The following is a 57,671-nucleotide window of genomic DNA, read 5'->3' on the forward strand; positions in this document are numbered from 1 at the left end:
TCCTGTAGGCGCCGGCTCATGATGATCGGCGACGCGGCGCTTGCCGACGGAATCGGCCGGTACGCGACGCCATGCGCGCGCAAGCCCTCGACGCTCTCCGGCACGAGACACACGCCGACCTGCGCGGCGACCAGCCCTAGCGCGGTCTGCAACTCCCGCACTTCATGGATCGCTTTCGGCTCCAGCGCCTGATCGTGCATTGCCGAGATCTGCTGGTCAGCATAGCTCGGCCGCGGCGTGCTCGGATAGACGATCAGGGTTTCCTCGGCGAGCGCGGCAAGCGTCAGCGGCTTCTTTTGCCGCGCGAGTGGATGGTCCTGCGGCAACGCGGCGATCATCCGTTCCTCGACCAGCACTTCGCGCGCGAGTTGCGCATCGTCGAAGCGCAGCCGGCCGAAGCCGACGTCGATGCGGCCACCTTTGAGCGCGGCCAACTGCTCGATCGTGAACATCTCGATCAGCGACAGCTCGATGTGCGGCGCGGCCTCGCGAAACGAGCGGATCACCGCGGGCAGCGCGCCATACAGCGTCGACGGTACGAAACCGATCACGATGCGTTCCGCCAGTTGCGCGAGCCGGCGCGTGAGCGGCGCGAGCTCGTCGGCTTCATCGATCAGACGTTTCGCCTGCGTGTAGAAAATGCGGCCGGCTTCGGTGAGCCGCAACGGCCGCGAGCCGCGCTCGAACAGCGGCAGGCCGACACTTTCCTCGATCTGCTGGATCTGCCGCGACAGCGGCGGCTGTGTCATATGCAGACGATTGGCCGCCCGCGTGATGTTCATCTCCTCGGCGACCGCGATGAAGTAGCGAAGTTGGCGAAATTCCATGCATGCCTCTGAGATGTGATGCGTCGGCGATTGGTGTTGCGTTGGTCTGCTGCGCCTTGGGCGCTGCCGGTTGCGGTACGGTGCTGCCGCCGCGGCGCTGCGCGAGGGCAACGAATGATAGCAACAGCGCCGCTCAATACCGGCCAGATGACGCACGAGCGCGTTTTCCGCGCGCGGCAGCGCATTCAGCTCGCGCATGCTGTTGCCGTCGTTCGTCACCAACGGGTGGCAGCTGTTTGCGGGATCGGGCGTGCGCGCGTTCGTCGGACGCTTATGGCCGATGCTGGCGGGCATCGTACTCGGCACGCTGGTTGCGGTAGTTCGGTCAGCGCGTGCGCGGTTCTTTATCTGTCTGCTCGGCCCCGGCGTTCAATCGATGGCGCGCGCATCTGTTTAAAAGACGTTGGGAGCAGCGGATCGCGGAGGAGGGAGATCGTGTGGCAAATTATTCTCGATACGCTCGGCGCGCTCGCGGTGCTCGCGAGCGTGGCCGCGCACATCGCGCTGCTGCTCGGCAGCGAACAAAAGTGCGATGAATAAAAGCGCTTTGAGTGTGTAGCGCCTGATCGCGCCGCGGCGCAAGCCAAACAGCATCAATCGTCGTAAGCCACGCGTAAACGTGGCCATCGAGGTCTGATGCGAATCGATTGTTCGTCGGAAGCGGCGTATCAATTCGTCTCGAGCCGCTTTATCCGGCCTCGCGGCATGCCTAAATTAACGACCAGTGACAGCGCCACTGCATTTCCGGCTTTTATTGGCGTGGACCCCGCGGCTCCTCGCGAGGCATGCCGGCGCGAACCATTGAAAGGACACGATGATGAGCAAGCTCACTGGCAAGGTAGCGGTTGTAACGGGTGCATCGAAAGGCATCGGAGCGGCGATTGCGAAGGCATTGGCGGCGCAAGGCGCGTCGGTCGTGGTGAACTATGCGTCGAGCCGCGCGGGCGCCGACAAGGTGGTCGCCGATATCACGGCGGCGGGCGGCAAGGCGGTCGCGGTTGGCGGTGACGTGTCGAAGGCCGCGGACGCGAACGGCATTATCGATACGGCGATCGAAACGTACGGGCGGCTCGACGTTCTCGTCAACAACTCGGGTGTCTATGAATTCGCGGCGCTCGAAGAGATCACCGAAGCGCACTTCCATAAGCACTTCGATGTCAACGTGCTTGGGCTGCTGCTCGTGTCGCAGGCGGCGGCCAGGCATCTGGGCGAAGGCGGCAGCATCGTCAACGTGAGCTCGGTCGTGACCCGCATCACGCCGGCGACCACCGCGGTCTACACGGCGACCAAGGGCGCGGTCGATGCGATCACCGGCGTGCTCGCGAAGGAACTCGGACCGCGCAAGATCCGCGTGAATTCGGTGAATCCGGGCATGGTCGAGACCGAGGGCACCCACAGCGCCGGCGTGATCGGCTCGGACTTCGAAACGTGGGCGATCAGCACGACGCCGCTCGGCCGTATCGGCCAACCCGACGATATCGCGGATGTCGTCGCGTTCCTCGCGTCGGATGACGCGCGCTGGTTGACGGGCGAGAGCCTGATCGCGAGCGGCGGGTCGCGTTAAGTCTGAAGGGGTTGCCAACGCTGGTGGCAACCCGCGGAACGATTCGGGGGCGATCGCGGGCGGCGGGGCCGGCAGCATGAAGGCCACGCCGCTCCTTGCAGCGACGGCGCGCGAGCTACGCGCGTTGAACATCGCCCCCCAAGACCTCTGTTTCGGCTCCCGGCAACTCGACCGCAAAAAACGCGTCGAGCAGATTCGAACCCGGCCGCTCGGCGAGCCGCGTCAGCGATTCGATCATCTGCACGCGGCAATCGAGCAGCGGCACCATCCGGATCCGCCGCGACTCGTTGAACTCTGCGCGCGCAATGACGCCGACGCCAATTCCCTGCGCGACCGCTTCCTCCAGCGCCTCGCGGCCATCCACGTACATGACCGGCTCGACTTGCAACGACTCGCGCACGAGCTCGATTTCGAGCAGTTGTTGGGTGACCGATTGCGGCTCGCGGAAGATCATCGGCTGTTCGACGAGCTCCGCGTAACTCAGCCGACGCTTCTTCGCGGCCGGGTAGCTCGCCGGCACCATCGCGACCAACGGATCGCGCCGCAACACGCGCGACTGCAAGCGGCTATGCACCTGCGGCGCGGCCGTGATCGCCGCGTCGACCGCGCTCGACAGCACGCGCTGCATGCACTCTGCCGCATTGGCGATCGACAGCGTGACGACGATGCCCGGGTGCCGCTGGCGAAACGCGCCGATCAGCGCGACGGCGAGATCGGGCGCATCGGCCGCGAGCGATAGCGAACCCGACTCCAGCCCGCCCGCTGATTCGAGCAGTTGGCGCGCCTCCCGCTCGCAACTGAGCATGTGCCGCGTCACGCTGAACAGGCGCAGCCCGAGTTCGGTCGTCTCCACGCCGCGCGGCCCGCGCTCGAACAGCTTGACGCCGTAATCCTGTTCGAGCCGCCGCACGTGATCCGACACCGCCGGCTGCGTCAGCGACAACGCCTGCGCGGCTTTCGAAAAGCCGCCATGTTCCGCGACCGCATGGAACGCCCGCAATTGCGCGTATTGCACGTGTGCCTCGCCAGCAAATAAGTTTTTGCGATACCGTCATCGATTATATCGATTTTGCCGATGGACAACGCTTCTGTATCGTGCGAGCTATCGACATAGCGATATCGGAGTGGCGGACATGGAAAGCGCGATCGGCGGTTCGGCGGCGACATTGGCCGTGGCAGCCGCGGCAACATCGACCCGTTGCACCACACCCTGCGCCGCGCCGGCTGGCGGCGAGCCTTATCTGCTGACGCCGGGCCCGCTGACCACGGCACTATCGACGAAACAGGCGATGCTGCGCGACTGGGGCTCGTGGGACGGCGAGTTCCGCGCGATGACCGCCGAGTTGCGCGCGAGCCTGCTGGAGATCGCCGGCGACACCGCGGGCGACTACGACTGCGTGCCGCTGCAGGGCAGCGGCAGCTACTGCGTCGAAGCGATGCTCGGCAGCCTGATTCCGCGCGACGGCCACGCGCTCGTGCTCGCGAACGGCGCGTACGGCAAGCGCGCGGCGATCACGCTTGGCTATCTCGGCCGCGCCTGCACACTGCTCGACAAGGGCGACTACCTGCCGCCGCGCGGCCTCGAAGTCGAGCGCATGCTTGCCGCCGATCCATCGATCACGCACGTGGTCGCGATCCATTGCGAAACGAGCTCGGGCATCCTCAATCCGCTCGATGAGATTGCAGCTGCGGTCGCGAGGCACGGCCGCAAACTGCTGATCGATTCGATGAGCGCCTTCGGCGCGGTGCCGCTCGACGTGCGGCAGATCGCGTGCGAGGCGTTCGTGTCGTCGGCGAACAAGTGCATCGAGGGCGTGCCGGGTTTCGGCTTCGTGATCGCGCGCAAGATCGCCCTGCGCGAGGCGAAAGGCCGCAGCCATTCGCTCGCGCTCGATCTCTACGATCAATGGGAGGTGATGAATCGCACGGGCCAGTGGCGCTTCACGCCGCCCACGCATACGGTGGCCGCGTTCCTCGAGGCGCTGCGTCTCTACCAGCTCGAAGGCGGGCAGCCCGCGCGGCTCGCGCGCTACGCCAACAATCGCGACGTGCTGGTGGCCGGTATGCACGAGCTTGGCTTCGAGCCGCTGCTCAACGGGCGCTGGCGCTCGCCGATCATCGTGACGTTTTTTTCGCCGGCGCATCCGTCGTTCGAGTTCGTGCGCTTCTATGAACTGATGAAGGAGCAGGGCTTCATCATCTATCCGGGCAAGCTGACGGTGGTCGACAGTTTCCGCATCGGCTGCATCGGTCAGGTCGACGAGCAGGTGATGCGACGCGTGGTCGATGCCTGCGCGCAAGCGCTGCGCACGATGGGCGTCACGCACGCGGGGCCGCCGCCCGCCGCGCTCGACGAACGCAAGGCGCTCGCGCAGGCGGCCTGAGCCGCGACAGCAAACCCGCGACGGCAAACCCAATACATTCGGATTCCTGGGGATTCAAGCAGATGAAACACGTGAAGGCAGTGATTTTCGATTGGGCCGGCACGGTGGTCGACTACGGTTCACGCGCGCCGATGGGGGCCTTCGTCGAGACCTTCGAGCAGTTCGGCGTGCCGATCACGATCGACGAAGCGCGCGGCCCGATGGGCATGGCCAAGCGGCCGCATATCGCGGCGCTGATGGCGCTGCCGCGCGTGGCGCAGGCTTGGGCCGAGCGCCACGGCCATACGCCGACCGACGCCGATATCGACGCCGTGTACGAGGTGTTCGTGCCGAAGAACATCGCGGTCGCGGCGAGCTACAGCGCGGTGATCCCGGGCGTCGCCGAAGTCGCGAGCGCATTGCGTCAGAACGATATCCGCATCGGCACGACGACCGGCTATACCCGCGAGATCATCGACGAAATCGTACCGGGCGCGGCCGCGCAGGGCTTTGCGCCGGACAGCATCGTGTGCACCGGCGATACGCCGGAAGGGCGGCCGTCACCGTACATGATCTACCGGACGCTGCCGCTGCTCGGCGTGTGGCGCGCGAAAGAGGCGATCAAGGTCGACGACACCGAGGTCGGCATCGAGGAAGGCATCAACGCCGGCACGTGGGCGGTCGGTGTCGCGGTGAGCGGCAACGCGTTCGGCATGAGCGAGGCGGAGGTGAAGGCGTTGCCGGCCGACGAATTCGCCGCGCGCCGCAACGCCGCGATGGCCAGGCTGAAGGCGGCTGGCGCGCATTACGTGATCGATAGCGTCGCGGATCTGATGCCGGTCGTGTACGACATCGACGCACGGCTCGCGCGAGGCGAACGGCCTTGAAGCGTCACTTGAAGAAACCGACCGCGAGATCGATGAACTCGCGCACCTTGCGCGGCACGAACTCGCGGCTCGGATACACCAGCGACACGGCCACGTCGCCATTGAGCACCGCATAGCCGTCGAGCACGCGCACCAGCGTGCCGGCGCGCAACTCGTCCTCGACCATTTCGAGCGGCAGCAGCGCGATGCCCATCGCGCCCAGCGCGGCCTGCTTCTGCATGATCATGCTGTTGACCGTGAACGATGCATCGATGGCGATGCTCTCGCCGCTGTCGTCGCCGTCCTCGCTCGCGCTTTCGGCATCGCCGTCACCCTTGCGGAAGATCCACATCGGGCCGGTCGTGTCGAACGGCGCGGCAATCAGCCGATGCCCGTCCAGTTCGGCCGGCGTTTGCGGATGACCGGCCTGCGCGAGATACGCGCCCGCTGCCACCGGCACCGCGTGCGAGTTGATCAGACGCCGCGCCACCAGCGACTCCGAGCGGATCATATGCTCGGTCACGATGCCGACATCGAAGCCGCCTTCGAGCAGATCGACCCGTTTTTCCGTCAGCGTGACGCGCAGGTTGACTTGCGGAAAGCGCGCCTGATATTCGGCGAACAGCGGCGTTAGCCGAAACAGCGAAAAACTGCCGAGCGCGACGATGCGCAGGTCGCCCGCCACGTCGCGCGAGGCCGTGGTCGCGCGCGACTCCACTTCCTCCAGTTCGGCGAGCAGCACGCGGCAACCGTCCGCGTATTGCGCGCCGGCCTCGGTCAGCACGACCTTGCGCGTGGTGCGCTGAAACAGGCGAATGCCGAGATGCTGTTCGAGGCTCGACACATGACGCGTGACGACCGACGTCGACACGTTCAGTTGCCCGGCGGCCTGCGCGAAGCTGCCGACATCGGCCACCTTGACAAAGGCCTGCATGGCCTGAAAAAGATTGATCATTCGAGTCCAAAAAACGTCTTTGTTGTAGCGGACGGCGTGGCGCATGCGCGCGCGGCGGTGCCGCTGACGCAATCGAACGCGAGCGCGAGATCGTCGTCGCGGCGCAGGCCGTAGCGCATCGCGTTCGCGCTCGGGCAGCGCGCCGAGACAGAACGCGTGACTAACCACCACTTGTCCCTGCATGCCGTGCGCGGCAACGCGATCGAGCAGCCCCGATTGCGGAAACGCGACGGTCGACACCTCGGCGCGCTTGCCGTCGGCGAGCCGCACGTGGGTGACCAGCGAGGCGTTCGTCGTGGGGCGCGGGGCGGTCGTGGTCATGGGCGGCGGGCAAGGGGAATGAACGGGATGAAAGGGGTGAACGGCCGGTGCGTTGATGCAACCCGCGATGCTACGCTTAGACGATAATAAATCCGCCCCCGTTACGGCAAATACAGCGTGAATTAATCCGGAAATTCGGCGCGGCGAGATTGCGGCGCGAGGCCGCGCCGACCGGCAAAATCCAAGGCCGGACGGCGGTTCACGGTATACTCCCGCGTAACTTGCCTGATCGCCATGCTTGCCCGTTACTCAGCTGTTACCCCCAAAATCTCCCCGTACGTCGAGTTTAACGCTACTGCTTATGAGTACAATCCTTGAAAGTCTTCCGATCGGCCAGAAGGTCGGTATCGCGTTTTCCGGCGGCCTCGACACTAGCGCCGCGCTGCACTGGATGCGCAAGAAGGGCGCCGTGCCGTATGCCTACACGGCCAACCTCGGTCAGCCCGACGAAGACGATTACGATTCGATCCCGCGTCGCGCCACGCAATATGGCGCCGAAGGCGCGCGCCTGATCGACTGCCGCGCGCAGCTGGTCGCGGAAGGTATCGCGGCGCTGCAGTGCGGCGCGTTTCATATCTCGACGGCGGGCGTCACCTACTTCAACACGACGCCGATCGGCCGCGCCGTGACCGGCACGATGCTGGTCGCCGCGATGAAGGACGACGGCGTCAACATCTGGGGCGACGGCAGCACGTACAAGGGCAACGACATCGAGCGTTTCTACCGCTACGGTCTGCTCGTGAACCCGGACCTGAAGATCTACAAGCCGTGGCTCGACCAGCTGTTCATCGACGAACTGGGCGGTCGTTCTGAAATGTCGGAATTCATGCGCCAGTCGGGCTTCGACTACAAGATGTCGGCCGAAAAGGCGTATTCGACCGACTCGAACCTGCTCGGCGCGACGCACGAAGCGAAGGACCTCGAAAGCCTCGAGTCCGGCATCAAGATCGTGAACCCGATCATGGGCGTCGCGTTCTGGCGCGACGACGTGCAGATCGCGAAAGAAGAAGTGACGGTCCGCTTCGAGGAAGGCCAGCCGGTCGCGCTGAACGGCCAGACGTTCCCGAACGCGCTCGAGCTGCTGCTCGAAGCGAACCGGATCGGCGGCCGTCACGGTCTCGGCATGAGCGATCAGATCGAGAACCGCATCATCGAGGCGAAGAGCCGCGGCATCTATGAAGCCCCGGGCCTCGCGCTGCTCAACATCGCATACGAGCGTCTGGTCACCGGCATCCACAACGAAGACACGATCGAGCAGTTCCGCGAGAACGGCCGCCGCCTCGGCCGTCTGCTGTACCAGGGCCGCTGGTTCGATCCGCAGGCGATCATGCTGCGCGAAACCGCGCAGCGCTGGGTCGCGCGCGCGATCACCGGCGAAGTGAGCGTCGAGCTGCGCCGCGGCAACGACTACTCGATCCTCAGCACGAAGTCGCCGAACCTCACGTATCAGCCCGAGCGTCTGTCGATGGAAAAGGTCGCATCGACGTTCTCGCCGCGCGACCGCATCGGCCAGCTGACGATGCGCAACCTCGACATCACCGACACGCGCGACAAGCTGCGCATCTACTCGCAGGTGGGCCTGCTGTCGTCGAACGAGACGTCGGCGCTGCCGCAGGTGAAGGGCGACAAGGAGTAAAGCGGCGCGTCTGATTACCTGAACGTCGCATCGATCGATGGGCCGGCTCGCGAGAGCCGGCCCATTTTCTTTGGGGCTCCCGGATGCACTCCGGCGCCTGGGCGCGATCCCACATTCTGTGCTCAAGTTTCGCGTGCCTATGCCGTTGACATAAGCTAAGCCCATTCTGGAACCCTTCCGTGCAACTCGCTTACAGTAACGACCGCCTCGCCAGCCGGATGCCAGTCGACTCGACCGCCGCCGGCGAACCCGAGGTCGAGTCTTCGGTCATCGAGTGGCTGTTGCACGACGACCAGGTGATGCGCGAGTGCTTTACGCATGCGGCGGAGATTCTGAAGAGCGTGACCGGCGCGGCAATTACCGCGATCGTGCTGCTCGACGAGGAGCATCAGCACTATCGCGCCGAGGTCGGCATGGCGATGCCGCTCGTCACGCGTGCGCGCTCGCTCGCCGACTACGCGGTGCGCGATGCCGACCTGTTCGTGATCGATGATGCGCACAACGACAGCCGCTTCGGCGAATGCATGCTCGTCAAGCGTCATCCGTTCGTGCGCTTTTACGCGGCGATCGCATTGCGCGCGCCGAACGGCGAGATCGTCGGCGCGCTGTGCGCGATGGACCCGGCGCCGGGCCGGCTCGATGCGGGCCGGCGCGGCGTGTTTTACCACCTGCGCGCGATGATCGAAAACGATCTGAAGATGCGCACGGCCACCGCGATCGATCCGCTCACCCAGTTGTACAACCGGCGCTTCCTGCTCGAAACCATCGCGCGCCGCTGGAAGGAGGCGCGCGACGGCGACGTGATGGGCTCGGTGGTCGTCGACGTCGACTGGTTCAAGCAGTACAACGACACCTACGGTCATCAGGCCGGCGATCACTGTCTGAATCTGGTTGCCTCCGTGATGCAGGCCGCCGCCGACAGCGAGCGCATCGTGGTCGGGCGCATGGGCGGCGAGGAGTTCGGAATGCTGGTGCTCGAAGCGCAACCATCGATGCTCGAAGACACGCTCGAAACGCTGCGCCAGCGCGTGGCGGACCTCGCGATCGAGCATCGCGCGTCGCCGCTTGGGGTGGTGACGGTCAGCATTGGCGCGTCGCTCACGCGTATCAGCGACCTGTCGCGACCCGCGCATCGCGACGGTTTCGCGAGCGCTGACCGTGCGTTGTATCGCTCGAAGCATCACGGACGAAATCGCGTGACGATGGCGTAGCGGGCGTTGGCGATTGCGTCGGTACGGCTCTATCTTCAGTCATGGCGCATTGCTTATAGGACCTTCGTCCCATTTTCACCCGTTGCCAGCGTGGCAATATGGATGCGCGTAGTGAACGTCGACGCAGTCGCCGGGTGCGGCAGCAGGGTGTTTTACGATGCGCATCATTCAAACGTTGCTGTACATCGCGGCGTTCTGCTCAGGCATGATCGTCGGCCCCGCGGCGTGCGTCGCCGCCCAAAGTGTCGCCGCGCAGCCGGCCGCCTCGTCGGCCCTCCCGGCATCCCCAACCGCCGCGGCGTCGGCTCCCGCAGCGCGCCGTATCGATCTCGGCAATCAACCGTTCACGGGCGATTTCGACGCCATGCTCGACCGGCGTCTGATCCGCGTGCTGGTTCCCTACAGTCGAACGCTCTATCTGAATGAGCAAGGTCACGAACGTGGGCTGACCGCCGGTCTCATGCGGGACTTCGAGCGTTATGTGAACAAGAAGTACCGGGCGACGCTCGGCAATCGTCCGCTCACCCTGGTCATCATTCCGACGACTCGCGACCAGTTGCTCCCGGGGCTGATAGCGGGCCGGGGCGACATCGCCGCGGGCAATCTGACGGTCACGGAGGTCCGCCTGAAGCAGGTCGACTTCGTGGCGCCGCGTGACCGGACAGCAGTACGCGAAGTGGTCGTGACCGGGCCGAAGTCGCCGGCCCTCGCGAAGCTCGACGATCTCAGCGGCAAGACGGTCCATGTGCGGCCCAGCAGCAGCTATTACGAGAGCCTGAACGCGTTGAACGCGCGTTTTGGCAAGGAAGGCAAAGCTCCGGTGAAACTCGTGCCGCTGCCCGACGCGCTCGAGGACGAGGATGCAATGGAGATGCTCAATGTCGGGCTGCTCCAGATCCTCGTCGTGGACGACTGGAAGGCAAAGGTATGGGCGCCGGTACTGGCTGGAATCGTCGTGCATAACGACATTTCGGTGCGCGACGCAGGCTACATCGGCTGGGCGGTGCGCTTCAAGAGCCCCAAACTGCAGGACGCGATCAACGACTTCTACCTGAATTACGTGAAGAAGCAGAGTGTCGCGGAAGTCCGCCTGCAGCAGGAAATGAAGCGCATCAAGCAGATCTCCAACAATACGGAGTCAGCGGAGCTGAAGCGGTTCGGGCAGACGGTCGGTCTTTTCGAAAAATACGGTGCGCAGTACCGCTTCGATCCGCTTTTGCTGGCGGCTCAAGGCTATCAGGAATCCCAGCTGAACCAGAGCGCCCGCAGTCACGTTGGCGCAATCGGGATCATGCAGTTGATGCCAGCCACGGGGAAGGAACTTGCGGTTGGCGACATCAGGGTGGCGGAGTCCAACATACATGCGGGAGCGAAATATCTCGATGTGCTGATGGCCCGTTACTTTCCCGATGCTCACTTCTCGGAACGGGACCGCTCGCTGTTCGCATTCGCAAGCTACAACGCAGGACCCGCAAAGATCGCCAGAATGCGCAAGGAAGCGGCGGCGCGCGGTCTCGATCCTAACAAGTGGTTCAACAATGTCGAAATCGTAGTCGCCGAGAAAATCGGCATCGAACCAACGACGTACGTGCGCAATGTCTTTAAATATTACGTTGCGTACCGGCTCGTCCGGGAGGCCGAGGCTGCACGCGCTCGCGCTATCGGGCAGATGCGCAAGCAGGGCGGAGCGTGAGGGAAGCGGGCATCTGAAAGCGCTGTCGCAGCGCGGTGGGACTGGCCAAGCTTCCCTTCAACATTCCCGTGGAGATCGAGGCTCGCTCACGCCTCGCTCGATGCAAGCGCTCGAGCGTTCGCGACGGCCGGCGGCGCATACGTCGCCGAGAGCAGCTATTTCCAGGAGGACTGGCAAGCGGCGTATTGGGGGGCAACTCTGCACGTTTGCTGTCGATCAAGCAGCGTTACGACCCGCACGGAGTTTTCTTCGTTCGCCACGGTGTCGGCTCCGAAGACTGGAGCGACGACGGCTTCACCCGCATGGCCGATTCCGACTAGCCGGCCGGCTGTTTCGCCCGAATCCTGATGCTCGTTATGTAAGGGTATGACCGTGTATTGACTCCATAGAGAGGTCAATGCACGCTAGCGATGCATCGGTATCCGAAGCATCTCGTTCTGGCGAACCAGATGGAGCGGGGTCGGCAACAAGTTGGGTACCGCTGCCAATACAACGTCGTATAAATGACGGAGACAGAACAGATGACAACACCGAAAAAAATCCCGGCGGCCATGCGCAATCCATGGAGGCTCGGTACCGCGTTGACCGTGATGGCGTCCGCAATCGTGCTGGCGGGCTGTGGCAGCGGCAACGACGGGCTGCAACCGCCGCCGAGCAACGTGCTGCCTGGCTTCATCAAAAGCGCGGTGACGACGAAATCCTATGACGGCAACAGCGACGATCTGCTGACCGCGGGCCTCGGCAAGACCGGCCTCGCATCGGCGACGGCGCCGGCCATCGCGAATGCGGCGCAACCTACGGCCGCCGAATTGCGGCGTCTCGCGATCTGGTCGAACTATCGGGCGCTCGTCGACATGACGGCGAACGGCGGCTATGGACGCTTCTGGGGCCCCAACGTCGACCTGAACGGCAACGACACGCTCGGCGAAGGCAAGATCGCGGGCAAGGAATACCTCGCCTATGCCGATGACGGCAGCGGCGCGCAGAACGTTAGCCTGCTCGTGCAGATTCCCACGAGCTTCAATCCGGACCAACCGTGCATCGTCACCGCGACGTCGTCCGGTTCGCGCGGCGTGTACGGCGCGATTTCGGCGGCCGGCGAGTGGGGCCTGAAGCGCGGCTGCGCGGTGGCCTACACCGACAAGGGCGGCGGCAACGGCGCGCACGAGCTGTCGACGAATCGCGTGACGCTGATCGACGGCACGTTGCAGGATGCGACCGCCGCGGGCACGGCGAGCCTCTTCACCGCGAAGTAAAGCTCGGCAGCAGCACGCTGGCGGCGTTCAACGCGCAATTCCCGAACCGCTATGCGTTCAAGCATGCGCACTCGCAACAGAACCCCGAGCAGGACTGGGGCAAGAACACGTTGCAGGCGATCCAGTTTGCGTATTGGGCGCTCAACGATTCGTACGGCGCGTTGAATGGCTCGACGCGCACGGTGCGCTATGCGAGCGGCAGCATCACGACGATCGCCGCGTCGGTCAGCAACGGCGGCGGCGCGTCGCTCGCGGCGGCCGAGCAGGACACGTCGGGTCTCATCACGGCAGTGGTGGTCGGCGAGCCGCAGATCAATCTGCGGCTTGCGCCGCAGGTATCGGTCGCGCAGGGCGGCGTGCCGGTCGGCGCGTTCGGCAAACCGCTCGCCGATTACATGACGCTCGCGAACCTGCTGCAGCCGTGCGCCGCGCTCGCGCCCGCCGCGACCGGCGCGCCGTATCTGAGCGCGCTGCCGAGCGCGACCACCACCGCGCTGCGCACCGCGCGTTGCGCGTCGCTCGCGGCGGCCGGCGTGATCGCGGGAACGGATACGGTGACGCAGGCCAGCAACGCGCTCGCGCTGCTGCATCAGAACGGCTATCAGACCGACTCGGACCTGCTGCAAGCGCCGATGTGGGACTCGCAGGCGGTGCCGGCCGTCGCCGTGACCTATGCGAATGCGTATGCGCGCGCAAGTGTCGCCGACAACCTGTGCGACTTCAGCTTCGGCACCACCAGCGCGACTGGCGCAGCCGGCGTGACGCCGGCGGTGTCGCCGATGCTGACGGTGTTCGGCAACGGCAACGGCGTGCCGCCGACCAATGGCATCAACCTCGTCTACAACGCGGGCGCCTCCGGCGCGTTCGATCATCGGCTCGCGACCGCCGATGCGAGCTACGCGGGCGCCGCATGCCTGCGCGCGCGATGGACAAGCGGTTCGTTGAATGCCAGCGTCGATGCAATTCGCGTGAATGCGAATCTGCATGGCAAGCCGACCATCATCGTGCAAGGACGCGCGGATGCGCTGGTGCCGATCAATCACGCGTCGCGGCCGTATCTCGGATTGAACCAGGTGGTCGAGGGCAGCGCGAGCAAGCTGGCGCTGTACGAAGTCACGAACGGTCAGCACTTTGACGCGTTCCTCGGCGTCGCCGGTTTCGACACGCGTTTCGTGCCGTTGCATTACTACAATCTTCAGGCGCTCAACCTGATGTGGGCTCATCTGAAGAACGGCACGCCGTTGCCGCCGTCGCAGGTGATCCACACGATACCGCGCGGCGGCGTGCCCGGAGCCGCACCGGCGCTGACCACGGCCAACCTGCCGGCGATCGCGGCGAGCCCGGGTGTCAATGCGATTTCCGCAACGAATGGCGCCGTGAACGTGCCGAATTGAGCGGCGCGTGCTGAAGCAATGCGCGCACACAGGTATCCGCCTGGGTGCGCGTTGCTGTGCATCTGGACGCCGCACGAGCGGTGCCGAGCTTCGCGCCGCGCAACACGCTTTAGCCGCCGATCAGCTTCAACCCGACCGGCAGCGATTCGCCGAACACGCGACCTTCGTCGGCGTTATCGAGCGCGACGACTTCGCTGACCATCGTGACCCAGGCGCGCGGCGCGCTCGCCGCCTCGAGGCGTCGCACGACGCTCGCGCGCAGCGCGTCGGGCAGATCGCGCGAGCGGTCGCCGGTCTTGCGGGCGATCTGGACGGCCGCGAAGGCGGCGGGGTCGACCTTCTTCCAGTCGAGCGCGACGATCGCATCGAGCCATTGCGCGGCGACCTCGGGCGGCACGACGCTATGCGCGCTGCCGTAAAACGGCTGGCGTGCGCCGATCCGTCCCACCGCCCACCAGCTTTGATGGTTTTCCGCGGGCTTTTTCAGGCGCGCGAGCACCGCCTCGCCGAGTTCGATCTTGCGTTCGGCCGGAATCCGTTCGAGCGATGCGGACAGGCGCACCATATCGGCGAAGCCGGTCTTCGCGACATCGAACGGCAGCTTGTGACGCGATTGCGCGGCCTTCTGCAGATAGTCCATCGCGTCGAGCACGCGCAACTGAGCATCTTCGCCGAGGCCGCCGGCCGCGCGGCGCCACAGCGTCCACCATTCCGACCATACCTGGCTGTCGCTCACGTACTGGATGCCATCGTCGAACAGCGTCCACAGTTGCTCGACGCGCCATTCGTCGAGCGGATAACCGAAGCCGGGCCGCACGCAATAGCCGGCCAGATTCAGCCACAGCCTTTCGTGATCGGCCGAGCGGCGGCGGCGGCGCGTGCGCTCCCACAGCGCGCCGAACAGTTCGCGCAGCAACGCGCTGTTCCAGCTGTCGCGCGGGCCGAGCAGATGTTCGAGCTGCGCGCGCAGTCGTTTGATCTCCTTCGGGTCGACGTTTTGCGCGCGGGCGCCGAAGCAACGGTCGATCAGTTCGATCGCGCGATCGAGCGCCGGGTGGCGTTGCGGTGCGCCCTCGGCGGATAGCTCCACCTGCGCGTCGGCGTGGCGCAGCTGGAATTCGAGCAGCCAGCGTTGCGACGGCTCGTCGAGCTCGATGCAATGGACGTCGAGCGTTCCGACCTCGGTCAGCGACGTCGCGATGCGCACGGCGGTTTCGCGAGCGCGATGGCCGTCGCGTGGCTGGACGATCGTCGCGATCGGCGGCAGGCGCACGAAGTCGCCGCCCGCGAGGTCGACCAGTTCGCCGGGCTGATAGGCGGTGTCCGCGCTCGACGACACCAGGTGAAAGCGCACCGGATGCCCGAGCCGCAGCGCGAACGTGCGCTCCGCGATCAGAATCTCATGACCTTCCTCGGTGCCGCGCGGCAGCAGGCAGATGCCGCGTTGCGCCGGCGCCGCGTCCGGCTCGGCGTTGTCTTTGCCGGCCGGCGTTTCGTCGAGCACCAGAAAATAGCTGCGCGGCGAACCGCCGCCGATTTTCGGCGCGAAGCCCGCGCGCGCGAGCGTATAGGCGACCGCGCCGCGCGCGACCGCGACGTCGGGGTTGTCGTTGTGCAGCATGTTGAGCGGCGCGCCGCGCCACCCGCCGAGCGTGTCGGCCAGACGCCGCGACAGCGCGTCGGCGCGGAACACGCCGCCGTTGAGCAGCAGCGTGTCGGGAACGGGCAGGGCGGCTGTGCCGGATGCGTCCGGCGTGCTGGAATCCGCCCCCAGGGCCTTGCGCGACTGCGCGGCGAAACGTTCGAGAAATGCCGCGATATGCCGCGTGACCGCCGCATCGGTCGCGTACGGCAGGCCGAATTCGACGATCGCGCCGCGCGGCCGGCCCGGACGCTCATCGGCGGCCACCCGCGGCAAGAAACCATCGACGATGATCTTCTCGACCTCGTCGCGCGTGACCTGCGTCGTGCGCGCGCCGCCGATCAGCTTCGAGCCCGCGCCGAGCAAGGTGACCGGCGCCGACTCGGGCGCCTGCGCGCCGAGCAATTGCTCCTTCGCGACGCGGCATCGCTCGACCAGCTGCGACAGGCTCGCCGCCGATAGCCGTTGCGGCGCCTGCGCACCGCCGCCGGCATCACCCAACAGCCGCGCCTCGACCAGATGCGCGAGCGCGAGGTCCATGTTGTCGCCGCCGAGCATCAGATGATTGCCGACACCGACGCGCGTCAGGCGCGGCTCGCCGTCGTCGGACAGGCCGACTTCGATCAGCGTCAGATCGGTGGTGCCGCCGCCGATGTCGCAGATCAGCACGAGCCGGGTGTCCGCCAACTCGTCGGCAAGCGTGTCGCGATGCCGGAACAGCCAGTCGTAGAACGCGGCCTGCGGCTCTTCGAGCAGCCGCAGCGACGGCAGCCCCGCGAGCCGCGCCGCTTCGACGGTCAACGCGCGCGCGCCTTCGTCGAACGAAGCGGGCACCGTCAGCACGACGTCCTGCTGTTCGAGCGGCGCCTTCGGAAAGTGCTGGTTCCATGCGGCTCGCACGTGCGCGAGGTAGCTCGCGCTCGCCTCGAGCGGCGAAATCTTGCGGACGTCGTCGGGCGCGCCCCACGGCAGGATCGGCGCGACGCGATCGACCGACGCGTGCGACAGCCAGCTTTTCGCGCTGGCGACGAGCCGCCCCGGCACCTGCGCGCCGAGCAGCCGCGCGAGCCGGCCGACCACGACCGGCTGCGCGGCGTCCCCGCCTCGACTCGCCGCCGCGCTCGCGGCGGACCACGGCAACTGCAGATCGGCCGCGCTCAGTTCGCCATCGGCCGCCTGATAGCGCACCGACGGCAACAGCGGCCGAGCGGCGACTTCGCCGGGGCTCACGAGTTGCTCGATCTCGAACACACGAATCTGCTGCGATCCGGCTTGCGCGTACGCGAGCACCGTGTTGCTGGTGCCCAGATCGATGCCGACGCTGTACCGCTTCATGTCAATCACGCATTCGCGTTGCCGCGCACGTCGAATTCGACTTTCCAGCGCTCGTCGGAGCCGCGCGGGATCGCTTCGAGTTCGAGCGTGCCCGCTTCGGTCACACGCGCGTGCAGCTTCACCGGCACGACTTCGCCGGCGGTGCGGCCGGCCGCCGGCAGCGTCGCCTCGATTTCCTCGAGTTCCTGCAACTCCTCGGGGCCCCAGTAATCGAGCAGCGTGCCGACCTGATCCTGACGACGCACCGACGAGCCGAAGAAGCGGAAATGCACGGGCTCGCCGACGACCAGCCCGAACTCCTGCGCGGGCAGCTCGGCGTCGGTGCCTTCTTCCATGCCGAACGGCGCGACGCACAGCGCCTGCACCGGCGGCTCGAGCCCGGGCACGGCCGGCATCGCCGATTCGATCGCGATGTAGTACGCGCGCGCGGTGCCGCCGCGAATCCGCACGCCGCGGCCGCGCCGCACGTAGCCGTAGTAGGCCGCGCCGCGCGCGACCGCCAGATCGAGGTCCGCGCCTTCGAGCAGACGGGCCGGCGCCGCGCCTTCGGTCGCGAGCCAGCCGTTCAGCGTGCCCATGATCCGTTCGACCAGCAGCGTCGACTTGAACACGCCGCCGTTGAACAGCATCGCGGTCGGATGCAGGAAGCTCGCGTTGGGCGCGACATGTTCGCGCAGCCCTTCGAGTTCCGCCAGCGCGCCGACCTGACGCCCGAGGAACGCCGCCAGATGCCGCGTGATGCCCGCGTCCTGCGCATACGGCAGGCCGAGCTGCGTCAGACCGACCCGCGCGCGGCTCACCGGACGCGCGGCGCTGTCGACCTGCGGGAAGAAGCCGTCGAGGATCGTCTGTGTCAGTTCGGCGCGCGTCAGCTCGGTGCGGATCGAGCCGCCGATCAGCTTCGAGCCGCGGCTCGGCACGACGAGCGGCACGGTGTCGGTGGCGGGGTCGCTGAGCAGCGTTTCCTTCGCCGCGCGGCACGCGTAGGTGAGCGCGCGCAGTTGCCACGCGTCGGCTTGGGTACCCTGCGCGGCGAGCTTGCGCGCGACCACGTGCGCGAGCGCGAGGTCCATGTTGTCGCCGCCGAGCAGGATGTGATCGCCGACCGCGACGCGATGCAGTTCGAGATTGCCGTCGCGCTCGATCACCGCGATCAGCGACAGGTCGGTCGTGCCGCCGCCGACGTCGACGACGAGGATGATGTCGCCGATCTTGACCTGCTTGCGCCACTGCCCGCCGCTCTTCTGGATCCAGCTATAGAGCGCCGCCTGCGGCTCTTCGAGCAGCGTCATGCGCGTGAAGCCGGCGGCCTCGGCGGCCTCCGCCGTCAGCTCGCGCGCCGCGGGGTCGAACGACGCGGGGATCGTCACGGTGACGTCCTGCTCGCCGAACGGCGCGTCCGGATGCGCGTGGTCCCATGCTTCGCGCAGGTGCGTCAGGTAGCGCACCGAGCTTTCCAGCGGCGACACGCGCGCGACTTCGGGCGGCGCATCGTTCGGCAGAATGCCTGCGCGCCGGTCGACGCCCGGATGGCACAGCCAGCTTTTCGCGCTCGACACGAGCCGGATCGGGGTGCCGGCGCCGCGGCTGCGCGCGAATTCGCCGACCGCGAATTCGCGCTGGCCGGTCCACGGCAGGTAGAGGTCGCCGGAGGCCAGTTCGTCGGGATGCGGCAGGTATAGGAACGAGGGCAGCAGCGGCAGATTATCGATTGCGCCGGGGCCCGTGAGCTGGACGATCGACAGCACGTCCTGGGTGGTTTTCTCATCGTCGCTCGCGTGCGTGTCCACGTAGGACAACGCGCAGTGCGTGGTGCCGAGATCGATGCCGATCGAATAGCGTGCGTCGCTCATAGCTCCACCTCCGCCGGTGCGATGACTTTTGCGTTATGACCGTCCGCCAGCTTCGGCAGACGCACATCCTCGACGCGCCAGCCGCGATGGCTGATGCTGCCGTTGAACGGCGCACTGCCGACCACGTTGCCGGTCAACCGGACCGAGCTCGCGTCGAAGCCTGCGGGCAGCGTCACGCGGCTGCCTTCGGCTTCGTCGCGCACCGGGCGGATCGTGAAGTGCTCGCGCAGCGTCGCGCGGCAGCCTTCGTGCACGAGGCGCGCGGCCGCGCCGATGTCGGCGTCGCTATAGGCCTTGATGTCTTCCTCGACGAAATCGATGAAGCGCGCGTCGCGTTGCAGCAGGCCGAGCAGTTGCAGCGCGGCGTCGGGGGAGGCCTCCTTCAGCACCGGCGCGGGTTGCGGCTTCGGTTGCGGGGCGGCGGCGGGGGCTGGGGTTGGGGTTGGCGTGGCGGCGGGGGCGGCTGCCGGGGCCGCGCCGATCTTTTCGCCGTTGCGCAGGCGCAGGACGTCGGCGGCGAAGTCGCCATTGCCGAGAATGCTGAAAAACGTGCCGACGGCCAGCGAAATGCGGCCGAGGAAGGATGGATTCGAATCGCTCATAAAGGCTCCTGATCTGCTCTGTTGGGGACGAGCGGTCCTCGCCGCGCCGCGTGTGCCGGGCAGCGAAGCTGACGGGCCGGGCGGGGCTGTGATGTTGCGGGTCGGCGCGCCGCCCGGGGCGACGATGCAACCGCCGGGCCCGAAAACGGTTTGGGGACGCTTCGCGACCGGGTCGGCCGCGCGTGCGGCGCGCGCAAAACCCGTATTTTGCCTTGCGGCGCGCCCGACGCGGGCAAAGCCGGCAATTCTAGCGGGCAATGGGGTGGGATTGGCGGGGAGTTGGGGGAAGCGGGCGATGCAGGAAGGCGCTTTGGCAGCGCGCCTATCAGCGACGTTACGACTTCTTCGGATCCTTCGACACCCGCTTTGCCGATGGTGCGGGCGCGGGCCTGACCGGCCCGGCGACGTGCATGACGGCGCGGCGCGGTTGTCCGTGCGCGGCCGTCGCGGGCGCAGACCTGACCGGTCTGGCGGCGTGCCTGTCGGCTCGCGGCGGCTGTTCGTGCGCGGCCATCGCCGGCGCGGGGCCGCCCGGTTGCCCGAGCGGCGGATGCGCGCCGCCCGGATGCTCGCCGCCGCCGGGATGCTCCGGCAGATGACCGTCATGGCTCGCCATCACGCGATGCAGTTCCTCACGGCGATGGAAAACCTCGGCGCGATGATCGCCATGAGCATAGAACTGGCGATGCCGGACGCCGTCCCGGCCGACGACCCAGATATACGTATCGCCGCCGACGAGCACCACATCGCGATCGACCACATTGACGACGTACACATCGGTCGGCAACGGCTGATACGCGGTCACGCTCACTTCGTTGACCCGGTTCGGGGCGCTGACGAGCCGGCCTTGCCCACTGGTCACGCAGCCCGCGAGAAAGGTAGCGCACGCAGCCGACGCCAACAGCGCGTTGGTGATGGTTTTCAAGTTCATTCCCCGGTTTGTATTGGTTATTTGTCGAGCGACGCCCGTTTAACGGTCGGCGTTTTGCATTCTTGAGATATGAATCGACGACCAGGGAAACGAGCGGGTAAACGAGCGGGGAAACGCGCAGGCGCAAGCGCATGCCCGGCGCGCATCGCCTGATGAATTGATCCAACTGGGAAATGGAAAGACATAACGCAAAAATTCCGGCGGCGAGTTTCAGCCGCCCGATCCGCGCCTAATTGCCGCCCGCATTGCCGTCTTCAGACTTCGCGTCGTCCCAGTTCATCCGGTGTCGATTAACGGTCTCGGTATGCCGCGCGTCGTCCTCGGTGTGGAGGTAAAGACTGGTCGTGTTCAGCGAAACGTGGCCGAGGTTGTCGCGGATCGTGCGCAGATCGACGCCGCCGTCCGCCTGATGCGAACCGGCCGTATGCCGCAGCCAATGCGCCGACGCGCGCTCGAGCTCGTCGGCGCGATCGGCGAATTCGGGACCGCGCGCACGCAGCCACTTGGCCGCGCCCGCGAAGATGCGCTTGATCGCGTCGTGAATCGCCGAGCGCGACAGGCAGCGGTTGCGGCCCTTGAACGGCAGCACGAGCGGCGTTTCCTCGGCGCGGGTCGGCAGGGCGGCGAGGCCATTGAGCGTGCGGTAGCCGCGCAGCTCCTGAACCAGTTCGGCCGACACCGGCACGATGCGTTCCTTCTCGCCCTTGCCGAGCGTTTCGAGCCACCACTGGTCCTGACCATCGGCGCCGAGCCTTCTGAAGAACTGGCCCATCTGCCCGCCGGCCACCTCGGAAATGCGCATGCCCTGCAAATAGAACAGCGTGGTCAGCCAGCGGCAACGCGCGTAGTACGCGCGTTGCGCATCGGTATCTTGCGGCAGCTGCTCGACGAACAGCTTCACTTCGTCCCACAGCGAGGTCGACAGATAGCGGGTGACGCGTGGCGCCGAGCGCTTCGCGCGTTGTCGCAGGAGCGCCATCGGATTGCCGCGCAGATAGCCGGCGTTGACGAGCCACGTGAACATCGCGTTCAGGATGATCAGCGCCTGGCGCTGGCTGGCGGGCGACAGCGGCCCGTTGAACGGCCGCCAGCGTGCGTCGCCGCGCGCGTACTTGCCGCCGTTCGCCGACACCCAGCGCGCGGCCGGCTGCGGATCGGCGATGAACGCCTTGAACAGCAGCAGATCCTCGTGCGTCAGCGACGACAGCGGCTTGCCGAGCTGCACGACGGCCCACAGCAGCAGCCGCTCCGCTTCCTTGCGGTAGTTGTCGAAGGTGGTCTTGGTGTCCGCGTAATTGGACAGCCAGGCGCGCACGGCGTCGAGGTCGTTGCGCGCCGATAGCTGCGAGTTTTCCGCCGCGCCGCGATTGGTGCCGTCGCGGCCATCGAGCAGTTCCGGCACGACGAGCGATTCGACGGGCTGGACGGTGGCGAGCTCAGCGTTCGGGGCAGCTTTCGGCACGGCTTTGGACACGGTTCGGGACACTCCTCGGGCGCACGCCGGTTGGCGTCATTCTGCTCCGCTCAGGTGCTCTCAGAAGCGCTTGCCTGAAAAGAAAGCAGTGCCCACTCTGTTGCGGACGAAACGCGAAACCCTATCACACAGTCGGCTGCGCCTGGCGCAAAACAGCCGAGTGCGCTCAAGCTTCGACGCGGTGACGATCGATCGGCATATAGTGATGCAGGGTGGCGCTCTTTTTCCGCCCGCTATAGTCGCCGTCTATTAGTGGCATTGCCGTATTCGAATTCTATTGAACTTTGTCCTCGCCTATATTCGAATAGGAGTGGAGCGCCGACCGGAGTCAGCCGTTACGGACATCGGCTGCGTTGCCCTCGACCCTGGATTTCATGAGTGCACTGCCGAGCCATTCGGCTGACTGTCGGGTTTCGGGTCGTCAAATTGCCACGCAAGCCTGACACGATGACAAACGCATAACAAGTACCTTGCATGGGATTGGAGAAAGTACCCAGGCACCGACTCCGATCGACAACGGAGACATCCTCCAAAGGAGAGAACGCATGTCAAACGAAGCAAAGTGCCCGTTCATCCATACCGCCGGCGGCGGGACGACCAATCGGGACTGGTGGCCGAAGCAATTGCGCCTCGACCTGCTCAACCAGCATTCGAACCGCTCCAATCCGCTAGACAAAGACTTCAACTATGCCGAGGCATTCAAGAGCCTCGACTACGCCGCGGTCAAGAAAGACCTCGCCGAGCTGATGACCGATTCGCAGCCCTGGTGGCCCGCGGATTTCGGCCACTACGGCCCGCTGTTTATCCGTATGGCATGGCATGCCGCCGGCACGTACCGCATCGGCGACGGCCGCGGCGGCGCAGGGCGCGGCCAGCAGCGTTTCGCGCCGCTCAATAGCTGGCCGGACAACGTGAGCCTCGACAAGGCTCGCCGGCTGCTATGGCCGATCAAGCAGAAATACGGCCAGAAAATTTCGTGGGCCGACCTGCTGATCCTGACCGGCAACGTCGCGCTCGAAACGATGGGCTTCAATACTTTTGGTTTCGGCGGCGGCCGCGAGGACACGTGGGAGCCGGATCAGGACGTCTACTGGGGCAATGAAAAAACCTGGCTCGGCGGCGACGTGCGCTACGGCAAGGGAGCGGCCGGCAGGGAAGACGACGAAGGCGTGCTGGTCGCCGACGAGGAGCTGCACGGCACCGAAAAGAGCCGTACCGATCCGCCCGGCCGCAACCTCGAAAACCCGCTCGGCGCGGTGCAGATGGGCCTGATCTACGTGAATCCGGAAGGCCCGGACGGCAATCCCGATCCGCTCGCCGCGGCAGTCGACATCCGCGAAACGTTCGGCCGCATGGCGATGAACGACGAGGAAACGGTCGCGCTGATCGCCGGCGGCCACACGTTCGGCAAGACGCACGGCGCGGCGCCGGCCGATAACGTCGGTCCGGAACCGGAAAGTGCCGGTCTCGAGGCCCAGGGGCTCGGCTGGCGCAACAGCTTCGGCACCGGCAGGGGCGGCGACACGATCACGAGCGGTATCGAAGTCACGTGGACCGCGACGCCGACGCAGTGGGACATGAGCTACTTCCAGAGCCTGTTCGGCCACGAGTGGGAGCTGACGAAGAGCCCGGCGGGTGCGAACCAGTGGGTCGCGAAGGACGCGCAGGCCACGTATCCGCACGCGCACGACCCATCGAAGAAAGTGCTGCCGACGATGCTGACGACCGACCTGTCGCTCCGCCTCGACCCGATCTACGAAAAGATCTCGCGGCGCTTCATGGCCAACCCCGACGAGTTCGCCGACGCCTTCGCGCGCGCGTGGTTCAAGCTGACGCACCGCGACATGGGTCCGCGCGCCCGCTATCTTGGCCCGGAAGTGCCGTCGGAGCAACTGCTGTGGCAGGATCCGATTCCGGCCGTCGATCACCCGCTCGTCGACGACAAGGACGTCGCGGCGCTGAAGCAGAAGATCCTCGCGTCGGGGCTGTCGGTGTCGCAGCTGGTCACGACCGCGTGGGCCTCGGCCTCGACGTTCCGCGGCTCGGACAAGCGCGGCGGCGCCAACGGCGCGCGCATCCGGCTCGCACCGCAGAAGGACTGGGCCGTCAACCAGCCCGCTGAGCTCGCGAAGGTGCTGAAGGTGCTCGAAGGCATCCAGAGCGAGTTCAACGGTGCGCAGTCCGGCGGCAAGAAGATTTCGCTTGCCGACCTGATCGTGCTGGCGGGTGGCGCCGGTATCGAGCAGGCCGCGAAGAACGCCGGGCAGCAGGTGACGGTGCCGTTCTCGCCGGGGCGCATGGATGCGTCGCAGGAGCAGACCGACGTCCAGGCGATCGCGGTGCTGGAGCCGGTCCACGACGGCTTCCGCAACTATCTGGGCGGCAAGTTCCCGGTGGCGGCGGAGAAGCTGCTGATCGACAAGGCGCAACTGCTGACGTTGACCGCGCCCGAGATGACGGTGCTGATCGGCGGCCTGCGCGTGCTGAAGGTGGGCGCTGGCAGCGAAGGTGTGCTGACGAGCAAGCCGGAAACGCTGTCCAACGACTTCTTCCGTAACCTGCTCGACATGGGCACGGAATGGACGCCGGTGTCGGAGGCCGCGGAAACGTTCGAAGGTGCCGACACGAAGAGCGGCGAGGTCAAGTGGACCGGTACGCGCGTCGATCTGGTGTTCGGCTCGAACTCGGTGCTGCGCGCCTTGGGCGAGGTCTACGCGAGCGAGGACGGCAAGGAGAAATTCGTGCGCGACTTCGTTGCCGCGTGGGCCAAGGTGATGAATCTGGATCGTTTCGATCTGGCTTGATCCAGCCAGTGCTGGCGAGTGGTTCTTTGCCACGTCGACGCAGTTTTTGACGGTGGATTTGCGAAGTCATCGAGCGCGCTTGCCGGGATGCCGGCAAGCGCGCTTTTTCTTCGCCTCGTCACTGCTTCTGCGCCGGCGGATACTCTTCGATCATCGGCTTGACACCGGTGAGCGCGCTGAACGCGAGCGTGTCCTGCGAATCGGCCGAGGTGCCGGAGGGCCAGCCTTGCACCGAGTTGCGTCACATGTTGAACTCGCCGAGAAGCTGCAGGCACTGGGCGGCGCGAAGCTGATACTGGCCACGGTGACGAGCGGCAAGGCGATGACCGCGACGCTCGGCGGTCTCGGCCTGAACGGCAAGCTCGTGATGGTCGGCGTTTCCGAAGAGCCGATCGAAGTGCCGATCGTGCATGGCGATGACATCCGATGTAATTGGCGAGCCGCGCGGCTGCCTCTACTCTTCGACTACCGCGCCGTCGCTCCGATGGCGCAAAGTCAAGGAGATACCATGTCCAGCTATCCCGTTCACACGATCGAGTCCGCTCCCGAGCAATCGAAACCCGTGCTCCGCAAACTGCAACAGGCGTTCGGCCTGATTCCGAACATCGCGGCCAAGATGGCGGCTTCACCGGTGCTGATCAACGGCTTCATCGGCCTGTTCGAGCGCGTGCATGCGAGCAGTCTGACCGAACCGGAGATCCAGACGCTGCTGCTCACCAACGCCGTGACGAACGCGAGCGAATGGGCGGTTGCGTTTCATACCGCGCTCGGCTTGAACGCGGGCCTGCGTCGCGCCGATGTCGAGGCGATCCGCCACGGCGGCGTGCCCGACGACACGAGGCTCGCGGCGCTGTCGACGCTCGCGCGCACGCTGATCGAAAAACGCGGCCGCCTCGACGATGAGGACCGGCAACGCTTCCTCGCGGCAGGTTTCAGCGCGGAGCAGATTCTCGAGGTGGTTGCGGCGGTCGCCGCGTCGACGATCACGAACTACACCGGCAGCGTGACCGAGCCGCCGCTCGAAGCGCAGTTCGCCGAATTCGCGTGGTACGCGCCCGCGCGCTGAAGCGATCCCGTTCAGGCATCAACAGGAGGGCAACACCATGAACGTCACGAGTCACGATCCGAAAGTGCAGCCGGGCGATCTCGGCGGTCTGTTGCGCTATTGGCGTGACGTGCGTGGCGTGAGTCAGCTCGATCTGTCGCTCGAGGCCGGCATCTCGCAGCGGCAGATCAGCTTCATCGAAAGCGGGCGCAGCGTGCCGGGCCGCGACACGCTGCTGACGCTCGCGCAGACCCTCGACGTGCCGCTGCGCGAGCGCAACGCGCTGCTGCTTGCCGCGGGTTATGCACCGATTTATTCGGAAGCACCGTGGAATGCGCAGGAAATGCACGGCGTGGTTCGCGCGCTCGAACGGGTCGTGCGTCAGCATGAGCCGTTTCCGGCGCTCGTGATGGACCGCGACTGGGACGTGCTGATGACCAACGACGCGGCCCCGCGCTTCTTCAACTGCTTCATCGACATGACCGCGCGCGAAGGCCCGCGCAACATGCTGCATCTGATCTTCGATCCACATGGCATGCGTCCGTTCGTCGCCGAGTGGGAGGAGGTCGCGCGAAGTCTGCTGCAACGCGTGTATCGCGAGTCGGTCGGTCATGTAATCGGCGCCAACACGAAGCGTCTACTCGATGAACTGCTTGCGTATCCCGACGCGCCGCGCGACTGGAAGACGCATCATGGCTCGTCCATGACACCCGCGACGCTGCCGATGGTTCCGCTCGGCTTCATCAGCGAGGGCGTGGTGCTGCGCTATTTCTCGATGGTCACGACCGTGGGCACACCGCAAAACGTGGCCGCGCAGGAGTTGCGCATCGAATGCATGTTCCCCGCCGACGACGCCACCGAAGCACGTCATCAGCAGCTGCTCGCGGCGCACGCGTCCCCGCAACCTCCAATATCGGCAAACCGTATGCCGTGATATAGCGATGTCTTCGATTTTTGGGCGATCATCCGAGCCGATCAGGTCGAGCAATCCGACGCCACTCTGGTTCCGCCGCGCGCCCAGTTCGCACGCGGCCATCATCCCCGACTTCGGCGACGTGACCGAGGTGCTCGCGCGGGCAGCTTCTTCGCGGCCGATGTGCAGGCAGGCGCGGGCCCCTTTCCCGGCCTCTATCTGCAAGAACTCGAGAAAATGGCCGACATCGACGCGTCGGCGTTGTTTTCGTAGTGCTTGACCCAGATCAAGCCGCCCGCCACGCTGGGGCTCATGATGCAAGCGCGTGACGCATTACGTTCCCGCCGGCGCTAGCCGACGCATGACACGACCAGGTTCAGGCGCGAACACGTTTGCCGCCACGCATCGTGTTTCATTCCGGCCATAGGAGAAGTCCGTCATGAAAGCACTCGTTTATCACGGTCCCGGCGAAAAGTCGCTCGACGAACGGCCGATACCCGAACTCACGGCGCCCACCGATGCAATCGTCAAAGTCGCCCGCACGACGATCTGCGGCACCGATCTGCACATTCTCAAAGGCGACGTGCCGACCTGCGAGCCGGGCCGCATTCTCGGCCACGAAGGCGTCGGTGTCGTGCATCAGGTCGGCGAGGCGGTGAGCGGGCTCGCGGCCGGCGATCACGTGCTGATCTCGTGCATCACCTCGTGCGGCCGCTGCGACTACTGCCGGCGCGGCATGTATTCGCATTGCACGACGGGCGGCTGGATTCTCGGTAACCGGATCGACGGCACGCAGGCCGAATATGTGCGCATTCCGCATGCGCAGAGCAGTCTGTACCGCATTCCGGCTGGCCTCGACGAAGAGGCGCTCGTGATGCTGTCCGACATTCTGCCGACCGGCTTCGAGTGCGGCGTGCTCAACGGCAAGGTTCAGCCGGGCTGCACCGTGGCGATCGTCGGCGCCGGGCCGATCGGTCTCGCTGCGCTGTTGACCGCGCAGTTCTACTCGCCGGCGCAGATCATCATGATCGATCCCGACGCGAACCGGCTCGAGGTCGCGCACCGCTTTGGCGCGACCGCTTGCATCGACAACGCGCGTGCCGATGCGGTCGCGCAAGTGCTGAAGCTGACCGAATCGGTAGGCGCCGACTGCGTGATCGAGGCGGTAGGCATTGCGCCGACGTTCGAGCTTTGCCAGCAGCTGGTCGCACCGGGTGGAACGATCGCGAACATCGGCGTGCACGGCGTCAAGTCTGATCTGCATCTGGAAAAACTGTGGGATCGCAACATCGCGATCACGACGCGTCTCGTCGATACCGTCAGTACACCGATGCTGATGAAGACAGTCAAGGCGGGGCGGATCGATCCCACGCGTCTGATCACGCATCGCTTCCGGCTCGACGATATTCTTTCGGCTTACGAAACGTTCTCCCGCGCGTCGAGCACGCGCGCGCTGAAGGTGTTGATCGAAGCGTCATAGACGGTCCCGATTTGATGCTGGACGTTTCGTCAGCGTGAAGGGGTTTGCAACTGATCGTTGGAGCGCCAGGTGCCAATTGCAGACAGCGCAGCCCGTCAAAACACCGCGCCGCCTACGACTACGGTCGCCGCAAGCGGGCGCGTGAGCACCGTGCGCGGCGCGGTCGTCGATGTCCAGTTCGACACGCACGAACTGCCGCCAGTCGATACCGCGCTGTGGATCACGCGGCCGGACGGGACCTCGATCCTCGCGGAAGCGCAGGCGCACACCAGCGAGCGCACGGTGCGCGCGCTGGCGTTGCAGGCCACCGCGGGCCTCGCGCGCGGCGCCGTCGTGCGGGTCGGCGCGGGCCCCATCGAGGTGCCGGTCGGCGACGCGGTGCTCGGCAGACTGCTCGACGTCGCCGGTGTGATGCGCGACGGCGGCGAGCCCGCGCCCGAGACCGTGGAACGCAGGCCGATCCATCGCGCCCCGCCGCCGCTCGCGGCGCAGCGCGGCGCCACGCGGCTGTTCGAGACCGGCATCAAGATCGTCGACCTGCTGACGCCGCTCGCGCATGGCGGCAAGGCCGCGATGTTCGGCGGCGCGGGCGTCGGCAAGACGGTGCTCGTGATGGAGCTGATTCACGCGATGGCCGCGCGCTATGGCGGCATGTCGGTGTTCGCCGGCGTCGGCGAGCGTTCCCGCGAGGGGCACGAAATGCTGTCGGACATGCGCGGCTCGGGCGTGTTGCCGCGCGCCGTGCTCGTCTACGGACAGATGAACGAACCGCCTGGCGCGCGCTGGCGGGTACCGCTCACCGCGCTGACCATCGCCGAGTACTTCCGCGACGAGCGCGGCCAGAACGTGCTGCTGCTGATGGACAACGTGTTTCGCTTCGTGCAGGCGGGGGCGGAAGTGTCGGGGCTGCTCGGGCGCATGCCGTCGCGGGTCGGCTATCAGCCGACGCTCGCGAGCGAGGTAGCAGCGTTGCAGGAGCGGATCGTGTCGGTGGGCAACGCGGCGGTCACGGCGATCGAGGCCGTCTACGTACCCGCCGACGACTTCACCGACCCCGCCGTGACGACGATCGCCTCGCACGTCGACAGCATGATCGTGCTGTCGCGCGCGCTCGCCGCCGAGGGCATGTATCCGGCGATCGATCCGCTCGCGTCGTCGTCGATCCTGCTCGATCCGCTCGTCGTCGGCGCGGAGCACGCGGCGCTCGCCAACGAGGTGCGACGCCTACTCGAACATCAGCGTGAGCTGCAGGACGTGATCGCGTTGCTCGGTATCGAGGAACTCGGCATCGACGACCGGCGCGCCGTGCAGCGCGCGCGCCGTCTGCAGCGCTTTCTGACGCAGCCGTTCGCGGTCACCGAGGCGTTCTCCGGACAGCCCGGCAGAACGGTCGCGCTCGCCGAGACGATCGTCGGCTGCAAGGCGATTCTCGCCGGGGAGTGCGACGACTGGCAGGAGCGATCGCTGTACATGGTCGGCGCGCTGGACGAGGCGCGCGACAACGAAGCCCGCGGCAGGTCGGCGGCCGCGAGCGCCGTCGCGGCGTGACGAGGAGTGTGCGATGCCCCGGCATGGCCTGTCTCTGACGATCGCGACACCGGCGCGCGTCATGGTCGACGGCTTGCCGGTCGTGTCGTTGCGCGCCGAGGATGAAAGCGGAGCTTTTGGCGTGCGCGTGGGGCATGCGGACATGGTCACGCTGTTGAGCGCATCGGTGGTGCGCTGGCGCACGGCGGATGGCGGCGAGCATTACTGTGCCGTCGATGGTGGCGTGCTGATCGTGTCGCACGGCACGGCCGTCTCGCTTGCGTGCCGCGAAGCGGTGCAGGGCGACTCGCTCGAAGCGCTCGAAGCGGACGTGCGCCGCGCGCGTGCCGCGCAGCTCGACGCGATGCGGCGCGCGCGCGTGGAGCAGACGCGTCTGCACGCGCAGGCCGTGCGCCAGATGCTGCGCTATCTGCGCCCGCAAGCCACACGTGGAGAACCGGGATGACGATGCGGCCTGCTGCCGGCAAGGCAAACGGGAAAACGGATGGCAAACGCGACGAACCTGGCGAACCCGCTGATCGCGTCGCGCAAGCCGCGCAGCGCGCGGCGAGCCGCGAGCGGACCGGGCGCGCGAATCCGGAGCCGTCGCTGGGCGCGCGACTCGGCCAGATCGGCATTCTCGGCTGGACGATCGTGCTGCCGATCCTGCTTTGCCTCGCGCTCGGGCGCTGGCTCGACCGCATCGCCGGTACGCGGGTGTTTTTTGCGGCGCCGCTTCTGATGATCGGCGCGGGCATCGGCCTATGGTCCGCATGGCGCTGGATGCATCGACAGCAAAGGAGAGATCGTGATTGACGCCACCACGTTTCATTTCACCGACACGCTCGTGCTTGCCGCCACGGGAATGGCGGTCGGCTTGCTGAGCGGTGCGCTGCACTTCGCGACGCTGCGCTGGAACGTCGCGTACTTCGCACGAGGACGCGTGCTGCGCGCCTTCGCGCTGCAACTGGCGCGGCTCGCGCTGACGGCCGCTTTATTCGTCCTGCTGGCGAAAGCGGGCGCGTTCGCGTTGCTCGGCGGCATCGGCGGTTTCCTGTGGGCGCGCGGTGTGGCGCTCGGCATGCGGCGAGCGGCGCCGTGATTCATTCGCCGCTCGTCACCGAGCCGCTCGTACGCCTCGGTCCGCTCGTGATCACCACGCCCGTGGTCGTCACGTGGGTGATCATGGCGGTCATGACGGTCGTCTCGCTGTGGCTCACGCGCAAGCTGTCCATCCTGCCGTCGCGCACGCAGACCGCGCTCGAACTGCTGGTCGGCACGCTCGACGCGCAAATCCGCGACACGATGCAGACCGAGCCCGCGCCGTATCGCGCGCTGATCGGCACGTTGTTCCTGTTCGTGCTGATCGCGAACTGGTCGTCGCTGATTCCGGGCGTCGAGCCGCCCACCGCGCACCTGGAAACGGATGCCGCGCTCGCGCTCGTCGTGCTCGCCGCGACGCTCGTGTGCGGCGTGCGCTCGCGCGGCTGGCGCGGCTATCTCGCGACGTTCGCCGAACCGGCCTGGGTGATGATTCCGCTGAACGTCGTCGAGCAGATCACGCGCACGTTTTCGCTGGTGGTGCGCCTGTTCGGCAACGTGATGAGCGGCGTCTTCGTGGTCGGCATCGTGCTGTCGCTGGCCGGGCTGCTCGTGCCGATTCCGTTGATGGCGCTCGATCTGCTGACCGGCGCGGTGCAGGCCTACATTTTCGCGGTGCTCGCGATGGTATTCATCGGCGCCGCCGTCGGCGAGTCGCGCGCCGCCGTTCACGACAATCAGAAAGGACCGGCATGAACCTCATCGAAATCGTCAGCATCGCCGCCGCCGCGCTCGCCGTGGCGTTCGGCGCGATCGGGCCCGCGCTCGCCGAGGGCCGCGCGGTCGCCGCCGCGATGGACGCGATCGCGCGGCAGCCAGATGCGGCGGGCACGCTGTCGCGCACGCTGTTCGTCGGGCTCGCGATGATCGAGACGATGGCGATCTATTGCCTCGTAGTCGCGCTGCTGTTGCTGTTCGCCAACCCGTTCGTCAAGTAGGGCATGCGATGAAAATCGACTGGTCGACGCTCGCGCTGCAGACGCTCAACGCGCTGATTCTGGTCTGGCTGCTCGCGCGCTTTCTGTTCCGTCCGGTCGCGAAGATCATCGCGGAGCGACAGGCGAGCGCGAATGCGCTGACGGGTGACGCGAACGCCGCGAAGCTCGCGGCGCAGGCCGAACGCGAGGCGCTGCGGGCCGAACGGGAGCAACTCGCCGCGCAGCGCGCGCAGGCGTTCGCGACGATCGAGGCCGACGCGCGCACACAGCACGCGGCGCTGCTCGACGCCGCGCACAACGAGGCCGAGCGGCTGCGCGCCCAGGCGGCTGCGGACCGGCAGCGCGAGCGCGCGGGCGAGGCCGAAGCCGCGTCGGCGGCGGCCGCGCAGCTCGCCGTCGACATCGCGGGCAAGCTGCTCGACCAGTTGCTCGACCGCTCGCCCGAGGACCTGCGCGTTGCCGGGTTCATCGACGGACTCGCGGACGGCGTGCGCCGGCTGTCGCCCGGCGCGCGCGCCGCGCTTGCCGGGGATGTGCCGCTGCATGTTAGCGCGCCGCGCGCGTTGACGCCGGACGAGCGCGCCGCGTGCGAAACGGCGCTCGCGGCCGCCTTCGCACAGCGCCTCGAATTCGATACCGACATCGACCGCACGCTGCTTGCGGGGCTCGAACTGTCGGGCGCGCACGCCGTGGTGCGCAATAGCTGGCGCGATCAGCTCGACCAGATTCACGGTGAACTGCTTCGCGACGATGGCCACGCGCGCTGACACCGCCGACGCGTGGCTCGCGCGCAAACGCGCCGCGCTCGCGCGCGTCGCGCTCGAACCGCGGGCGGCGAGCATCGGCCGCGTCGAACAGATCGCCGATGGCATCGCGTTCGTGTCGGGTCTGCCCGACGCCGCGCTCGACGAGGTCGTCGAACTCGAATGCGGCGTGCGCGGCTTCATTCATTCGCTCGACGTGGCGAGCGCGAGCGTCGTGCTGCTCGATAGCGGCGACGCGGTGCGGGCCGGCATGCGCGTCGTGGGGACCGGCAGCGTGCTCGACGTGCCGGTCGGCGACGCGCTGCTCGGCCGCGTCGTCGATCCGCTCGGTCGGCCGCTCGATGACGGCGAGGCACTCGGTGCCGTCACGCGTTTGCCTGTCGAGCGCGCGGCGCCCGCGATCATCGATCGCGACTTCGTCAGTGAACCGCTGCAGACGGGCGTGCTCGTCGTCGACGCGCTGTTCGCGATCGGGCGAGGGCAGCGCGAACTGATCATCGGCGATCGCGCGACGGGCAAGACCTCGCTCGCCGTCGAGGCGATCGTCAATCAGAAGCACAGCGACGTGATCTGCGTGTATGTCGCCGTCGGGCAGCGCGCGACGGCGGTACAGCGGGTGATCGACGCCGTGCGCGAGCATGGCGCGTTCGAGCGCTGCATCTTCGTTGTCGCCTCGGCGGCCGCGCCGCCCGGACTGCAATGGATCGCGCCGTTCGCGGGTGTGTCGATCGCCGAGTTCTTTCGCGATCGCGGCCAGCACGCGTTGATCGTGATCGACGACCTGACCAAGCACGCGGCGACGCATCGCGAACTCGCGCTGCTCACGCGCGAGCCGCCCGGACGCGAAGCGTATCCCGGCGATATCTTCTATCTGCACGCGAGACTGCTCGAGCGCGCGGCGAAACTGTCGCCCGCGCTCGGCGGCGGTTCGCTGACCGCGCTGCCGATCGCCGAGACCGACGCCGGCAATCTGTCGGCCTACATTCCGACCAACCTGATCTCGATCACGGACGGACAGATCGTGCTCGACGCCGCGCTGTTCGCCGCGAACCAGCGGCCCGCCGTGGATGTCGGCCTGAGCGTGAGCCGGGTCGGCGGCAAGGCGCAGCATGCGGCGCTGCGCGACGTCGCGGGCCGCTTGCGGCTCGACTACGCGCAGTTTCTCGAACTGGAGATGTTCAGCCGTTTCGGCGGTCTCGCGGACGCACGCGTCAACGCGCAGATCGAGCGGGGCAAGCGGATTCGCGCGCTGCTCACGCAGCCGCGTTTCAACGCGTTGCGCGTCGCCGATCAGATCGCGCTGCTCGCGGCGCTCGCCGCCGGCGTGTTCGACGGCGTCGCGCAGGAGGTGACGACGTGGGTGCGCGACAAGCTCAGCTCGGTGGACGACGCGCACACTGAGGCGGCGCCCGCGGCGTGGCTGCGCAACGCCCTCGACGACACGCTGCGCGACAGTCTGAGCGGGCGCATTCGCGCGCTCGTCGAGCGCGCGACGCACGAACGCGCGGGCGCGACGCAAGCGGCAGGGAACCCCGATGACCAGCAAGCTCGGTGAGATCGAAAGCCGTACCGCTTAGGCGAGGCAGATCGAAACGGTGATCGGCATCATGCTGGGACGTGTGCGTGCCACAAGTGGTATCCGTCCCGGGGACGTGGCAAAGCCAGGGGGCATGGGATGGCGCCCCGTTGCACGATCGAGCGCGAACTGCGCGCCTGAATGAGCACGGCCAGACGACAAAACCCGCCGCGCATGCCGGATTCGCGACGGGCTTCGTGAAGCGCCGAATGCGCGCAATCAGTCACTCCGCAAAACGCGTCACCACCGCGGCGCCGACCGTTTCCATTTTGACGAGCCCGGGTTTCGCGCCGACTGGCAGCACGGTGCGGCCCAACGACTCGTTGATGATCTCCGCCGCCGACAGATAGAACGCCAGCAGCGCGGTCAGCAGTCCGCCATAGCCTCCCGCGTGCCGCAGTGTGGCCGAACCGAGCCATTCGCCGGCCGCGAGCAGAAAGAAGGTTGCCCACAGCGCGACGAACACGCACTGCAGCGCGCGCGATGAGCGGAACGTCGCGATCCACATATAGAACGTGAAGACGCCCCACAACAGCAGATACCAGCCCACGAACGCGGCCGGCACCTGCTCGTGCAGGAACAACGCAAACAGCGCGAACGACCACCAGAACGCGCCATAGCTCAGAAACGCGGTGGCGCCGAACGTGTTGCCGCGCGGAATCTCCATCAGTCCGGCAACGATCTGCATGCTGCCGCCGAACGCGAACGCGACGGCGAGCACGAGACCGAGCGAGCCGCCGCTGAACCAGCCTGCGTTGATCATGCTGAGCAGCCACGTGGTCATCGCGAAAGCCGCAAGGCCGAGCGATGCGGGGTTGGGTGCGGTGGGTTTCATCGTGAAGTCTCCTGAATCGATCCGGGGGGGCTTACTCGTGGTGGCCGAACTGCCGCAGCACGGCGGGGTTCTCGACGGTGGACATGTCCTGCGCGAGCGTTTCTCCCTTCGCGACCGAACGCAGCAGACGCCGCACGACCTTGCCGGAGCGCGTCTTCGGCATGCTGTCGCCGAAGCGGATTTCCTTCGGCTTGGCGATCGGCCCGATTTCCTTGCCGACCCACGCGCGCAGCTGATCGGCGAGCCGCCTTGCTTCCGTGCCTTGCGGGCGTGGGCCCTTGAGCACGACGAACGCGACGATGGCTTCGCCGATGGTCTCGTCGGGCCTGCCGACGACCGCGGCCTCCGCCACCAGCGGATGCGCGGCGAGCGCCGATTCGATTTCCATCGTGCCCATGCGGTGGCCGGACACGTTCAGCACGTCGTCGATGCGGCCGGTGATCGTGAAGTAGCCGGTTTGCGCATCGCGGATCGCGCCGTCGCCGGCCAGATAGAGCTTGCCGCCCAGGTCCGCGGGGTAGTAGCCGCTGCGGAACCGCTGCGGATTGCCCCAGATCGTGCGCAGCATCGACGGCCACGGCTGCTTGATGACCAGCAGACCTGCCTGGCCGTGCGGCAACTCGCAACCGGTTTCGTCGACGATCGCCGCCTCGATGCCAGGCAGCGGCAACGTGCACGATCCCGCGACGAGCGGTGTTGCGCCCGGCAGCGGCGTGATCATGTGGCCGCCCGTTTCGGTTTGCCAGAAGGTGTCGAGCACCGGACAGCGCCCGCCGCCCACTTCGCGCGCAAACCATTCCCACGCGCTCGGATTGATCGGCTCGCCGACGGTGCCGAGCAAACGCAACGAGTCGAGGTCGAAGCGGCGCGGATGCACGCCGCTGTCCGTCTCGGCGGCCTTGATCAGCGAGCGGATCGCGGTGGGCGCCGTATAGAAGATGCTGACCTTGTGCCGCGCGATCATCTCCCAGAACCGTCCCGCGTCCGGCCACGTCGGCACGCCCTCGAAAATCACCTGGGTCGCGCCGACCGCGGTCGGGCCATAGCAGATGTAGCTGTGTCCCGTGATCCAGCCGATGTCGGCCGTGCACCAGTACACGTCGTCCGCGCGGAGGTCGAAGGTCCACTTCATCGTGACGGCGGCCCACAGCAGATAGCCCGCCGTGCTGTGCTGCACGCCCTTCGGCGTGCCGGTCGAACCGGACGTGTACAGCACGAACAGCGGATGCTCGGCACCGACCCATTCGGGCTCGCAGGTGTCGGGTTGGGCCGCTTCGAGTTCGTGCAGCCAGCAGTCGCGCGGTTCGTCCCACAGGATCGAGCCGCCCGTGCGCCGATAGACGATCACGGTATGGATGCCGTCGGTGCCTGCCATTTTCAGCGCTTCGTCGACGACGGATTTCAGCGGCAGGTTCTTGCCGCCGCGCATCTGCTCGTCGGCGGTAATGACGGCGACGGCGCCGACATCGACCATCCGTTCATGCAGCGACTTCGCCGAGAAGCCGCCGAACACGACCGAATGCAGCGCGCCGATGCGCGCGCAGGCCTGCATCGCGACGACGCCTTCGATCGACATCGGCAGATAGATCATCACGCGGTCCCCACACGCGATGCCGCGCGCGCGCAGCGCGTTCGCGAGGCGGCACACGCGCGCATGCAGTTGCCGGTAGGTGATGGTCGTCACGCTGCCGTCGTCGGCCTCGAAAATGATCGCGGTCTTGTTGGCATTGCCGTCGTGCAGATGACGATCGAGGCAGTTGTACGACGCGTTCAACAGACCGTCGTCGAACCATTTGAAGAACGGTGCGTTCGATTCGTCGAGTACCTTGGTGAAGGGCCGGTGCCAGCTCAGATGCTCGCGCGCGAGCCACGCCCAGAAGCCGGTCCGGTCGCTGCGCGCTTCGTTGACGAGCGCTTCGTAGGCGGCCATGCCGTCGATGGCCGTGTCCGTCAGAAGCGGCGGGGCCGCCGTTTCCGGCGCTTGATGGTTGATGGCGACAGTGGACATAGTCTCCTCGCTGGCTTGAATGAGTGATATGGGAAGGGCACACCGCGACTGCCGATATCCAACCATCGGCGGCGCGGCTGCGCGCATGACTCGAACAGTGTTCTGGATGTCGCGACCAGTGTGTGGCGGGAAGCAAGGGGCACGATTGACCCAGATCAAGCGCGGGTGCGGCGCGTGGTCGCGCCGTAGGCCTCTATACTGTGCGTCGTCAAACACGAGGCCCGCCGACGGCGCCTTGCCCGCCGGCTCTCGACATCGGCAGCGCTCGAACCCGCACATCCATGGATACTGATTTGTCGTCGCCGCGCCGCTCACGGCTCACGCGCGTGGTCGAGGTTTTCATCGTCTTTCTGAAACTCGGGCTGACCAGTTTCGGCGGTCCGATCGCTCACATCGGCTACTTCCGGCGCGAGTTCGTCGAGCGGCGCCGCTGGCTCGACGATGAAGCCTTCACCGACCTGATCGGCCTGTGCCAATTTCTGCCGGGACCCGCGAGCAGCCAGGCGGGGTTTTCGATCGGGCTGCTGCGGGCCGGGTGGGGTGGGGGGCTAGCGGCCTGGTGCGGCTTCACGCTGCCGTCGGTACTCGTGATGCTGGCCTTTGCCGCGATCGCGCCGGACCTGGGCGGCGCGCTCGGCACGGGCGTGATTCACGGCCTGAAGCTCGTCGCGGTGGCCGTCGTCGCGCAGGCCGTCTGGGACATGGCGCGGCGTCTGTGTCCGGATCGCCGCCGCGCGGCGATCGCGCTCGCATCGCTCGGATTGCTCAGCGTGCCTGGCACCGTCTACGCCCAACTGATCGTGATCGGCGCCGGCGCCGTGCTCGGTGTCGCGCTGTGCCGGACCACGGCGGTGCAGGCGCCACGCGCCATTGCTCTGCGGGCCGGCGATTTTCAGGTGTCGCGCACGGCAGGCATCGTCGCGCTAGTGGTCTTCTGCGCATTGCTGTTCGCGTTGCCGCTATGGGCGGCAAGCGGGACCTCGCAAGGCATCCGCGTATTCGATGCGTTCTATCGCTCCGGCGCGCTCGTGTTCGGAGGCGGCCACGTGGTGCTGCCGTTGTTGCAGCGGGCAACCGTCGCGACCGGATGGGTCGCGCCCAACGACTTCCTGGCCGGCTATGGCGCGGCCCAGGCCGTACCCGGACCGCTGTTCACGTTCGCGGCGTTTCTCGGCTGGATGATGGCGCTGCCACCCAGACACTGGAGCGGCGCACTGCTGGCGACGGTGGGCATCTTTCTGCCGGGTCTGCTGCTCGTTCTCGCCGCATTGCCGTGGTGGCAGGCGCTGCGCGCGCGTGCGGCGATGGCGGCGGCGCTTGCCGGCGTCAATGCCGCGGTGGTCGGCCTGCTGGCCGCCGCGCTTTATTCGCCGGTGTGGACGAGCGCGGTCCTGTCGGCGACGGATTTCGCCGTGGCGTGCATCGGCTTTTTGCTGTTGCTGCGCTGGAAGGTGCCCCCGCTTGCGGTCGTCGTGCTGTGTGTGGCGGCCGGCGTCGCGCAAACGGTGCTGCACCCGCTCTGACAGGCTGATCGCGCACGCCTTGCACCAGCACTGATCTGCATCAAGGCTGACAGCCGCGGGTCGGTTAGCCTGCAACGATGATCGCGCGGCCTCGGTGCGTTTGCGGCACCACGACGATATCGCGCGAAACCCGACAGGCCGGAAGCCATTCGCGCGATGACGGACCACATGATCGACCACGGCCTCGGCGGCTACGGATTGGGCGGTGCCAGCGCGCACGACGGTCCGCGCGCGGTGCGGGCATGGCGCCACCTGCGCTGGGGGCTGTGCGCGCTGAGCTTTTGCGCGATCCCCGCGTTCTACGTCGAACTGACGGTGCCCACGCCGCTGGCGCTGAGCCTGTCGCGGACACTATACGTCGGCATGTTCGCCGGCTTCGCGTTGTCGTTCACCTGGCTGGCCCATCTGAGCAGACGGCCGAAGACGCTGCTCGCGAACAACTGGCTCGACCTGCTCATCGCATTGGGCGCGGCGCTCAGCACCGGTTTCGGAACGCCGCCGTGGCAGCCCGTCGAATGGCTGCTGCGGCTGTCGTTCATGGGTGTCGTCGCGTTGCGCATCGTGCTGTCGCTGCGCGAATTCGTCACGCCGAACCGGTTGATGTGGCTGCTGCTCGCCGGCGCGCTCGTGCTCGCGATGGCCGGCGCCGGATTTTACTGGCTCGAACCACACGTGCACTCGTACTCCGAAGGGCTGTGGCTTGCGTTCGAAAGCAGCGCGACGGTGGGCTATGGCGACATCGCGCCGACGACGCCCGCATCGCGTGTGTTCGCGGCATTTGTCGTGCTGCTCGGCTACGGCATGTTGTCGCTGGTCTTCGCGAGCATCGCCGCGGCGTTCATCGGCAAGGAAGAGAGGGCGTTGCGACGCGAGATGCATCGGGATATCAAGCATCTGAACGATGAAATCGTGCGCCTGCACGCTGAACTGAAGGCGTTGCGGCAGACGATCGACGCCGCCGCGCGACGCAGCGACGCCGCTGCGGGTTCCGTGACGCGCACGGGCGAATAACCATTCGCGCTGACAGGGCCCCGCGGCAAACGGGGCCACCGCGGGCCGTGCGCGACTCCGCCTTGACGCACGTCAAATCCGCGGTGGATTGCGTGATTAAGCTGGAGACGTCGCGGCGGGTCCGCTACCTCGCCTCCGCCGATGCGGCACTTCATGACCGTGGGGGGCGTCACCATACACATTTCCTTTTCGTCCTGCATGCCCGAATACTGCGCCCGCGATCTGGTGCTGGCGTTTGCGGCGCTCGTCGACGATCGGCCCGTGCAGTGCGCGATCACGGCCGAGGCGCTCGAAGACCATTTCGGCGCGCGCTCGCTGCGGGAAGACGATCTGCTCCAGGCGTTCCTCGCGCACCGTTCCCAGATCGAACAGGCCGCCCGGCGTCTGCTCGACAAGCTCGGCGCCAGGCCCGTGCTGCTGCATAGCGGGTTTTTCAGGTTTTGCGCGTGACGGGTCGGGCGGGCGCGCTTGACGTGGATCAACGACGCGTCGTCGCGGCGGGTGATCCGCCGCGAGCGCTACGCCGGCACCTTCAGCCGCTCGTTCGCGCTCGGCGGCGAGGTCGACGAGGCGAACGCGAAGCCGAGTACAGGGATGGCGTGCTGTCGCTCAGCTTGCCGAAAAAGGCGTCGGGCGATCGCAAGCGGCTGACCATCGACTGGCACGCGAGGATGGCGCGCTGTCACGGGCGCGCCTTTTTGTTGCGGCGAAGGTCCGGCTGAAGCGCGCGCCAGTCTGCAGGAAAGCGCTCGCGCACCTTCGCACCCGAATGGGTGCTCGCGACATTTGACGTACCCAGCCCGCTAGCGGCAGCGGAGCGTACCAGGATCTGCTGAACAACTTCTTCAGGGTATGCCAAGCGCCGCACTAGCGCCACATTCAGTCTTACGATTGTGCAGCCGTGCATGCCACGCTGTCGCTTCTCGTATTCCGCTAAGATCGTGCCGGAACTCACCGCCCTAAAAGACTGCGGCGCCACCTAGGCCCAATCTCAAGCTCAAACACGCAATGGACCGTATCGACGCCATGAAGGTATTCGTCGCCACGCTCGACGAGGGCAGTCTGGCGGGCGCAGGCCGTCGGCTGGGCCGCTCGCCCGCGGCGGTGAGCCGGGCCATCGCGTTTCTGGAGACGCACACGGGCACGCCGCTGCTACACCGCACCACGCGCACGATCCGGCTCAGCGAGGCGGGCGAGCGCTATGCGCTGGCGTGCCGGCGCATCCTCGCGGATCTGGAGGAGGCGGACCTGCTCGCAGCCGACGAGCGCTCCGCGCCGCGCGGACTGCTAGGCGTGACGGCGGCGGTGGCGGTGGGCGAGGAGGTGCTGCGCCCGATTGTCGATTCGTTTCTCGATCGCCATCCCCAGGCGTCGATCCGCCTGCACCTGCTCGACCGGCCCGTGAGCCTCGTCGACGAGGGCATCGACGTGGCGTTGCGCATCGCTCATCTACAGGACTCCACGCTCGTCGCCATTCCGGTGGGCGAGGTGAGGCGGGTGGTGGTCGCTTCGCCCGACTATCTCGCCACGCACCCGGCCATCGATGTCCCCGCCGATCTGGCCAGCCATCCGATCATCTCGATGACGCATTTCGGGCTCGATTCGTGGAGCTTTCCGGCGGCCCGTCTAACGGCGCTGCCGCAGGTCGTCCGGTTCACGCCGCGCTTCATCGTCAACACGATTCGCGCTGCGCTGTCTTCGGCCGTGGCCGGGCATGGCGTCACGCGGCTTTTCTCCTATCACGTGGCCGAGCAGGTCAAGGCCGGCGCGCTGAAAATCGTGCTGCGCGACAGCGAGTATGCGCCGTTGCCCGTCAACCTGGTGACGCCGCACGGGCGCCTTGCGGTGCCGAAGGTGCGCGGTTTCGTCGATTTCGCCACGCCGCTGCTGCGCGAGTATTTCGAGCGGGCTCAGCAAATCACCGACGCCGATCGACGCTGATTCGATCGCCGCGCGGAAGAATGACTTACGCAGTGCGGTGATTCTCCCGAGATGCGAGTCGTTCTAGACTGGCTCCCATATTCATCGGGTGCTTAACAGCACCGGTCCATGGGAGTCGTCATGCAGCAAGCCATTTCGAATCCGGCCACTCCGGCCGGCTACAACGTCTGGCGGGGCACGCTCGCCGGGGCCAGCGCGAGCCTGATCGGCATCGGTCTCGCGCGCTTTGCCTATACGCCGCTTTTGCCGGCTATCATCGGCGCGCACTGGTTTCCCGCCTCGAGCGCGGCCTATCTCGGCGCGGGCGAACCTCGGCGGCTATCTGGCCGGCGCACTGCTGGCGGGCGCGATGGTACGCGTGGCGAAACCCGCCACCGTGCTGCGCGCGATGATGCTGCTCGCGACCATCGCCTTCGTGGCCTGCGCGGTGCCCGTGTCGTTCCTGTGGTTTTTCATCTGGCGCCTGGCCTCGGGGCTCTCGGGCGGCGCGTTGATGGTGCTCGCCGCACCCACGATCCTCGCGCACGTGCCGGCGGCGCGCCGGGGCTTCGCGAGCGGTGGCATCTTCACGGGGATCGGGCTCGGCATCGCGGCCTCGGGCACGATCGTGCCGATTCTGTTGCGTCAGGGGCTCACGTGGACCTGGCTCGGGCTCGCGGCCGTTTCGCTCGCGCTGACCGCCGTCGCGTGGAACGGCTGGCCCGAGCACACCGCACCCGCGCACGCCGCTGCGCGTTCGCGCTTCGAAACAGCGCCGGCCTATCCTCGTGCCGGCCTGCGCGCGCTCTATGCCGAGTATGGTCTGAACGCGGTGGGGCTCGTGCCGCACATGCTGTTCCTCGTCGATTTCGTCGCGCGCGGGCTTGGCCGCGGCGTCGATGCGGGCGCCGAATTCTGGGTGCTGTACGGCCTCGGCGCGATCGTCGGGCCGCTCGCGGCGGGGCATCTCGCCGATCGCGCGGGTTTCGGCCGCGCGCTGCGCGTCGCGTATCTGGTGCAGGCCGTTGCGGTCGCGATTCCCGCCGCGGGCTTGTTCGGGTCGGCGGGGCTGATGGTCTCCGCCTTTGTCGTGGGCGCATTCACGCCGGGTATCGTGCCGCTGGCGCTCGGCCGCGTGAACGAGTTGCTCGCGCACCATCCGTCCGCCGTCAAGGGCGCATGGAGCCGCGCAACGACGAGCTTCGCCGTGATGCAGGCGCTGGCGGCCTACGGTCTTTCGTTCGTGTTCTCTTCAAGCGGCGGCAATTATCTGGTGCTCTACGCGATTGGCGCGGTGGCGCTTCTGCTCGCACTCGCCGTCGATCTGTTTTCCGCACGGAGCGTGAAATGAATGCCACGGTTTCCTCTTCACCGGCGGCGCTCGTGCCGACGCACCTGCAGCGCGACGCGCGGCCACGCGGCTACGCCGAGCGCAACCTCCAGTACTGGCGGCGCAATCTGGTCGTCTGCGTGATCGGCTCGTTCACGACGCTCGTGAGCCTCAGCATGCTGCTGCCGTTCCTGCCGCTTTACGTGCGGCAACTCGGCGTCAGCTCGCCGTCCGCGGTGATCCAGTGGTCGGGCATCGCCTTCGGCGCGACCTTCCTCGGCACCGCTCTTACCGCGCCACTGTGGGGGCGTCTGGCCGACCGTTTCGGCCGCAAACCCATGCTTGTTCGCGCGGCGATCGGTATGGCCCTGGTGATGTCGTTGATCGGCGTGGCGCACAATGTCTACGAACTGGTCGCGCTGCGTCTGATCGCAGGTCTGGTGGGCGGCTATGCATCGGCTTCCACGGTGATGGTGGGCACCCAGGCGCCGCGCGAGCGCGCGGGTTGGGCGCTCGGCATACTTTCGACGGGCGCGCTCGCGGGCAATCTGGTCGGGCCGCTCGTCGGCGGCGTGCTGCCAGACTGGATCGGCATTCGCGGCACGTTCTTCGCGGGCGGCGCGATGATCGCGGCGGCGGCGCTGCTCACCATCTTCGTGGTGAAGGAAGAGTTTCACCCGGATAGCGACGCGAAAGCTCATGCGCGCGGCACCGCCGACGCGCCCGCCCGACGCGCCAATTACGCGGTGGTGGCCGCGCTCCTCGTGACCGCGATGATGGTGCTGCTCGCCAACATGTCGATCGAGCCGATCATCACCGTGTATATCGGCGGCCTTGGCGTGAATGCCACGCATCTTGCGCGCGTGGCCGGCGTGGTTATGGCATGCTCGGCGCTCGGAAGCATGCTGACGGCCGCGCGCCTCGGCGCGCTGGCCGACCGGTTCGGGAGCTGGCGCGTGATCGTTGTCTGCCTCGTGCTCACGGGGCTGGCGATGGTGCCGCAAGCCTTCGTCACGCACTGGTGGCAGCTCGCGGCTTTGCGCGTGCTGATGGGTATGACGCTCGCGGGCCTGTTGCCCTCGATCGGCAAGCTGGCGCGGCAATCGGTGGATGAAAGCAGGACCGGCCGCATGCTCGGTTATCTGCAATCGGCGCAATTCAGCGGCCAGGTGGTGGGACCGGTGATCGGCGGCGTGATCGGCGTTCATCTCGGGCTGCACGCGGTGTTCTTCGTGACCGGCGCGCTGCTGATCGCTTGCGGCGGCCTCGCGGGCTGGGCGCACCGCCGCGCTGGGGCCTGACATGCTGGCAAGCTGGCAGGCACATCGAATCGTTTAACGCATCCGGTGGGAAGGGAACATGAGCACACAAGCGGATAATCGCGCGTTACTGCGCACGCTCGGCATCGACAAGCCGATCATTCAGGCGCCCATGGCCGGCGTCACCACGCCGGCGCTGGCCGCCGCGGTGTCGAACGCGGGCGGCCTCGGCTCGCTCGGCGTTGCCGCGATGAACGCGGAGAACGCGCGCCGCGCGATCCATCAGACTCGCGAGCTAACGACGAAGCCTTTCAACGTCAACGTGTTCTGCCATCGCCCGGCGACACCCGATGCGGCCGTCGAGCGTGCATGGCTCGACTGGCTCGAACCGGTGTTCCGGCAATACGGCGCGACGCCGCCGCAAGCGCTCAGCGAGATCTACACGAGCTTCGTCGTCGACACCGCAATGCAGGCGATGCTGCTCGCGGAGAAGCCGGCCGTCGTGAGCTTCCATTTCGGCTTGCCGCCCGATGCGGTGATCGCGCAACTGAAGCACGCGGGCATCCGTTTGCTGGCGAGCGCGACGAATCTCGACGAAGCGGCGGCGGCCGTCGAGGCGGGTGTCGATGCGATCGTCGCGCAGGGCATCGAAGCGGGCGGTCATCGCGGCGTGTTCGACACGACCGGGCGCGACGAACGCCTCGGCACGTTCGCGCTGACGCGCCTGCTCGCGAGCGAGTTCGACCTGCCCGTGATCGCGGCGGGCGGCATCATGGACGGCGCCGGCATCGCGGCCGCGCTCGCGCTGGGCGCGCAGGCTGCGCAATTGGGCACGGCGTTCGTCGCGTGCCCGGAAACCTCGATCGACGACGGCTATCGCCGCGCGCTGCTCAGCGATGCGGCGCGCTCGACGACGTTCACGTCGGCCATTTCGGGGCGGCTCGCGCGCAGCATCGTCAATCGCTTCACCGCGCTCGGCGAGGACCCGCAAGCCCCGCGCACGCCGTCCTATCCGATCACCTATGACGCGGGCAAGGCGCTCAATGCAGCCGCCAAGGCCAAGGGTGAATTCGGCTACGACGCGCAATGGGCGGGCCAGGCCGCGCCCCTTGCGCGTTCGTTGCCTGCCGGCGAACTGATGGCGCAACTGGAACGCGAAACGCGAGAAAGTATCGAGCGGCTGCAATCGGTGTGGAACTAGCAGTCCAGCTTCAATACCATCGCACAGATGGAACACATCGGCACGCGTGGGGCATGCGCGGGCCGATGTCCGATTAGCTTCCAGCCTCAGTTCCGCACCCATGCATTCGGTCCAGCGCGGCCGCGATCGACGGGTTCTCAAGCCAACAAAACAAAGGCGGACAGGCATGCAACGCAAATTCGACGATCTCCTGCTGGGTAGCATCGAGCTCTTCTGTCTCGCGGCGGAGCTGGGTAGCTTCACGCTGGCGGCCAACGCCGCGAGTGTCACACCGGCGGCGGTGAGCCGCTCGGTGGCGCGGCTCGAGGAACGGCTCGGCGTGCGCCTGTTCGTGCGCACTACACGCCAGATCCGTCTGACCGACGCGGGGCGGCGCTACTTCGAGCAGTGCCGGCAAGCGCTGTCGCAACTGATGGATGCCGAGCGCGAAGTAACGGGCGAGCAGACCACGCCGGCCGGCGTGCTGCGGATCAGCATGCCGACGCCGTATGGGCACTATCGCGTGTTGCCGCTGCTGCCGGCGTTTCGCGAGCGCTATCCGCAAGTCCGGGTCGAGACGCATCTGAGCAACCGCAACATCGATTTCGCGGACGAAGGTTTCGATCTCGCGATACGCGGACGCGCGCCGGCCGATTCAAACCTCGTCGCGCGCAAGCTCGAAGACGCGGAAATGGTCGTGGTGGCGACGCCCGCCTATCTGAAGCGCGCGGGCATGCCGAAAACCGTCGAGGACCTGCGGGCGCACGAGTGCATCCAGTTCGAACTGCCGAGCAGCGGGCGTCATCTCGCCTGGACCTTCGAGGGTTCGCCTGAAGATGGCGACGTGCTGACGCAGGGCAGCTATGGAACCTCGGGCGATGCGCTCGCCGGCGTGACGCTCGCGCGTGCCGGCGCGGGCCTGTTTCAGACGTATCGCTTCGTCGTGGAGGACGACCTGCGCGGAGGTCGGCTCGTGGAGGTGTTGCGCGAAGCGGGCGGACGCACGCGGCCATTCATCCTGCTTTATCCGCACGCGCGCTACCTGACCTCGCGCGTGCGAGCTTTCGTCGAATTTCTCGTCGAGCAGTTGGCCAAACCCGCGACGCCCGCCCCGAGCACGCGCGCGCATTGAGCGGCGCGCGCCGCTTCATCGCATGGCCCGCTCAGTGGCCGGCGCTCTGGCCGCCGTCCACATGCAGGATCTCGCCGGTCACGAACGGCGCCGAGTCGAGATAGAGGATCGCATTCACGATGTCACTCATCTCGCCCATATGACCCACTGGATGCAATGCGCCAAGCGCCGCATGCGTTTCGGGCGCGTGCATCGGTGACTTGATGATGCCGGGCGAAACTGCGTTGGCGCGAATTCCGCGCTTCGCATACTCGATCGCGAGCGAGCGGGTCGCGGCGGCGAGGCCCCCCTTGGTCAGCGAGGTCAGCACGGACGGCACGCCGTCAATCGCGTGATCCACGAGGCTCGTCGTGATGCTGACCACGTGCCCGCGCCCATGCTTCTCCATCTCGGCGATCGCGAGCTGCGTGATGTGGAAGAAGCCCGCGAGATTGATGCCGGTGATCGTCGCGTAATCTTCCGCCGTGTATTGGGTGAACGGCTTGGCCACGAAAATGCCCGCATTGTTGACGAGCGTGTCGACACGACCGAAGCGCGCCACGGCCGTCTCTATCACCCGTCGAGCCGTGTCCGGATCGGCGATGTCACCGGCCACGGTGACGAGGTTGGGATCGTCAGACGGCTTGATGCCGCGCGATGTCGCGACCACGTTATGGCCGAGCTTGCGAAATGCCTTGACGGTTTCGGCGCCGATGCCTTGCGATGCACCGGTGACCACGATGACTTTGGGAGACTGACTCATAGTGAACCTCGAAGTAGGTTGGATCAGCAATCTGTGATCGGACTGATGGCTCCGATCGCTACTAATTTATGAGGTCGTGCTCCGCTTTTGCACACAAGGCGCGGACAAACAGTTGTGAGCCGCAGGAACAAGCGGTGAGTGATGGCGCGTAGCGGCAGTGGTCCTGTTGGTGTCGGCCGGTCTGTCGCGCGCATCCGCGTTCACGATGCCTGCGTTCGCGGGTCGTGATCGAATTCGAGTCTGATGCCGCCCGGCTCGTACACCATCGTGTGGCGTTTGGGCCCGCCGCCGAGGTCTTCGGGCGCGAATTCGACTTTGACGCCCGGCCAGGCGGACACGCGCGCGAAGATGTCCTGCAGTGCTGCCTCGCTGCCCACGCGCAGCGCAAGATGATGCAGTCCGACATGGACCTTGCGATCGAATTCGACGAGGCGGCTTGAATCGGTGACCTGCCAGAGCGTCACCACCACGTGTCCGTCCGACACGAACGCAGCCGGATAGGCAGGCCTCTCTCCCACCTGCTGCCAGCCCAGACACTTCACGAAGAAGTCGCGCGTGAGGTTCAGATCGCGGACGGTGAGTCCGACGTGATCGAGACCCAGCGTAAGCGGTTTGTCAGTCATCCTTCTGTCACTCCTGAAGTGAGAGCGGGCAGCGCCCGAATCCGCGCCGGAAAGATTTTCGCCCCAGGGAATCGCGACAATAGTCGCCGGCAGTTCAATTCAGTTTTTACACCATGTAGCGCATACGGCGAGGAAATCCGCTTGCATCAATCTGCATAGTCAAATATATTAAAGTCAGATATCGAGGAGGCGACCGATGGATGATTCGATCAACGAAGACTTTGAGCGCACGCAGAAGCTGGTGTCCGTGCTGGGTCAGGCGCGTCAGCTGATTGCAAGCGAACTCGAGGCGGGGCTCGCGGATGCAGGACTGAATCTGCAGGAGCGCGGCGTTCTGCTTACGCTAGCGCGCGGGAGAGTGAAAACACCGGCCGCACTGTCGAAATTGGCGGGCGTCCACCCGGCTCGGATGACCCGAGTGCTGGACAAGCTCGAAAACAGCGGACTGATCGAGCGCGCCCGCAACGGCAGGGATCGTCGTCTCGTGGATGTGTCGTTGACGCAGGAAGGGCAGACCGTCGCCGCCCGGAACACACGGGTTATCCAGGGAGCATGGAGCGAGCGGCTTTCGCATTTCTCGAAGTCCGATTTCGACGCGTTGAGCCTGCTGCTTTCAAGACTGCTCGACCGCTGAGGCGGCATTTTTTTAACCATTTATCTGACATTGCAGATAATCGCCCGCGACTGACGGGCGCTTCGAACCGAGACGAGGACGTGACATGAATCCATCGACCAACCTGGGCGCGCCGGCCCAACTGACTGGCGCAAAGTTTGCACTCGGCACGTTTGCGGTGGCGCTCGCCACCTTCATGAATGTGCTGGATTCGTCGATCGCCAACGTCGCGATTCCTACGCTGTCCGGCAACCTCGGTGTGTCGATCGACGAAGGCACATGGGTCATCACGCTGTTTGCCGCGGCCAACGCGGTGTCGATTCCGTTGACAGGGTGGCTCACGCAGCGCATCGGCCAGGTCAGGCTGTTCGTCGGGGCGATCCTGCTGTTCGTGCTGTCATCGGCGGCGTGCGGCCTCGCTCCGAACCTGATGGTGCTGCTCGCCGCCCGTGTCGTGCAGGGCGCGGTGGCAGGGCCGCTGGTGCCGTTGTCGCAGGCCATGCTGCTTGCGTCGTTTCCGAAGGAAAAAAGCTCGAGCGCGCTCGCGCTGTGGGCGATGACGGCGACGGTCGGGCCGATTGCGGGCCCGGCGCTCGGCGGCTGGATCACCGACAGCTACAGCTGGTCGTGGATCTTCTACATCAACGTGCCGGTCGGCCTGTTCGCCGCGGGCGCGATCTGGGCGATCTACCGCGACCGCGAGACGCCGGCCCGCAAGCTCCCGATCGACAAGGTCGGCCTGATCTCGCTGATCGCATGGGTCGCACCGCTGCAGATCATGCTCGACAAGGGCCGCGACCTCGACTGGTTCAGCTCGCCGGTGATCTGGGCGCTGACGATCGTCGCCGTGGTGAGCTTCCTGTTCTTCCTGATCTGGGAATTGACGGAGGAAAAGCCGATCGTCAACCTGCGGCTTTTCGCCAGACGTAACTTCCTCGGCGGCACGATTGCGATTTCGGTCGCCTACGCGATCTTCTTCGCCAACCTCGTGATCCTGCCGCAGTGGATTCAGGGCTTCCTCGGCTACCGAGCGGTGGACGCGGGGCTCGTGACCGCGCCGCTCGGCATTTTCGCCGTGATCCTCGCCCCGGTGATGGGCAAGATCATGCCGCGCTCGGACATGCGAGTGCTTGCCACGCTTGCGTTCGTCGGATTCGCCGGCGTGTTCTTCATGCGCTCGAACTACACGACCAGCGTCGACGCCTGGACGCTCGTGCTGCCCACCTTGCTGCAGGGCATTCCGACCGCGCTGTTCTTCACGCCGCTCACCGCGATCATCCTGTCGGGTCTGAAGCCGGAGGAGATTCCAGCGGCAGCGGGTCTGTCCAACTTCGTGCGCATTTTTGCGGGAGCGGTGGGCACGTCACTGATGAGCACCGCGTGGAACGACCGCACGATTCTGCACCATGCGCGACTTGCCGAACAATCGAGCGTGGACGATCCTGGCTTTACCGGCGCGATCGCGCACCTGCAGGCGGCGCTGGACGCGGGCGTTCCCAAGGCCACGGCCTTTTACGAAGCCTCGCTGAACGCGCAGGCGACGATGCTCGGCCTGAACGACATCTTCTGGATTTCGGCGGTGATCTTTGTCGTCATCATCCCGCTGATCTGGGTGACGAAGCCGGCCAAGGGTGGTGCCGCGGGCGCGGCAGCCGCCGGCGGACATTGAATCCAATTTGGCAACCCGGTTCGGACGGAAAATGAAACAGACCATCCTCTCCTTGACATTATCTGATAATGCAGATATTGTTCAAATCAACGAGGAGGACACCGCCATGGACCATTACACGACGAAGAACTTCATGCTTACGAACAGTATCGGCTTCAGGCTCGTCAAGGCCCGTAACGTCGTCGTCGCGGAAATGGACGCGGCGCTCAAGGACCTCGAAATCAACGGCCAGCAGATGGGCATCCTGCTTTCGCTGAAGCAGGGTGTGGCAACCACGCCTTTCGAGCTGTCGAAGCTGCTCGGAATCGACACCGGCCTGATGACGCGGATGCTGGACAAGCTGGAATCGAAGGGGCTGCTGGTACGATCGCGCGACCCGCAAGATCGCCGCGTGGTCAATCTGACCTTGACCGCGGAGGGGCAGAAAGTCGCCGCACGGATTCCGGAAGTCGCGCCGCATGTGTTGAACGCCCGCTTGCGCAAATTCACGAAGGCCGAGTTTGCCGAGCTGGACCGCCTGCTTCGCAAGTTCACAGGCGATTGAACGGCGCGGCCGTGTGCCGCGCTTTTTTTCACCATTAATCTGATTTGTCAGAAAATGAAAACGCAGACTTCTAGAGCAAACACCGTCGCCCGTTCGCTGAAGCTCGGTGTTTCGGTGATCTCCTTCGCGGTGCTGGCGGCATGTGCAAACTATGCGGGCATCCACAGCGACAAGCAGATCGATCAACCACGGCAGCTGGAAACGTCCCAGAGCCTCCCGCAAGAGCAGGGGCACTGGCCATCCGCCGACTGGGTCGACCAGTTCGGCGACGCGCAACTGAAAGCATTGATCGCCGAGGCACTGCAAGGTAGCCCGACGCTCGGCCAGGCGCGCGCGCGAGTCGAGCAGGCGCAAGCCTATAGCGAAACGGCGAAGGCGAACACGCTGCCGCGCGTCGATGCGTCGTACACGCTGACGCGCCAGCAGTACAGCAGCACCGCGTTGATTCCGCCGCCGTACGCCGGCTCCTGGCAGACGGAGAACAAGGGGCTGCTGAGCGCTTCTTACGATCTCGACCTGTGGGGCAAGAACCGCGAGACGCTGCGCGCGGCTGTCTCGGAGGCGTCCGCGAGCGAGGCCGACGTGGAAGTCGTCAGGCTCACGCTCGACACCTCGATCGCCCGCACTTACAACGAGCTGGCGCGGCTCTACGCATTGCGCGACATCGCGCAGCAGGAAGTCGCGCGGCGCGAGCAGATCGACCGCATCACCGCGAGCCGCATCGCAAACGGCCTCGATACCGAAGTGGAGCGCAAGACGGCCGAGGCGAATCTGTTCACGAGCCGTGCGCGCGTCAGCGCGCTCGACGGCAGCATCCTGACCACCCGGTATCAACTGGCGGCGCTGCTTGGCAAGGGTCCCGACCGTGGACTCGCGATCACGCGGCCGACGCTCGGCGTCGGCGACGACGTGCGTCTGCCGGACAACCTGCCGGCTGATCTGCTGGGCCGCCGGCCCGACATCGTCGCGGCGCGCTGGCGCGTCGATGCGATCACGCACGAGGTGAAGGAAGCGAAGGCCGAGTTCTATCCCGACATCAACCTGAGCGCCGCGATCGGTTTCGACGCGTTCGGCTTCGGCCGCCTTTTGAGCGCCGCGAGTCGCACGGCCTCGGTGGGCTCGGCGATCCATCTGCCGATCTTCGATGGGGGTGAGTTGCGCGCGCAGTTGAAGGGCCGCTACGCTGAGTTCGACTATGCGGTGGCGACCTACAACCAGACGCTGATCGGCGCGCTGAGCGGCGTGGCCACGCAGATCGCGCAGATCCGCTCGAGCGACGCGCAGCTCGGCGATGCGCAGGCCGCGCAGCAGGCCGCGAGCGATGCCGATCGACTGGCGACCACGCAATACAAGGCCGGCCTCACCAACCAGCTGACCGTACTCAATGCCGACGTCACCGCGCTGAACGCCGACGAGGCGATCGCCAATCTGAAGATGAACCGCCGCGACCAGCAGATCGAGCTCGCGTCGGCGTTAGGCGGCGGCTACGTCGATACGTCGGCCAGCACCGACCATCACGCGGACGTCGCCGCCGTCCCGACCCGTCAAGCCAATGCCGCGGTTGCCGCACGTTGAACGGCAGGTCGGAAAACCTATCAGGAGAACTGCAATGAGCGATTCGATCACGACCGACCGCGAACTGGCGGATCGGGAAGACGAACAGAAGACCGGCGGGCAAGCGCCTGCCGCGCCCCAAGACGACAACAAGGCCACGCCGCCGGCACGCCGCAAACGCCTGATCGCGCTGCTCGGCGCTGCGGTCGTGCTCGCGGGCGCGGCCTACGGCGGGTACTATCTGACCGAGGGCCGATATCACGAAGTGACCGACGACGCGTACGTCAGCGGCAATCTCGTGCAACTGACGCCGCAGGTCACCGGCACCGTGATCGCCGTCAACACCGACGACACGCAGATCGTGAAGCAGGGCGACCCTGTCGTCACGCTCGATCCAGCCGATGCAAAACTGGCGCTTGCCGATGCCGAAGCGCAGCTCGGCCAGACCGTGCGGCGCGTGAGCGGCCTGTATGTCAACAACGACTTCTACGCCGCGAACGTCGCTCAGCGCGAAGCCGATCTGGACCGCGCCCGCGACGACCTGCACCGCCGCGCGGTCATCGCGGACACGGGCGCCGTGTCGGCCGAGGACATCGCACACGCCCGCGACGCGGTCAGCGTCGCACAGGCCGCGCTCGAAGCCGCGCGCCAGCAGGGTGAAGCCAACCATGCGCTGACCGATCGCACCACGGTCGAGCAGCATCCGGACGTGCAGGCCGCCGCCGCGAAGGTGCGGACCGCGTGGCTCGCCTATGCGCGCGATACCTTGCCGGCGCCGGTGACCGGCTACGTCGCGCAGCGCCGGGTGCAGGTCGGCCAGCGGGTCGCGCCCGGCACGCCGCTGATGGCGATCGTGCCGCTCGACGGCGTATGGGTCGACGCGAACTTCAAGGAAGTGCAGCTCAAGCACATGCGGATTGGCCAGCCGGTCACGCTGACATCGGACGTCTACGGTAGAGGCGTGCGATATCACGGGCGTATCGAGGGCTTTTCGGCCGGCACCGGCAGCGCGTTCGCGACGCTGCCGGCGCAAAACGCCACCGGCAACTGGATCAAGATCGTGCAGCGGCTGCCGGTTCGCATCGCGCTCGACCCGGCCGAGCTGGCCGCGCATCCGCTGCGTATCGGCCTGTCGATGGCGGTCGACGCCGACACGCGAGACGAATCCGGTTCGCAGTTGGGCGCGGCGCAGAACACGCGCTATCGCACCGATGTTTTCGCGCACTACGATGCGCAGGCCGACGCCGAGATCGACAAGATCATCAAGCAAAACGAAATGGTCTCGCGCGCGATGGCCGCGCAACCGCAATCGCAACCCCAATCGCAATCGCAACGCGTGGCGTCGCACGAGCACAAGGCAAATGCGGGTTGAAGCGCGTCAAGCGCAGCCTGTCGCGACACAGCGTGAAGCGGCAGGTCACCGAGGCGGGGCTCAACGGCCGAGCGCCGCCTCGTCCTCGGCCAATGCCGTCGGTACGGCCTCGCGCAGGAAATCCACGAAAGTTCTGATTTTGGCGTCCAGATACTGGCGCGACGCGTGGACCGTGAAGGCCGTCAGTTTCTGCAGCCGATACTGCGGCAGCACGCGCACCAGTGCGCCGGTGTCGAGCAAGCGCAGAGCGCTCGGCATCGGCAGCGCACCGATACCCACCCCTTCGCGCAGCGCGACATCGAGCGCGTCAGGAAGGTTGATTTCGACCGCCGCCTTCGGAAGCTCGACCGTTTCACGGCCGTTGGGTCCGTCCAGATGCGAGCGATCGCGCGGGAAAATCGACATGACGAGTTGTAGGCACGTGTGACCCCGAATGTCCTGTACCGTGCGTGACGTACCGCGCGCGTGCAGATAAGCTGCCGTGAAGCTTCCTTCTTCGGCGATGCGGAGGAATATCCGCATCATGTTGAGCTTGTCCATTACAAATGCACGCGAATCTGATCCGTAAATGCCCGTATCAGTTCTTCATTGCGCGACAGGAAAATCCATTGGCCGACTCGCTTCGGAACCAGCAGTCCCGCTTCGACAAGCACGGCGATATGCATTGATACCGTCGACTGGGCCAGACCGCTGCGCGCCTGGATGGCGTGCACGGGTACGCCGCGGCCATGGTTGACATAGGCGTTCGGAAAGGTCTCGGCGGGGGCTCTCAACCACGCGAGGATGTCACGCCGCAGCGGATTCGCAGAGCGCTTTGTGAATCAGGTTCGTGTCGATCATCAATTGTTCCGTGCGCGCTTGGCGCTTCCTGCCGGCGGCATCAACAACGCCGTGGCGATCGTTCCCGCGGCATGTTCGCCGAGGTCTTCCCGCACCAGCGACAGGGCGAGATGCATGCCCGCACTCGCGCCACCCGACGAGTACAGGTTGCCATCCTTCAGGCAGCCAGGATTCGACATCACATGGACCAGCGGATATTCGGCCGCGAGGCGATCAGCGTCGCGCCAATGCGTGGTCAGCCAGCGGCGATCGGCGAGACCGGCTCTTGCAAGGAGAAACGCGCCGTTCGAAATGCAGGCGAGCCTGTGGGTCCTTGGCGCCGCATCGCTCAACCAGTCCACGAGTTCGCGATGCTCACGGACAGAACTGACCACCGGGGAGCCAGGCACCACGACGATATCGAATGGCGGGCGCGTATCGAACAGGCACTCGGTCGTACCCACGGCCGTCCCGTTCGACGAAACCACCGGCCCCGGCGACGCCCCGATCAGATGCGATTCATAGAGGACGCCGCCATACAGGCGGTTTGCCTGATGAAACACATCCATCGGACCGCTGACCTCGAGCAGTTGAAATCCCGCATAGAGCATCATCGCGACACGCATGCACACTCAGCCGGTGAACGCTCGCGACACGAGCGCAGATTGTCTCGCCACATGCGCCGCATACGATCCCGGCGCAGTCGATGCGCAAGCATCAGGTCCCGCGTACAGCAGCGTCGTGCCGGCAGGCAGAATCTCGCGTAGCAGCGGCTCGACGAAACTCCATGCGCCCTGATTGCGCGCTTGCTCCTGGCACCAGACCACGCTCTTCAGGTTCGGATAGCGAGCGAGCTCGGCGGCCAGTTGTTGCGCCGGAAACGGATAGAGCTGCTCGACGCGGATGATCGGGGTGTCGGTCATACCGGCGCTGCGGCGATGCGCGAGCAATTCGAAGTAGACCTTGCCGCTCGTCACGATCACACGCTCCACATCAGTCGCGCGCGACGCGTCGATCTGGGTGTCCGGCAGAACCTCGCGGAATTCGCCGTGACTCAACTCGTCGAACGTGCTGGTCGCCTCCGGGTGGCGCAGCAGCGACTTGGGTGTCATCACGACGAGCGGGCGCCGTTCGAAGGCGCGGGCCTGCATCAGCAGCAAATGGAACAGTTGCGCGGGCGTGGTCGGTTCCGCAACCCGCATATTGTTTTGCGCACTCAATTGCAGGTAGCGCTCGAGCCTCGCCGACGCGTGCTCGGGACCCTGGCCTTCCTGCCCGTGAGGCAGGAACAGCGTCAGGCCGCTGTGTTGTCCCCACTTGGCCGCGCCCGCCGCGATGAACTGGTCGATCACGACCTGCGCGCCATTGGCGAAATCACCGAATTGCGCTTCCCAGATCACCAGCGCATTGCGATTCACCGTCGAATAGCCATACTCGAATGCCAGCACGGCGGCCTCGGAGAGAATCGAGTTCGTCACGGTGAACCGGCCCTGGGTTGCGCCGAGATGATCGAGTGGAACATAGACCCCATCGGGACGATGTATCCGTGTCTGATCGTGCAGAACGGCGTGCCGGTGGTTGAACGTCCCGCGTGCGCTGTCCTGCCCGCTCAGTCGGATACCGACCCCGGCCGCGAGTAACGATGCGAATGCCAGATGTTCGCCCATGCCCCAGTCGAGCAGGCGTTTTCCGGATGCCATCTCCTGACGCCCGTTCATCATCTTCCTGACGAGCGCATGCAGCGTCAGGTCCGCGCGGACGGTCGAGATCCGCTGCGCGAGGCCGCGCAGATCGTCGGCCGACGGGGCGAGGTGGCGGGCCGGGCCGGTTTGCGCGGCTGAGCGCGAGCGCTCGCCGGCTTCCTCGTGTAGCGGCGAAGCATAGGAACCCACGGTCTCGTGCGCGCGCTCGAGAAGTTCGCGACGCGCGCTGACGTAGCGTTGCGCCTCGTCGGCCTTCAGCACGCCTTGCTGGATCAGCCGGTTCGCGTAGCGTGTCCTCACGCCTGGATGACCCGCGATCGAGCGATACATCAGCGGTTGTGTGATGCCGGGCGTGTCCTGTTCCTGATGCCCGTACCTGCGAAAGCAGACGAGATCGATGACGACGCTGCGCTTGAACTTGCTGCGATAGTCGAGGGCGAGCCGCGCCGCCATCGCGACCGCTTCAGGGTCGTCGCCATTGACGTGCAGGATCGGCGCCTCGATCATCTTCGCGACGTCCGTCGTATAGAACGACGAACGCGTGTCGCGCGGATCGGAAGTCGTAAAACCGATCTGGTTGTTGACGACGACGTGGACGGTGCCGCCCGTGCCGTGTCCGCGCGTGTAGGAAAGGCTCAGCGTTTCCATGACCACGCCCTGTCCACTCATCGCCGCGTCGCCGTGGATTTCGACCGGCAGCACGTCGCCGCCGTCGGCGCTGCCGGCGAGATCCGCCTTCGCGCGCGCCATGCCTTGCACGACCGGGTTGACGACTTCCAGATGCGACGGGTTGAACGCGAGCGTCACCTCGACCGGTCCGGCGTCGGTCTCGACCGAACTGGCAAAGCCCTTGTGATACTTGACATCGCCGGCCGTCAGTTTTTCGGCGTCCTTGCCGTCGAATTCGTCGAACAGCGCGCGCAGCGGCTTGCCGACGACATTCACGAGCACATTCAGGCGGCCGCGGTGCGCCATGCCCATCACGAGCGCGCGCAGCTTCTTCGACGCGCCATACCGGACCAGTTCGTCGAGCAGCACGATCAACGACTCGCCGCCTTCGAGCGAGAAGCGCGTTTGTCCGACATAGCGCGCGTGCAGGTGTTTTTCGAGCCCTTCGGCTGCGCTCAAACGCTCCAGCAGCCGCAGTTTCTCAGCGGCCTGCAGCGACGGCGTGGCGCGCGAGGATTCGAGCCGTAGCTGCCACCAGCGCCGCTGCTGCGCGTCGGCGAGGTGCATGAACTCGGCGCCGAGTGTGCCGGTGTACGTTTGCTCGAGCGCGGCAACGATATCCTTCAGCGTCGCGTCGTCCTCGAAGAGAAACGTGTCGGCGGTGCTGAACGTGGTCGACATGTCGGCGGCCGTCAGGCCGTAGTAGGCCGGCGTCAATTCGGCGTAGGAGCGTGGCGGCGTCCACGCCAGCGGGTCGAGATCGGCCACGCGCGTGCCGATCATCCGGAACGCGGCGATCAGCGTTTGCACCGCTACCTGCTTTCTCGCGAGGCCCAGAGCGTCGGCGGCCTCCTTATTGGCCTGCTTATCGGGCTCGCTACCGGCTTCGTTGCTGGCCGCGACGACGGCACGCGGCGGTCGCTTCGCCAGTTCGACGAAGCTGGAGATCACCGGTGCGTGCGGCTGGTCGTCACGATCGCTGCCATCGATGGCGGGCGTGTCGCGCAACGCGTCGAACCACGCCCGCCACTCCGCTGTAACCGCATTCGGGTCAGCCAGGTAAAGCTCATATTGCTCTTCGACGTAGGGGGCGT

The 57,671-nt window shown here is 66.3% G+C and carries 46 protein-coding genes and 7 pseudogenes (2 of these 53 only partly in view); 35 read left to right on the forward strand and 18 right to left on the reverse strand.

What is annotated here, in order from left to right; genetic code table 11:
* Positions 1-827, reverse strand: partial view of a LysR family transcriptional regulator gene (locus tag OKW39_RS00990; protein WP_090805807.1) — the 5' portion only. Its footprint begins 61 nt before the window's first position; only the first 827 of its 888 coding nucleotides appear in the window; it begins with the start codon at positions 825-827; its stop codon lies off the left edge, out of view.
* A gap of 817 nt (positions 828-1,644) precedes the next feature.
* On the opposite strand from OKW39_RS00990, the gene OKW39_RS00995 reads away from it, so the two are divergent.
* On the forward strand, positions 1,645-2,391 hold the full coding sequence (locus tag OKW39_RS00995) for a glucose 1-dehydrogenase (protein ID WP_187612769.1): 747 nt from the start codon (positions 1,645-1,647) through the stop codon (positions 2,389-2,391).
* A 115-nt stretch (positions 2,392-2,506) separates the two neighbouring features.
* Here OKW39_RS00995 and OKW39_RS01000 read toward each other — a convergent pair whose 3' ends face one another.
* The gene (locus OKW39_RS01000) at positions 2,507-3,406 is read right to left on the reverse strand and encodes a LysR substrate-binding domain-containing protein (RefSeq protein ID WP_187630911.1); all 900 of its coding nucleotides are present in this window, start codon (positions 3,404-3,406) and stop codon (positions 2,507-2,509) included.
* A gap of 118 nt (positions 3,407-3,524) precedes the next feature.
* On the opposite strand from OKW39_RS01000, the gene OKW39_RS01005 reads away from it, so the two are divergent.
* Together OKW39_RS01005 and phnX are read left to right on the forward strand one after the other, a co-directional pair.
* Positions 3,525-4,775, forward strand: a complete 1,251-nt coding sequence (locus OKW39_RS01005; RefSeq protein WP_429561843.1) for a 2-aminoethylphosphonate--pyruvate transaminase — start codon at positions 3,525-3,527, stop codon at positions 4,773-4,775.
* Between the two features lie 62 nt (positions 4,776-4,837).
* Positions 4,838-5,641, forward strand: a complete 804-nt coding sequence (gene phnX, locus OKW39_RS01010; protein ID WP_090805208.1) for a phosphonoacetaldehyde hydrolase — start codon at positions 4,838-4,840, stop codon at positions 5,639-5,641.
* A 4-nt stretch (positions 5,642-5,645) separates the two neighbouring features.
* Here the strand turns inward: phnX and OKW39_RS01015 are convergent, their stop codons facing one another.
* Both OKW39_RS01015 and OKW39_RS01020 read right to left on the reverse strand, forming a co-directional pair.
* A complete protein-coding gene (locus tag OKW39_RS01015) occupies positions 5,646-6,575 on the reverse strand; it encodes a LysR family transcriptional regulator (RefSeq protein ID WP_090805804.1) in 930 nt (309 codons plus the stop codon).
* 41 nt (positions 6,576-6,616) lie between these two features.
* Positions 6,617-6,803: pseudogene (locus OKW39_RS01020) on the reverse strand (cytosine deaminase); the annotation flags it as partial.
* A 394-nt stretch (positions 6,804-7,197) separates the two neighbouring features.
* Between OKW39_RS01020 and argG the strand changes: the two are divergent.
* From argG to OKW39_RS01045, 5 genes and pseudogenes are all read left to right on the forward strand, one after another.
* Positions 7,198-8,532, forward strand: coding sequence for an argininosuccinate synthase (gene argG, locus OKW39_RS01025; RefSeq protein WP_429561844.1), 1,335 nt, complete (start codon positions 7,198-7,200; stop codon positions 8,530-8,532).
* Between the two features lie 179 nt (positions 8,533-8,711).
* Positions 8,712-9,743, forward strand: coding sequence for a sensor domain-containing diguanylate cyclase (locus OKW39_RS01030; RefSeq protein WP_429361010.1), 1,032 nt, complete (start codon positions 8,712-8,714; stop codon positions 9,741-9,743).
* A gap of 157 nt (positions 9,744-9,900) precedes the next feature.
* On the forward strand, positions 9,901-11,436 hold the full coding sequence (locus tag OKW39_RS01035) for a transglycosylase SLT domain-containing protein (protein WP_429561845.1): 1,536 nt from the start codon (positions 9,901-9,903) through the stop codon (positions 11,434-11,436).
* Positions 11,437-11,504: 68 nt separating this feature from the next.
* Complete coding sequence (locus OKW39_RS01040; protein ID WP_429363697.1) at positions 11,505-11,756, forward strand: BBE domain-containing protein; 252 nt, start codon at positions 11,505-11,507, stop codon at positions 11,754-11,756.
* Between the two features lie 231 nt (positions 11,757-11,987).
* A pseudogene (locus OKW39_RS01045) lies at positions 11,988-14,086 on the forward strand (D-(-)-3-hydroxybutyrate oligomer hydrolase).
* Positions 14,087-14,195: 109 nt separating this feature from the next.
* On the opposite strand, the gene OKW39_RS01050 reads toward OKW39_RS01045, so the two are convergent.
* The 5 genes from OKW39_RS01050 to OKW39_RS01070 all read right to left on the reverse strand — a co-directional run bounded on the left by OKW39_RS01050 (position 14,196) and on the right by OKW39_RS01070 (position 21,923).
* On the reverse strand, positions 14,196-17,063 hold the full coding sequence (locus tag OKW39_RS01050; RefSeq protein WP_429561846.1) for an Hsp70 family protein: 2,868 nt from the start codon (positions 17,061-17,063) through the stop codon (positions 14,196-14,198).
* A 5-nt stretch (positions 17,064-17,068) separates the two neighbouring features.
* The gene (locus OKW39_RS01055; protein WP_429561847.1) at positions 17,069-18,916 is read right to left on the reverse strand and encodes an Hsp70 family protein; all 1,848 of its coding nucleotides are present in this window, start codon (positions 18,914-18,916) and stop codon (positions 17,069-17,071) included.
* Positions 18,913-19,518, reverse strand: a complete 606-nt coding sequence (locus OKW39_RS01060; protein WP_429561848.1) for a DUF2760 domain-containing protein — start codon at positions 19,516-19,518, stop codon at positions 18,913-18,915. Before OKW39_RS01060 ends, OKW39_RS01055 begins: the two co-directional genes overlap by 4 nt.
* A gap of 334 nt (positions 19,519-19,852) precedes the next feature.
* Entirely contained in the window at positions 19,853-20,449 is a 597-nt protein-coding gene (locus OKW39_RS01065; protein ID WP_429561849.1) for a hypothetical protein, read from the reverse strand.
* 229 nt (positions 20,450-20,678) lie between these two features.
* Positions 20,679-21,923, reverse strand: coding sequence for a tyrosine-type recombinase/integrase (locus OKW39_RS01070; RefSeq protein ID WP_429561850.1), 1,245 nt, complete (start codon positions 21,921-21,923; stop codon positions 20,679-20,681).
* Positions 21,924-22,468: 545 nt separating this feature from the next.
* On the opposite strand from OKW39_RS01070, the gene katG reads away from it, so the two are divergent.
* Positions 22,469-24,727: a catalase/peroxidase HPI gene (katG, locus tag OKW39_RS01075; protein WP_429561851.1), complete on the forward strand. Its 2,259-nt coding sequence runs from the start codon at positions 22,469-22,471 to the stop codon at positions 24,725-24,727.
* Between the two features lie 136 nt (positions 24,728-24,863).
* Here the strand turns inward: katG and OKW39_RS01080 are convergent.
* Positions 24,864-24,968: pseudogene (locus OKW39_RS01080) on the reverse strand (alcohol dehydrogenase); the annotation flags it as partial.
* A gap of 9 nt (positions 24,969-24,977) precedes the next feature.
* On the opposite strand from OKW39_RS01080, the pseudogene OKW39_RS01085 reads away from it, so the two are divergent.
* The 12 genes and pseudogenes from OKW39_RS01085 to OKW39_RS01140 form a co-directional block, all read left to right on the forward strand.
* Positions 24,978-25,133 (forward strand): annotated as a pseudogene (locus OKW39_RS01085) (alcohol dehydrogenase); the annotation flags it as partial.
* Between the two features lie 102 nt (positions 25,134-25,235).
* A complete protein-coding gene (locus tag OKW39_RS01090; RefSeq protein WP_429563433.1) occupies positions 25,236-25,793 on the forward strand; it encodes a carboxymuconolactone decarboxylase family protein in 558 nt (185 codons plus the stop codon).
* A 37-nt stretch (positions 25,794-25,830) separates the two neighbouring features.
* Positions 25,831-26,706, forward strand: a complete 876-nt coding sequence (locus OKW39_RS01095; RefSeq protein ID WP_429561852.1) for a helix-turn-helix domain-containing protein — start codon at positions 25,831-25,833, stop codon at positions 26,704-26,706.
* Between the two features lie 418 nt (positions 26,707-27,124).
* Positions 27,125-28,165: a zinc-dependent alcohol dehydrogenase family protein gene (locus OKW39_RS01100; protein WP_429561853.1), complete on the forward strand. Its 1,041-nt coding sequence runs from the start codon at positions 27,125-27,127 to the stop codon at positions 28,163-28,165.
* A 75-nt stretch (positions 28,166-28,240) separates the two neighbouring features.
* Positions 28,241-29,713 carry a F0F1 ATP synthase subunit beta gene (atpD, locus tag OKW39_RS01105; RefSeq protein WP_429563434.1) on the forward strand — a complete coding sequence of 491 codons (1,473 nt, stop codon included), beginning with the start codon at positions 28,241-28,243 and terminating at the stop codon, positions 29,711-29,713.
* 13 nt (positions 29,714-29,726) lie between these two features.
* Positions 29,727-30,158 (forward strand): F0F1 ATP synthase subunit epsilon, encoded by a 432-nt coding sequence (locus OKW39_RS01110; protein ID WP_090805169.1) that lies wholly within the window; start codon positions 29,727-29,729, stop codon positions 30,156-30,158.
* A complete protein-coding gene (locus tag OKW39_RS01115; protein ID WP_409259876.1) occupies positions 30,155-30,508 on the forward strand; it encodes an AtpZ/AtpI family protein in 354 nt (117 codons plus the stop codon). The genes OKW39_RS01110 and OKW39_RS01115 overlap by 4 nt, the downstream gene beginning before the upstream one ends.
* Entirely contained in the window at positions 30,501-30,794 is a 294-nt protein-coding gene (locus OKW39_RS01120) for an ATP synthase subunit I (protein ID WP_429561854.1), read from the forward strand. The genes OKW39_RS01115 and OKW39_RS01120 overlap by 8 nt, the downstream gene beginning before the upstream one ends.
* Positions 30,791-31,489, forward strand: coding sequence for a F0F1 ATP synthase subunit A (locus OKW39_RS01125; RefSeq protein ID WP_090805797.1), 699 nt, complete (start codon positions 30,791-30,793; stop codon positions 31,487-31,489). Before OKW39_RS01120 ends, OKW39_RS01125 begins: the two co-directional genes overlap by 4 nt.
* On the forward strand, positions 31,486-31,731 hold the full coding sequence (locus OKW39_RS01130; protein WP_090805166.1) for a F0F1 ATP synthase subunit C: 246 nt from the start codon (positions 31,486-31,488) through the stop codon (positions 31,729-31,731). Before OKW39_RS01125 ends, OKW39_RS01130 begins: the two co-directional genes overlap by 4 nt.
* Positions 31,732-31,739: 8 nt before the next feature.
* Entirely contained in the window at positions 31,740-32,498 is a 759-nt protein-coding gene (locus OKW39_RS01135; RefSeq protein ID WP_429561855.1) for a F0F1 ATP synthase subunit B, read from the forward strand.
* Positions 32,482-34,050: a F0F1 ATP synthase subunit alpha gene (locus tag OKW39_RS01140; protein ID WP_429363699.1), complete on the forward strand. Its 1,569-nt coding sequence runs from the start codon at positions 32,482-32,484 to the stop codon at positions 34,048-34,050. Before OKW39_RS01135 ends, OKW39_RS01140 begins: the two co-directional genes overlap by 17 nt.
* 244 nt (positions 34,051-34,294) lie before the next feature.
* On the opposite strand, the gene OKW39_RS01145 is transcribed toward OKW39_RS01140, so the two are convergent.
* A complete protein-coding gene (locus tag OKW39_RS01145) occupies positions 34,295-34,906 on the reverse strand; it encodes an acetate uptake transporter (RefSeq protein WP_090805160.1) in 612 nt (203 codons plus the stop codon).
* 31 nt (positions 34,907-34,937) lie between these two features.
* On the reverse strand, positions 34,938-36,836 hold the full coding sequence (acs, locus tag OKW39_RS01150; RefSeq protein ID WP_429563435.1) for an acetate--CoA ligase: 1,899 nt from the start codon (positions 36,834-36,836) through the stop codon (positions 34,938-34,940).
* A 359-nt stretch (positions 36,837-37,195) separates the two neighbouring features.
* Here acs and chrA point away from each other — a divergent pair, with 359 nt between their 5' ends.
* From chrA to OKW39_RS01195, 9 genes and pseudogenes are all read left to right on the forward strand, one after another.
* Complete coding sequence (gene chrA / locus OKW39_RS01155) at positions 37,196-38,437, forward strand: chromate efflux transporter (RefSeq protein ID WP_429561856.1); 1,242 nt, start codon at positions 37,196-37,198, stop codon at positions 38,435-38,437.
* Positions 38,438-38,593: 156 nt separating this feature from the next.
* On the forward strand, positions 38,594-39,448 hold the full coding sequence (locus OKW39_RS01160; RefSeq protein ID WP_429334665.1) for a potassium channel family protein: 855 nt from the start codon (positions 38,594-38,596) through the stop codon (positions 39,446-39,448).
* Positions 39,449-39,601: 153 nt separating this feature from the next.
* The gene (locus OKW39_RS01165; protein ID WP_429561857.1) at positions 39,602-39,898 is read left to right on the forward strand and encodes a DUF1488 domain-containing protein; all 297 of its coding nucleotides are present in this window, start codon (positions 39,602-39,604) and stop codon (positions 39,896-39,898) included.
* Between the two features lie 48 nt (positions 39,899-39,946).
* Positions 39,947-40,104, forward strand: a pseudogene (locus OKW39_RS01170) (Hsp20/alpha crystallin family protein); the annotation flags it as partial.
* A 352-nt stretch (positions 40,105-40,456) separates the two neighbouring features.
* Positions 40,457-41,389, forward strand: a complete 933-nt coding sequence (locus tag OKW39_RS01175; RefSeq protein WP_429561858.1) for a LysR family transcriptional regulator — start codon at positions 40,457-40,459, stop codon at positions 41,387-41,389.
* 120 nt (positions 41,390-41,509) lie between these two features.
* Positions 41,510-42,719: pseudogene (locus OKW39_RS01180) on the forward strand (YbfB/YjiJ family MFS transporter).
* Positions 42,716-43,999, forward strand: coding sequence for an MFS transporter (locus OKW39_RS01185; protein ID WP_429561859.1), 1,284 nt, complete (start codon positions 42,716-42,718; stop codon positions 43,997-43,999). Before OKW39_RS01180 ends, OKW39_RS01185 begins: the two are co-directional and overlap by 4 nt.
* Before the next feature lie 58 nt (positions 44,000-44,057).
* Entirely contained in the window at positions 44,058-45,158 is a 1,101-nt protein-coding gene (locus OKW39_RS01190) for an NAD(P)H-dependent flavin oxidoreductase (protein WP_090805139.1), read from the forward strand.
* A gap of 166 nt (positions 45,159-45,324) precedes the next feature.
* On the forward strand, positions 45,325-46,269 hold the full coding sequence (locus OKW39_RS01195) for a LysR substrate-binding domain-containing protein (protein ID WP_429561860.1): 945 nt from the start codon (positions 45,325-45,327) through the stop codon (positions 46,267-46,269).
* A 31-nt stretch (positions 46,270-46,300) separates the two neighbouring features.
* On the opposite strand, the gene OKW39_RS01200 is transcribed toward OKW39_RS01195, so the two are convergent.
* Positions 46,301-47,011 (reverse strand): SDR family NAD(P)-dependent oxidoreductase, encoded by a 711-nt coding sequence (locus tag OKW39_RS01200; RefSeq protein WP_429334660.1) that lies wholly within the window; start codon positions 47,009-47,011, stop codon positions 46,301-46,303.
* A 200-nt stretch (positions 47,012-47,211) separates the two neighbouring features.
* Complete coding sequence (locus OKW39_RS01205; protein ID WP_429334659.1) at positions 47,212-47,634, reverse strand: VOC family protein; 423 nt, start codon at positions 47,632-47,634, stop codon at positions 47,212-47,214.
* Positions 47,635-47,830: 196 nt separating this feature from the next.
* Here OKW39_RS01205 and OKW39_RS01210 point away from each other — a divergent pair, with 196 nt between their 5' ends.
* From OKW39_RS01210 to OKW39_RS01230, 5 genes are all read left to right on the forward strand, one after another.
* The gene (locus tag OKW39_RS01210) at positions 47,831-48,268 is read left to right on the forward strand and encodes a MarR family winged helix-turn-helix transcriptional regulator (protein ID WP_184043427.1); all 438 of its coding nucleotides are present in this window, start codon (positions 47,831-47,833) and stop codon (positions 48,266-48,268) included.
* An 85-nt stretch (positions 48,269-48,353) separates the two neighbouring features.
* A complete protein-coding gene (locus OKW39_RS01215) occupies positions 48,354-49,916 on the forward strand; it encodes a DHA2 family efflux MFS transporter permease subunit (protein WP_429361034.1) in 1,563 nt (520 codons plus the stop codon).
* A gap of 106 nt (positions 49,917-50,022) precedes the next feature.
* A complete protein-coding gene (locus OKW39_RS01220; RefSeq protein WP_184067764.1) occupies positions 50,023-50,460 on the forward strand; it encodes a MarR family winged helix-turn-helix transcriptional regulator in 438 nt (145 codons plus the stop codon).
* A 54-nt stretch (positions 50,461-50,514) separates the two neighbouring features.
* The gene (locus tag OKW39_RS01225; RefSeq protein ID WP_429561861.1) at positions 50,515-52,035 is read left to right on the forward strand and encodes an efflux transporter outer membrane subunit; all 1,521 of its coding nucleotides are present in this window, start codon (positions 50,515-50,517) and stop codon (positions 52,033-52,035) included.
* Positions 52,036-52,069: 34 nt separating this feature from the next.
* Positions 52,070-53,386 (forward strand): HlyD family efflux transporter periplasmic adaptor subunit, encoded by a 1,317-nt coding sequence (locus OKW39_RS01230; protein ID WP_429561862.1) that lies wholly within the window; start codon positions 52,070-52,072, stop codon positions 53,384-53,386.
* 60 nt (positions 53,387-53,446) lie between these two features.
* Here the strand turns inward: OKW39_RS01230 and OKW39_RS01235 are convergent.
* From OKW39_RS01235 to OKW39_RS01250, 4 genes and pseudogenes are all read right to left on the reverse strand, one after another.
* Positions 53,447-53,863 (reverse strand): annotated as a pseudogene (locus OKW39_RS01235) (LysR substrate-binding domain-containing protein); the annotation flags it as partial.
* Between the two features lie 62 nt (positions 53,864-53,925).
* Complete coding sequence (locus OKW39_RS01240) at positions 53,926-54,159, reverse strand: ArsR/SmtB family transcription factor (protein ID WP_429561863.1); 234 nt, start codon at positions 54,157-54,159, stop codon at positions 53,926-53,928.
* 66 nt (positions 54,160-54,225) lie between these two features.
* A complete protein-coding gene (locus tag OKW39_RS01245; protein ID WP_429561864.1) occupies positions 54,226-54,831 on the reverse strand; it encodes an AraC family transcriptional regulator in 606 nt (201 codons plus the stop codon).
* Positions 54,832-54,837: 6 nt separating this feature from the next.
* Positions 54,838-57,671 carry the 3' portion of a 2-oxoglutarate dehydrogenase E1 component gene (locus OKW39_RS01250; protein WP_429561865.1) on the reverse strand. 40 nt of this gene lie beyond the right edge of the window, so 2,834 of the gene's 2,874 nt are visible here — the last part of the coding sequence; its start codon lies beyond the right edge, outside the window; it ends in the stop codon at positions 54,838-54,840.

Source organism: Paraburkholderia sp. MM6662-R1 (genome assembly GCF_050436245.1).
GTDB lineage: Bacteria > Pseudomonadota > Gammaproteobacteria > Burkholderiales > Burkholderiaceae > Paraburkholderia > Paraburkholderia tuberum.

Bases quoted from the DNA above. Each gene is read 5' to 3' on its own strand.
- OKW39_RS00995 (WP_187612769.1), top strand. From the start codon at position 1,645: ATGAGCAAGCTCACTGGCAAGGTAGCGGTTGTAACGGGTGCATCGAAA.
- OKW39_RS01005 (WP_429561843.1), top strand. From the start codon at position 3,525: ATGGAAAGCGCGATCGGCGGTTCGGCGGCGACATTGGCCGTGGCAGCC.
- phnX (WP_090805208.1), top strand. From the start codon at position 4,838: ATGAAACACGTGAAGGCAGTGATTTTCGATTGGGCCGGCACGGTGGTC.
- OKW39_RS01015 (WP_090805804.1), bottom strand. From the start codon at position 6,575: ATGATCAATCTTTTTCAGGCCATGCAGGCCTTTGTCAAGGTGGCCGAT.
- argG (WP_429561844.1), top strand. From the start codon at position 7,198: ATGAGTACAATCCTTGAAAGTCTTCCGATCGGCCAGAAGGTCGGTATC.
- OKW39_RS01035 (WP_429561845.1), top strand. From the start codon at position 9,901: ATGCGCATCATTCAAACGTTGCTGTACATCGCGGCGTTCTGCTCAGGC.
- OKW39_RS01050 (WP_429561846.1), bottom strand. From the start codon at position 17,063: ATGAAGCGGTACAGCGTCGGCATCGATCTGGGCACCAGCAACACGGTG.
- OKW39_RS01055 (WP_429561847.1), bottom strand. From the start codon at position 18,916: ATGAGCGACGCACGCTATTCGATCGGCATCGATCTCGGCACCACGCAC.
- OKW39_RS01060 (WP_429561848.1), bottom strand. From the start codon at position 19,518: ATGAGCGATTCGAATCCATCCTTCCTCGGCCGCATTTCGCTGGCCGTC.
- OKW39_RS01065 (WP_429561849.1), bottom strand. From the start codon at position 20,449: ATGAACTTGAAAACCATCACCAACGCGCTGTTGGCGTCGGCTGCGTGC.
- katG (WP_429561851.1), top strand. From the start codon at position 22,469: ATGTCAAACGAAGCAAAGTGCCCGTTCATCCATACCGCCGGCGGCGGG.
- OKW39_RS01090 (WP_429563433.1), top strand. From the start codon at position 25,236: ATGTCCAGCTATCCCGTTCACACGATCGAGTCCGCTCCCGAGCAATCG.
- OKW39_RS01095 (WP_429561852.1), top strand. From the start codon at position 25,831: ATGAACGTCACGAGTCACGATCCGAAAGTGCAGCCGGGCGATCTCGGC.
- OKW39_RS01100 (WP_429561853.1), top strand. From the start codon at position 27,125: ATGAAAGCACTCGTTTATCACGGTCCCGGCGAAAAGTCGCTCGACGAA.
- OKW39_RS01110 (WP_090805169.1), top strand. From the start codon at position 29,727: ATGCCCCGGCATGGCCTGTCTCTGACGATCGCGACACCGGCGCGCGTC.
- OKW39_RS01115 (WP_409259876.1), top strand. From the start codon at position 30,155: ATGACGATGCGGCCTGCTGCCGGCAAGGCAAACGGGAAAACGGATGGC.
- OKW39_RS01130 (WP_090805166.1), top strand. From the start codon at position 31,486: ATGAACCTCATCGAAATCGTCAGCATCGCCGCCGCCGCGCTCGCCGTG.
- OKW39_RS01135 (WP_429561855.1), top strand. From the start codon at position 31,740: ATGAAAATCGACTGGTCGACGCTCGCGCTGCAGACGCTCAACGCGCTG.
- OKW39_RS01140 (WP_429363699.1), top strand. From the start codon at position 32,482: ATGGCCACGCGCGCTGACACCGCCGACGCGTGGCTCGCGCGCAAACGC.
- OKW39_RS01145 (WP_090805160.1), bottom strand. From the start codon at position 34,906: ATGAAACCCACCGCACCCAACCCCGCATCGCTCGGCCTTGCGGCTTTC.
- acs (WP_429563435.1), bottom strand. From the start codon at position 36,836: ATGGCCGCCTACGAAGCGCTCGTCAACGAAGCGCGCAGCGACCGGACC.
- chrA (WP_429561856.1), top strand. From the start codon at position 37,196: ATGGATACTGATTTGTCGTCGCCGCGCCGCTCACGGCTCACGCGCGTG.
- OKW39_RS01160 (WP_429334665.1), top strand. From the start codon at position 38,594: ATGACGGACCACATGATCGACCACGGCCTCGGCGGCTACGGATTGGGC.
- OKW39_RS01165 (WP_429561857.1), top strand. From the start codon at position 39,602: ATGACCGTGGGGGGCGTCACCATACACATTTCCTTTTCGTCCTGCATG.
- OKW39_RS01175 (WP_429561858.1), top strand. From the start codon at position 40,457: ATGGACCGTATCGACGCCATGAAGGTATTCGTCGCCACGCTCGACGAG.
- OKW39_RS01185 (WP_429561859.1), top strand. From the start codon at position 42,716: ATGAATGCCACGGTTTCCTCTTCACCGGCGGCGCTCGTGCCGACGCAC.
- OKW39_RS01190 (WP_090805139.1), top strand. From the start codon at position 44,058: ATGAGCACACAAGCGGATAATCGCGCGTTACTGCGCACGCTCGGCATC.
- OKW39_RS01195 (WP_429561860.1), top strand. From the start codon at position 45,325: ATGCAACGCAAATTCGACGATCTCCTGCTGGGTAGCATCGAGCTCTTC.
- OKW39_RS01200 (WP_429334660.1), bottom strand. From the start codon at position 47,011: ATGAGTCAGTCTCCCAAAGTCATCGTGGTCACCGGTGCATCGCAAGGC.
- OKW39_RS01205 (WP_429334659.1), bottom strand. From the start codon at position 47,634: ATGACTGACAAACCGCTTACGCTGGGTCTCGATCACGTCGGACTCACC.
- OKW39_RS01210 (WP_184043427.1), top strand. From the start codon at position 47,831: ATGGATGATTCGATCAACGAAGACTTTGAGCGCACGCAGAAGCTGGTG.
- OKW39_RS01215 (WP_429361034.1), top strand. From the start codon at position 48,354: ATGAATCCATCGACCAACCTGGGCGCGCCGGCCCAACTGACTGGCGCA.
- OKW39_RS01220 (WP_184067764.1), top strand. From the start codon at position 50,023: ATGGACCATTACACGACGAAGAACTTCATGCTTACGAACAGTATCGGC.
- OKW39_RS01225 (WP_429561861.1), top strand. From the start codon at position 50,515: ATGAAAACGCAGACTTCTAGAGCAAACACCGTCGCCCGTTCGCTGAAG.
- OKW39_RS01230 (WP_429561862.1), top strand. From the start codon at position 52,070: ATGAGCGATTCGATCACGACCGACCGCGAACTGGCGGATCGGGAAGAC.
- OKW39_RS01245 (WP_429561864.1), bottom strand. From the start codon at position 54,831: ATGCGTGTCGCGATGATGCTCTATGCGGGATTTCAACTGCTCGAGGTC.